The organism is Halomarina pelagica, from assembly GCF_024228315.1.
In the GTDB taxonomy this organism is placed as follows: Archaea; Halobacteriota; Halobacteria; order Halobacteriales; family Haloarculaceae; genus Halomarina; species Halomarina pelagica.
On sequence record NZ_CP100454.1, the window covers coordinates 2045353 to 2102331 of the forward strand.

Annotated in this window: 55 protein-coding genes (2 of these 55 cut by a window edge); 36 read left to right on the top strand and 19 right to left on the bottom strand. The window is 68.3% G+C overall.

The window, feature by feature from the left end; translation table 11 throughout:
* The 6 genes from paaC to NKI68_RS10630 form a co-directional block, all read left to right on the top strand.
* Positions 1-470, top strand: partial view of a 1,2-phenylacetyl-CoA epoxidase subunit PaaC gene (gene paaC, locus NKI68_RS10605; RefSeq protein WP_254543025.1) — the 3' portion only. Its footprint begins 373 nt before the window's first position; the window shows 470 of its 843 coding nt (coding positions 374-843); the start codon falls outside the window, past its left edge; it ends in the stop codon at positions 468-470.
* Positions 463-930, top strand: a complete 468-nt coding sequence (paaD, locus tag NKI68_RS10610) for a 1,2-phenylacetyl-CoA epoxidase subunit PaaD (RefSeq protein ID WP_254543026.1) — start codon at positions 463-465, stop codon at positions 928-930. Before paaC ends, paaD begins: the two co-directional genes overlap by 8 nt.
* Entirely contained in the window at positions 927-1094 is a 168-nt protein-coding gene (gene paaE / locus NKI68_RS10615) for a 1,2-phenylacetyl-CoA epoxidase subunit PaaE (RefSeq protein WP_254543027.1), read from the top strand. The genes paaD and paaE overlap by 4 nt, the downstream gene beginning before the upstream one ends.
* 108 nt (positions 1095-1202) lie before the next feature.
* Positions 1203-1682 carry a GNAT family N-acetyltransferase gene (locus NKI68_RS10620; RefSeq protein ID WP_254543028.1) on the top strand — a complete coding sequence of 160 codons (480 nt, stop codon included), beginning with the start codon at positions 1203-1205 and terminating at the stop codon, positions 1680-1682.
* Between the two features lie 129 nt (positions 1683-1811).
* Entirely contained in the window at positions 1812-3476 is a 1665-nt protein-coding gene (gene thsA, locus NKI68_RS10625; RefSeq protein WP_254546421.1) for a thermosome subunit alpha, read from the top strand.
* Positions 3477-3906: 430 nt separating this feature from the next.
* The gene (locus NKI68_RS10630; protein ID WP_254543029.1) at positions 3907-4836 is read left to right on the top strand and encodes a calcium/sodium antiporter; all 930 of its coding nucleotides are present in this window, start codon (positions 3907-3909) and stop codon (positions 4834-4836) included.
* Between the two features lie 18 nt (positions 4837-4854).
* Here NKI68_RS10630 and lrp read toward each other — a convergent pair whose 3' ends face one another.
* The gene (gene lrp / locus NKI68_RS10635) at positions 4855-5313 is read right to left on the bottom strand and encodes an HTH-type transcriptional regulator Lrp (protein ID WP_254543030.1); all 459 of its coding nucleotides are present in this window, start codon (positions 5311-5313) and stop codon (positions 4855-4857) included.
* Between the two features lie 126 nt (positions 5314-5439).
* Here lrp and glnA point away from each other — a divergent pair, with 126 nt between their 5' ends.
* On the top strand, positions 5440-6816 hold the full coding sequence (gene glnA / locus NKI68_RS10640) for a type I glutamate--ammonia ligase (protein ID WP_254543031.1): 1377 nt from the start codon (positions 5440-5442) through the stop codon (positions 6814-6816).
* A gap of 328 nt (positions 6817-7144) precedes the next feature.
* Here glnA and NKI68_RS10645 read toward each other — a convergent pair whose 3' ends face one another.
* From NKI68_RS10645 to NKI68_RS10655, 3 genes are all read right to left on the bottom strand, one after another.
* Positions 7145-8074 carry a phosphatase PAP2 family protein gene (locus NKI68_RS10645; RefSeq protein ID WP_254543033.1) on the bottom strand — a complete coding sequence of 310 codons (930 nt, stop codon included), beginning with the start codon at positions 8072-8074 and terminating at the stop codon, positions 7145-7147.
* Between the two features lie 57 nt (positions 8075-8131).
* Positions 8132-9412 (bottom strand): YihY/virulence factor BrkB family protein, encoded by a 1281-nt coding sequence (locus NKI68_RS10650; RefSeq protein WP_254543034.1) that lies wholly within the window; start codon positions 9410-9412, stop codon positions 8132-8134.
* A gap of 72 nt (positions 9413-9484) precedes the next feature.
* Complete coding sequence (locus NKI68_RS10655) at positions 9485-10591, bottom strand: tRNA (guanine(26)-N(2))-dimethyltransferase (RefSeq protein ID WP_254543035.1); 1107 nt, start codon at positions 10589-10591, stop codon at positions 9485-9487.
* Positions 10592-10691: 100 nt separating this feature from the next.
* Between NKI68_RS10655 and NKI68_RS10660 the strand changes: the two genes are divergently transcribed.
* Both NKI68_RS10660 and NKI68_RS10665 read left to right on the top strand, forming a co-directional pair.
* Entirely contained in the window at positions 10692-11261 is a 570-nt protein-coding gene (locus tag NKI68_RS10660; protein WP_254543036.1) for a cysteine hydrolase family protein, read from the top strand.
* A gap of 66 nt (positions 11262-11327) precedes the next feature.
* Positions 11328-11675: an SWIM zinc finger family protein gene (locus tag NKI68_RS10665; protein WP_254543037.1), complete on the top strand. Its 348-nt coding sequence runs from the start codon at positions 11328-11330 to the stop codon at positions 11673-11675.
* Positions 11676-12067: 392 nt separating this feature from the next.
* Here NKI68_RS10665 and hisH read toward each other — a convergent pair whose 3' ends face one another.
* The 4 genes from hisH to NKI68_RS10685 all read right to left on the bottom strand — a co-directional run bounded on the left by hisH (position 12068) and on the right by NKI68_RS10685 (position 14179).
* Positions 12068-12718 carry an imidazole glycerol phosphate synthase subunit HisH gene (gene hisH / locus NKI68_RS10670; protein ID WP_254543038.1) on the bottom strand — a complete coding sequence of 217 codons (651 nt, stop codon included), beginning with the start codon at positions 12716-12718 and terminating at the stop codon, positions 12068-12070.
* Positions 12719-12801: 83 nt separating this feature from the next.
* The gene (locus tag NKI68_RS10675; RefSeq protein ID WP_254543039.1) at positions 12802-13416 is read right to left on the bottom strand and encodes a uracil-DNA glycosylase; all 615 of its coding nucleotides are present in this window, start codon (positions 13414-13416) and stop codon (positions 12802-12804) included.
* Between the two features lie 23 nt (positions 13417-13439).
* Positions 13440-14006, bottom strand: coding sequence for an endonuclease dU (locus tag NKI68_RS10680; protein WP_254543040.1), 567 nt, complete (start codon positions 14004-14006; stop codon positions 13440-13442).
* Positions 14003-14179: a DUF5786 family protein gene (locus NKI68_RS10685; protein WP_254543041.1), complete on the bottom strand. Its 177-nt coding sequence runs from the start codon at positions 14177-14179 to the stop codon at positions 14003-14005. The genes NKI68_RS10680 and NKI68_RS10685 overlap by 4 nt, the downstream gene beginning before the upstream one ends.
* Positions 14180-14300: 121 nt before the next feature.
* Between NKI68_RS10685 and NKI68_RS10690 the strand changes: the two genes are divergently transcribed.
* Both NKI68_RS10690 and NKI68_RS10695 read left to right on the top strand, forming a co-directional pair.
* A complete protein-coding gene (locus NKI68_RS10690) occupies positions 14301-14912 on the top strand; it encodes an MBL fold metallo-hydrolase (protein ID WP_254543042.1) in 612 nt (203 codons plus the stop codon).
* Positions 14913-15006: 94 nt separating this feature from the next.
* Positions 15007-15549, top strand: a complete 543-nt coding sequence (locus NKI68_RS10695) for a GNAT family N-acetyltransferase (protein ID WP_254543043.1) — start codon at positions 15007-15009, stop codon at positions 15547-15549.
* Positions 15550-15630: 81 nt separating this feature from the next.
* Here NKI68_RS10695 and NKI68_RS10700 read toward each other — a convergent pair whose 3' ends face one another.
* Positions 15631-16056, bottom strand: a complete 426-nt coding sequence (locus NKI68_RS10700; protein WP_254543044.1) for a hypothetical protein — start codon at positions 16054-16056, stop codon at positions 15631-15633.
* Between the two features lie 406 nt (positions 16057-16462).
* The gene (locus NKI68_RS10705; RefSeq protein ID WP_254543045.1) at positions 16463-20632 is read right to left on the bottom strand and encodes a DNA-directed DNA polymerase II large subunit; all 4170 of its coding nucleotides are present in this window, start codon (positions 20630-20632) and stop codon (positions 16463-16465) included.
* A 184-nt stretch (positions 20633-20816) separates the two neighbouring features.
* Here NKI68_RS10705 and NKI68_RS10710 point away from each other — a divergent pair, with 184 nt between their 5' ends.
* Positions 20817-21731, top strand: a complete 915-nt coding sequence (locus NKI68_RS10710) for an NAD(P)-dependent oxidoreductase (protein WP_254543046.1) — start codon at positions 20817-20819, stop codon at positions 21729-21731.
* A 535-nt stretch (positions 21732-22266) separates the two neighbouring features.
* Here NKI68_RS10710 and NKI68_RS10715 read toward each other — a convergent pair.
* Positions 22267-23118 (bottom strand): polyprenyl synthetase family protein, encoded by an 852-nt coding sequence (locus NKI68_RS10715; protein WP_254543047.1) that lies wholly within the window; start codon positions 23116-23118, stop codon positions 22267-22269.
* Between the two features lie 339 nt (positions 23119-23457).
* Here NKI68_RS10715 and NKI68_RS10720 point away from each other — a divergent pair, with 339 nt between their 5' ends.
* Positions 23458-23697: a hypothetical protein gene (locus NKI68_RS10720; RefSeq protein WP_254543048.1), complete on the top strand. Its 240-nt coding sequence runs from the start codon at positions 23458-23460 to the stop codon at positions 23695-23697.
* 39 nt (positions 23698-23736) lie between these two features.
* On the opposite strand, the gene NKI68_RS10725 is transcribed toward NKI68_RS10720, so the two are convergent.
* The 4 genes from NKI68_RS10725 to NKI68_RS10740 all read right to left on the bottom strand — a co-directional run bounded on the left by NKI68_RS10725 (position 23737) and on the right by NKI68_RS10740 (position 27454).
* On the bottom strand, positions 23737-24303 hold the full coding sequence (locus NKI68_RS10725; protein WP_254543049.1) for a maltose acetyltransferase domain-containing protein: 567 nt from the start codon (positions 24301-24303) through the stop codon (positions 23737-23739).
* A 237-nt stretch (positions 24304-24540) separates the two neighbouring features.
* Complete coding sequence (locus NKI68_RS10730) at positions 24541-25503, bottom strand: electron transfer flavoprotein subunit alpha/FixB family protein (RefSeq protein ID WP_254543050.1); 963 nt, start codon at positions 25501-25503, stop codon at positions 24541-24543.
* Positions 25500-26294, bottom strand: coding sequence for an electron transfer flavoprotein subunit beta/FixA family protein (locus NKI68_RS10735; protein WP_254543051.1), 795 nt, complete (start codon positions 26292-26294; stop codon positions 25500-25502). Before NKI68_RS10735 ends, NKI68_RS10730 begins: the two co-directional genes overlap by 4 nt.
* A 35-nt stretch (positions 26295-26329) precedes the next feature.
* On the bottom strand, positions 26330-27454 hold the full coding sequence (locus tag NKI68_RS10740) for a helix-turn-helix transcriptional regulator (RefSeq protein WP_254543052.1): 1125 nt from the start codon (positions 27452-27454) through the stop codon (positions 26330-26332).
* A gap of 139 nt (positions 27455-27593) precedes the next feature.
* Here NKI68_RS10740 and NKI68_RS10745 point away from each other — a divergent pair, with 139 nt between their 5' ends.
* Together NKI68_RS10745 and NKI68_RS10750 are read left to right on the top strand one after the other, a co-directional pair.
* Positions 27594-28856, top strand: coding sequence for a DUF7096 domain-containing protein (locus tag NKI68_RS10745; RefSeq protein ID WP_254543053.1), 1263 nt, complete (start codon positions 27594-27596; stop codon positions 28854-28856).
* Between the two features lie 51 nt (positions 28857-28907).
* Positions 28908-29369: a type IV pilin domain-containing protein gene (locus NKI68_RS10750; protein ID WP_254543054.1), complete on the top strand. Its 462-nt coding sequence runs from the start codon at positions 28908-28910 to the stop codon at positions 29367-29369.
* 28 nt (positions 29370-29397) lie between these two features.
* On the opposite strand, the gene NKI68_RS10755 is transcribed toward NKI68_RS10750, so the two are convergent.
* Complete coding sequence (locus NKI68_RS10755; RefSeq protein ID WP_254543055.1) at positions 29398-30054, bottom strand: methyltransferase domain-containing protein; 657 nt, start codon at positions 30052-30054, stop codon at positions 29398-29400.
* Between the two features lie 667 nt (positions 30055-30721).
* On the opposite strand from NKI68_RS10755, the gene ahaH reads away from it, so the two are divergent.
* The 13 genes from ahaH (at position 30722) to NKI68_RS10820 (ending at position 43041) form a co-directional block, all read left to right on the top strand.
* Complete coding sequence (gene ahaH / locus NKI68_RS10760; RefSeq protein ID WP_254543056.1) at positions 30722-31054, top strand: ATP synthase archaeal subunit H; 333 nt, start codon at positions 30722-30724, stop codon at positions 31052-31054.
* Entirely contained in the window at positions 31041-33236 is a 2196-nt protein-coding gene (locus tag NKI68_RS10765; protein WP_254543057.1) for a V-type ATP synthase subunit I, read from the top strand. The genes ahaH and NKI68_RS10765 overlap by 14 nt, the downstream gene beginning before the upstream one ends.
* Before the next feature lie 188 nt (positions 33237-33424).
* Positions 33425-33691 (top strand): ATP synthase subunit C-like protein, encoded by a 267-nt coding sequence (locus tag NKI68_RS10770; protein ID WP_254543058.1) that lies wholly within the window; start codon positions 33425-33427, stop codon positions 33689-33691.
* 21 nt (positions 33692-33712) lie between these two features.
* Positions 33713-34291 (top strand): V-type ATP synthase subunit E, encoded by a 579-nt coding sequence (locus NKI68_RS10775; protein WP_254543059.1) that lies wholly within the window; start codon positions 33713-33715, stop codon positions 34289-34291.
* On the top strand, positions 34288-35343 hold the full coding sequence (locus NKI68_RS10780) for a V-type ATP synthase subunit C (RefSeq protein ID WP_254543060.1): 1056 nt from the start codon (positions 34288-34290) through the stop codon (positions 35341-35343). The genes NKI68_RS10775 and NKI68_RS10780 overlap by 4 nt, the downstream gene beginning before the upstream one ends.
* Positions 35340-35669 (top strand): V-type ATP synthase subunit F, encoded by a 330-nt coding sequence (locus NKI68_RS10785; protein ID WP_254543061.1) that lies wholly within the window; start codon positions 35340-35342, stop codon positions 35667-35669. The genes NKI68_RS10780 and NKI68_RS10785 overlap by 4 nt, the downstream gene beginning before the upstream one ends.
* The gene (locus tag NKI68_RS10790; protein WP_254543062.1) at positions 35666-37429 is read left to right on the top strand and encodes an ATP synthase subunit A; all 1764 of its coding nucleotides are present in this window, start codon (positions 35666-35668) and stop codon (positions 37427-37429) included. Before NKI68_RS10785 ends, NKI68_RS10790 begins: the two co-directional genes overlap by 4 nt.
* The gene (locus NKI68_RS10795; RefSeq protein WP_254543063.1) at positions 37429-38847 is read left to right on the top strand and encodes an ATP synthase subunit B; all 1419 of its coding nucleotides are present in this window, start codon (positions 37429-37431) and stop codon (positions 38845-38847) included. Before NKI68_RS10790 ends, NKI68_RS10795 begins: the two co-directional genes overlap by 1 nt.
* Before the next feature lie 311 nt (positions 38848-39158).
* Positions 39159-39851 carry a V-type ATP synthase subunit D gene (locus NKI68_RS10800; RefSeq protein ID WP_254543064.1) on the top strand — a complete coding sequence of 231 codons (693 nt, stop codon included), beginning with the start codon at positions 39159-39161 and terminating at the stop codon, positions 39849-39851.
* Between the two features lie 78 nt (positions 39852-39929).
* On the top strand, positions 39930-40319 hold the full coding sequence (locus NKI68_RS10805; protein WP_254543065.1) for a DUF6276 family protein: 390 nt from the start codon (positions 39930-39932) through the stop codon (positions 40317-40319).
* Positions 40320-40375: 56 nt separating this feature from the next.
* A complete protein-coding gene (locus tag NKI68_RS10810; protein WP_254543066.1) occupies positions 40376-41443 on the top strand; it encodes an A24 family peptidase in 1068 nt (355 codons plus the stop codon).
* Between the two features lie 106 nt (positions 41444-41549).
* The gene (gene hisI, locus NKI68_RS10815; protein WP_254543067.1) at positions 41550-41915 is read left to right on the top strand and encodes a phosphoribosyl-AMP cyclohydrolase; all 366 of its coding nucleotides are present in this window, start codon (positions 41550-41552) and stop codon (positions 41913-41915) included.
* On the top strand, positions 41908-43041 hold the full coding sequence (locus NKI68_RS10820) for a DUF7118 family protein (RefSeq protein ID WP_254543068.1): 1134 nt from the start codon (positions 41908-41910) through the stop codon (positions 43039-43041). Before hisI ends, NKI68_RS10820 begins: the two co-directional genes overlap by 8 nt.
* A 427-nt stretch (positions 43042-43468) precedes the next feature.
* On the opposite strand, the gene glmM is transcribed toward NKI68_RS10820, so the two are convergent.
* On the bottom strand, positions 43469-44839 hold the full coding sequence (gene glmM, locus NKI68_RS10825) for a phosphoglucosamine mutase (RefSeq protein WP_254543069.1): 1371 nt from the start codon (positions 44837-44839) through the stop codon (positions 43469-43471).
* A 279-nt stretch (positions 44840-45118) separates the two neighbouring features.
* Here glmM and NKI68_RS10830 point away from each other — a divergent pair, with 279 nt between their 5' ends.
* The 7 genes from NKI68_RS10830 to NKI68_RS10860 all read left to right on the top strand — a co-directional run bounded on the left by NKI68_RS10830 (position 45119) and on the right by NKI68_RS10860 (position 54390).
* Complete coding sequence (locus tag NKI68_RS10830; RefSeq protein ID WP_254543070.1) at positions 45119-46297, top strand: ABC transporter substrate-binding protein; 1179 nt, start codon at positions 45119-45121, stop codon at positions 46295-46297.
* Between the two features lie 137 nt (positions 46298-46434).
* Positions 46435-47658 (top strand): ABC transporter substrate-binding protein, encoded by a 1224-nt coding sequence (locus NKI68_RS10835; protein ID WP_254543071.1) that lies wholly within the window; start codon positions 46435-46437, stop codon positions 47656-47658.
* A gap of 2 nt (positions 47659-47660) precedes the next feature.
* Entirely contained in the window at positions 47661-48590 is a 930-nt protein-coding gene (locus NKI68_RS10840; RefSeq protein ID WP_254543072.1) for an NAD(P)/FAD-dependent oxidoreductase, read from the top strand.
* A 2-nt stretch (positions 48591-48592) separates the two neighbouring features.
* Positions 48593-49723 carry a FecCD family ABC transporter permease gene (locus NKI68_RS10845; RefSeq protein ID WP_254543073.1) on the top strand — a complete coding sequence of 377 codons (1131 nt, stop codon included), beginning with the start codon at positions 48593-48595 and terminating at the stop codon, positions 49721-49723.
* 223 nt (positions 49724-49946) lie between these two features.
* On the top strand, positions 49947-51863 hold the full coding sequence (locus NKI68_RS10850; protein WP_254543074.1) for an ABC transporter ATP-binding protein: 1917 nt from the start codon (positions 49947-49949) through the stop codon (positions 51861-51863).
* A 62-nt stretch (positions 51864-51925) separates the two neighbouring features.
* On the top strand, positions 51926-53158 hold the full coding sequence (locus tag NKI68_RS10855) for an ABC transporter substrate-binding protein (RefSeq protein ID WP_254543075.1): 1233 nt from the start codon (positions 51926-51928) through the stop codon (positions 53156-53158).
* Entirely contained in the window at positions 53155-54390 is a 1236-nt protein-coding gene (locus NKI68_RS10860; protein WP_254543076.1) for an ABC transporter substrate-binding protein, read from the top strand. Before NKI68_RS10855 ends, NKI68_RS10860 begins: the two co-directional genes overlap by 4 nt.
* Positions 54391-54724: 334 nt before the next feature.
* Here the strand turns inward: NKI68_RS10860 and NKI68_RS10865 are convergent, their stop codons facing one another.
* Together NKI68_RS10865 and NKI68_RS10870 are read right to left on the bottom strand one after the other, a co-directional pair.
* Positions 54725-55054, bottom strand: a complete 330-nt coding sequence (locus NKI68_RS10865) for a hypothetical protein (protein ID WP_254543077.1) — start codon at positions 55052-55054, stop codon at positions 54725-54727.
* A 91-nt stretch (positions 55055-55145) separates the two neighbouring features.
* Positions 55146-56246, bottom strand: a complete 1101-nt coding sequence (locus tag NKI68_RS10870; RefSeq protein ID WP_254543078.1) for a pyridoxal phosphate-dependent aminotransferase — start codon at positions 56244-56246, stop codon at positions 55146-55148.
* 89 nt (positions 56247-56335) lie between these two features.
* Between NKI68_RS10870 and NKI68_RS10875 the strand changes: the two genes are divergently transcribed.
* A protein-coding gene (locus tag NKI68_RS10875) for an HVO_0234 family beta-propeller protein (RefSeq protein WP_254543079.1) crosses the window boundary here: on the top strand, positions 56336-56979 show its 5' portion. The gene runs 136 nt beyond the window's last position; the window shows 644 of its 780 coding nt (coding positions 1-644); the start codon lies at positions 56336-56338; its stop codon lies beyond the right edge, outside the window.

Here is a 56979-nt window from a genome sequence, read left to right on the forward strand (position 1 = left end):
AGGCGCTGGCGGGCAGTTCGTACCCGCGCATCGCGGACCGCGTGGCGAAGGTGCGGGCCGAGGAGTCCTACCACCGCGAGCACGCCCAGAACTGGCTCGAACGGCTCTGCGACGACGAGCCGGGTCGCCGCCGCGTGCAGGACGCGCTCGACCGCCTGTTCCCACACGCGCTGACGCTCTTCGAGCCGACAGACCGGGAGGACGACATCGTCGACCTCGGCGTGCGGACCGAGTCGATCGGGACGCTCCGCGAGGACTGGCTCGCGATCGTCGTGCCGTACCTCGAATCGCTCGGCCTGCGGGTCCACGACGGGGAAACCGACCTCGCGGCGCTCCTCCCCGAGGAGCGTGGACGCGACGGGACGCACACGGCACACTGGCGGCGGCTGTACAACGAGATGACCTACACCTACGAGATGCTGGGGCGGCGCGAGCCGCGGCGCATCATGCCCGATCCCGACGATGAGTGAGTACGAGGACGCGGACGACGTCGACGAGTTCGCGGTCGAGGTCGAGGACCCGACCGCCTCGCGCGCGTGTGCGTACACGAGCTACGAGTCCGGCGAGGCCCACGAGGAGTACCCGAAGACGGGCAGGGGCGCGACGGGCCTCGAACGCGAGGTCTGGGACGCGCTCTACGCCGTCGAGGACCCCGAGATGCCCGTCAGCGTCGTCGACCTCGGGCTGATCTACGGCGTCGAGATCGAGGAGCGCCCGGACGAGGGCGCGCGCGTGACGGTGCGGTTCACGCTCACGTACACCGGTTGTCCGGCCCGCGAGATGCTCCTCGCCGACGTGGAGGCGGCCGCGGCCTCGCCCGAGGGCGTCGCCGACGCCGAGGTCGAACTCGTCTGGTCGCCGCCGTGGTCCGTCGAGATGGTCACCGACGCGGGACGGGAGGACCTCCGCGAGTTCGGGGTGAGCGTGTGAGACGCCTCGACCCGAGCGTGACGGCGGGCGGCGAGGCCGGCCCCGCGCGCTGTCCGTACTGCGGCGGGACGAACACCGAGCGCGAGCACCCGAAGGGACCGTCGCTCTGCCGGTCGATCCACTACTGCGCGGACTGCGAGGAGCCGTTCGAGGCGATGGCCTGACCCGATCGGTCCGAGCCTCGACCGCTCCGGTCGCGGTCGGATCGAGTCGGCGGTCCGACGCCCCCGCCGCGGGTTAGGCCTAAGCCGCTGTCAGTGCTACCGTGGGGCATGCACGTTCGACCGGCGACGCTCACCGACATCCCGGCGCTCCGGCGCATCGCGCGGGAGTCCTGGGAACGGGACGAGGCGCTCACCCGCGAGACGGCGACCGAGACGGTCGAGGAGTGGTACGACGAGTCGAAACTCGGCGCGGACGTAGAGAGCGGCGACATGCTCGTGCTGGTCGCCGCGATGCGGGACGCAGTCATCGGGTTCTCCCACGCCGTCGTCCACGGCGACACGGGAACGGTGCTGCGCCTCTACGTCGAACCCGACCGTCGCCGCACCGGCGTCGGCTCGCAGTTGCTCGAAGCGACGTGCGAGGAACTCGCCGCCCGCGGGGTCGAGCGCGTGCAGGCGATGACGCTCGCGGCGAACGAACCGGGTGCGACGTTCTACCGGGCGAACGGCTTCGAACGCGCAAGCAGAGGCGAGACGATCATCGGCGGGGAGCCCTACCCCGAGGACGTCTACGCGCGGCCGGTTTAGGTATTTAAATGCCGCCCGGGACGCCGAAACCCGTCGCGCCGCGGGGCGACCGTGCTCCGTTTTCGCACACCGTACCGAATATTTTATATAGAATCACATTCAATCGTTCTACCGACTATGGCTCAATACATGGGCAACCAGCCGCTCATCGTGCTGTCCGAGGACAGCCAGCGCACGACCGGGCGCGACGCCCAGTCGATGAACATCACGGCCGGGAAGGCCGTGGCCGAGGCGGTACGGACCACCCTCGGTCCGAAGGGGATGGACAAGATGCTCGTCGACTCGACGGGCAACGTCGTCGTCACGAACGACGGCGTCACCATCCTCGACGAGATGGACATCGAGCACCCGGCGGCGAACATGATCGTCGAGGTCGCCCAGACCCAGGAGGACGAGGTCGGCGACGGCACGACCACCGCCGTCGTCATCGCGGGCGAACTCCTCGCGAAGGCCGAGGACCTGCTCGAACAGGACATCCACGCGACCATCCTCGCGCAGGGGTACCGCCAGGCGGCCGCGAAGGCGAAGGAACTCCTCGAGGAGATGGCGATAGACGTCTCCGAGGACGACACGGAACTCCTCGAGCAGATCGCGGCCACCGCGATGACGGGTAAAGGCGCGGAGTCCGCCAAGGAGGACCTCGCCGAACTCGTCGTCCAGGCCGTCCGCGCCATCGCCGACGAGGAGGGCATCGACACGGACAACGTGAAGGTCGAGAAGGTCGTCGGCGGCTCCATCGAGGAGTCCGAACTCATCGAGGGCGTCATCATCAACAAGGAGCGCGTCCACGACAACATGCCGTACTTCAAGGAGGACGCGAACATCGCCCTCCTCGACACGGCCATCGAGGTCAAGGAGACCGAGATCGACGCCGAGGTCAACGTCACCGATCCCGACCAGCTCCAGCAGTTCCTCGACCAGGAGGAGAAGCAGCTCAAGGAGATGGTCGACAAGCTCGTCGAGGTCGGCGCGGACGTCGTCTTCTGCCAGAAGGGCATCGACGACATGGCCCAGCACTACCTCGCCCAGGAGGACATCATCGCCGTCCGCCGCGCGAAGAAGTCCGACATGAAGCGCCTCGCGCGCGCCACCGGCGGCCGCGTCGTCTCCAACATCGACGACATCGAGGCGGACGACCTCGGCTTCGCCGGTAGCGTCGCCGAGAAGGACATCGGCGGCGACGAGCGCATCTTCGTCGAGGACGTCGAGCAGGCGAAGTCCGTCACGCTCGTCCTGCGCGGCGGCACCGAGCACGTCGTCGACGAGGTCGAGCGCGCGATCGAGGACGCCCTCGGCGTCGTCCGCGTCACCCTCGACGACGGCAAGGTGCTGCCCGGCGGCGGCGCGCCCGAGACGGAACTCGCGCTCGAGCTGCGCGACTACGCCGACTCCGTCGGCGGCCGCGAGCAGCTCGCCATCGAGTCCTTCGCGGACGCCATCGACGTCGTCCCCCGCATGCTCGCCGAGAACGCCGGTCTCGACCCCATCGACTCGCTGGTCGACCTGCGCTCGAAGCACTCCGGCGGCCAGGAGACGTCGGGCCTCGACGCCTACACCGGCGAGGTCATCGACATGGAGGAGGAGGGCGTCGTCGAACCCCTCCGCGTGAAGACCCAGGCCGTCGAGTCCGCCACGGAGGCCGCCGTCATGATCCTCCGCATCGACGACGTCATCGCCGCGGGCGACCTCAAGGGTGGCTCCAGCGACGACGACGACGAGGACATGGACATGCCGCCGGGCGGCGGCGGCATGGGCGGAATGGGCGGTATGGGCGGCATGGGCGGCGCGATGTAGGACGACCTTTTACAGGGCGGGCGAAGCCCGCCCTGTAAAAGCTCGATCAAAAGCACTCCTCCTTCGCTTCGAGCCGCTTCGCGGCTCTCCGCTCAGTCGTCGGCCCGCTCGAACCGCTCCGCGGTGCTCGCGGTGAGCGCGCCGGTGAACCGCCCGCCGAACACGTCTTCTTTGTCTTTCGCTCGTCGAGCGCGAGCTACCGCTCCCCCGCCACCTCCGCCTGCTCGACGAATCGCGCGACCACCGCGTGGCGCTCCTCGGCCAGTTCGCGCCCCCGAGCGGTGTACATCGATCTCGCCCCTCGACTCGTGCTCGCGGACGGCGTCCATCGCGGCGGAGGGGAGCGAGCCGGACCGTTAGGCGCATCGGAATCTCCCAGCGAGAGGCCCGGGACTATCACCCCGGCCGACGTATCGCGAGGTGAACGAAAATGGTCGCCAGCATTATCGTTGACCTGGTTCTCCTCGCCGCCGGGGTCGGGGCGCTGTGGCTCGGGGCGCAGCTGTTCGTCGACAACGCCGCGCTCCTCGCTCGGCGCGCGGGCCTCTCGGATCTCGTGATCGGGCTCACGGTGGTCTCCGTCGGCACCTCCGCGCCGGAACTGGCGGTGTCGCTCGAGGCGGCGCTGCTCGGCAGTCCCGACATCGCCGTCGGCAACGTCGTCGGGTCGAACCTGTTCAACGTCGGGTTCGTGCTCGGCCTGGTGGCGCTGCTGGGCGGCGTCACCGCCTCCCGCGCGCTCGTCCGGCGCGACGGGGTTGTCCTGATCGCCTCGGCGGTGCTCCTCCTCGCCGTCCTCCTCGACCTCCGTGTCTCCCGGGTCGAGGGCGCGCTCCTCCTCGGCGGTCTCGTCGCCTACGTCGCGTACCTCGTGCGCAGCGACGACCCGCCGGTCGAGGCGGTATCGACCGGCGACGCGCCGCCGCTTCGAACCGCAGTCGCGATGCTCGCGGGATTGGCGCTCGTCGTCGGCGGGGCGACCGTGCTCGTCTCGGCGGCGAGCGACCTCGCGCGCCTCGCGGGGATCTCCGAGTGGCTCATCGGCGTGACGATCGTCGCCGTCGGCACCTCGTCGCCGGAGATCGCGGCGAGCGTCGCGGCCGCGCGGCGCGGCTTCGGCGGGATCGCGGCGGGCAACCTCGTCGGGAGCAACGTCTTCAACGCGCTGGGTATCCTCGGCGTCGTGGCGGTCGTCAGGCCCGTCGCCGTCTCCGCTGCGGCGCTCCCGGACGCGACGTGGCTGGTCGGCCTCTCGGTGCTCGTGGTCCTCCTGTTCGCGTCCGGGCGGCGGCTCTCCCGACCGGAGGGCGTGCTCTTACTGGCGTCGACGCTCGTCAGGTGGGTGCTCGACGCCCTCTAGAAACAGCCCCGTACCGCGTTACTCCTGGATCTCGAGCGGGAACTGTTCGTGCTCGCTGACGGCGTTGAGGACGACGCTCGTGTTGGACTCCTTGATGTTGGCGTCGACGAGCAACTCCTTGATCTGCCGGTTCATGTCGTCGGTGTCCCTGAACTTCCCGACGGCGACGACGTCGTGGTCGCCGGTCACCTCGTAGACGGAGATCATCTGACGGGCGTTCCGGAGGGTGTCCGCGACGTCCTGGATGGCGTTCCCCTCGACCTTGAGCTGGATGACCGCGGTCACGTCGTAGCCGAGCGCGTCGTAGTCCACGACCGGCGTGTACCCGCGGATCACCCCCTTGGCCTCGAGGTCCTTCAGGTGGTTGGAGATGGTCGTCACCGAGACGTCGAGTTGTTCCGCGAGACTGCGGAGGCTGGCGCGCCCGTCCTCCAGGAGGGCGTTCACCAGCTTCTCATCTAGATTTTCGTACGTCATCACACTGCGAGTGTAGCTGGAGGGACTATAATTTTACGAATATCCAGTTCTGACATACGGTACGAACTTTGCACAAACCACTACGGTTTTATCGGATAGGACAGTTGTATAGCGCGTCCAAGAAAGATGACAAACCCAAACGTGAAAACTGACGGAGGGTTGACCGCCGACGCACAGGCGGTGGTCGACGAGATCGAATCGAAGAACGTCGACTTCCTGCGCATCCAGTTTACCGACATCCTCGGGACGGTAAAGAACGTCTCCATTCCCGCGAGCCAGGTGGAGAAGGCCTTCACCGAGGGTATCTACTTCGACGGGTCGTCGATCGAGGGATTCGTCCGCATCCAGGAGAGCGACATGCGGCTCATCCCCGACCCCGCGACGTTCGCCATCCTGCCGTGGCGGACCCGCGACGACGGCACCGCCGCCGCGCGGCTCATCGCCGACGTGGTCGACACGTCGACCGGCGACAGCTTCGTCGGCGATCCGCGCCACGTGCTGAAGCGCGCGATCAAGCGCGCCGGCGACATGGGCTACACGCTCAACGCCGGGCCGGAACCCGAGTTCTTCCTCTTCGAGGAGGACGAGGACGGCCGCGCGACCACCATCACCCACGACGCGGGCGGGTACTTCGACCTCGCGCCGAAGGACCTCGCGAGCGACATCCGCCGCGACATCATCTACGGGCTGGAGTCGATGGGCTTCGAGGTCGAGGCGAGCCACCACGAGGTCGCGGAGGGCCAGCACGAGATCGACTTCAAGTACGACGACGCGCTCACCACTGCCGACAACATCGCCACGTTCCGCTCGGTCGTGCGCGCCATCGCCGCCGAGCACGACACCCACGCGACGTTCATGCCGAAGCCCATCGCGGGCATCAACGGCAGCGGGATGCACACGCACCTCTCGCTGTTCACCGAGGACGGCGAGAACGCGTTCCACGACGAGGACGACGAGTTCAACCTGAGCGAGGTCGCGAAGCAGTTCCTCGCGGGCGTCCTCGAGCACGCCCCCGCCATCACCGCGGTCTGCAACCCGACGGTGAACTCCTACAAGCGCCTCGTGCCGGGGTACGAAGCGCCGGTCTACGTCGCGTGGTCCGACGTGAATCGCAGCGCGCTCGTCCGCAAGCCCGACTCGCGGACGCCCGCCGCCTCGCGCATCGAACTGCGCTCGCCCGATCCCGCCTGCAATCCCTACCTCGCGCTCGCCGCGATGCTCCACGCCGGTCTCGACGGCATCGAGCGGGGCCTGGAAGCGCCCGACCCCGTCCGCGAGAACATCTACGAGTTCGACGAGGCCAAGCGCGAGGAGTACGGCATCGACACGCTCCCGCCGAACCTCGGCCGCGCCGTCGACGCGCTCGAGGAGGACGAGGTCGTCCGGGAGGCCCTCGGCGAGCACGTCACGAGCAAGTTCGTGGAGGCGAAGCGCGCCGAGTTCAGCGAGTACAAGACCCAGGTCTCCCAGTGGGAACTGGACCGGTACCTGGAGAAGTTCTAAGAACCACCACCTTTTGCTGCACTCGTTCGCTTCGCTCACTCGCTGGTAAAAGCTGGAGCAAAACCCTCCTCACCCCCTCAGTCGCTACGCTCCTTCGGGGGTTCGGTCGGTCCGCTCGCTCCCTTCGGTCGCTCGCGGGTGTTCCACTGGTGCCCGCGGTGGTGGTCCAGGCATTCGAATCGGTCGATCCGGCCGTACCTTTATATCCGAGAGCGGGACCAGCGTCCGTGTGATCTGACGGTTATCGCGGGGTGTCTGCGGTTGTGCGACGCCACGCCCCGCGAATCCACCCCGCCGCGGCGTCGCCTGTTCGCCGAGACGTTCCGTCTCATCTGGATTCGGTCAGCCGCCGCGACCGGCGGGTGTCGCCGGCGAGGGGGAGCGTGATTCCGACGACGGTCACGGCGACGACGGCGACGAAGACGACCGCGGCGACGCGCGTCGCACCCGCCGTCAGGAGTACGACCCCGCCGAAGAGACCGAGGGCGACTGCGAGGAGCGACCGGCGGAGGGGTCGTCCGCGGATTCCGCCGTCGGCGACGGCGCGCCAGCCGAACCACCCGCCGACGGCGCTCGCGAGTTCGACGACCGGCACGAGACCGGCGCCCGACGAGCCCACGGCTCCGAGCGCGGTCACGGTCGCGAGCGCGAACGCCGGCCCGGGCCGCCGTCCGCCCGCGGTGAGCCGAGCGGTCGCGAGCAGGACGAGCAGTCCCACGGCGCTCCCGGCGAGCACGTCGACGAGGTAGTGGACGCCGAGGACGAGCCGCGAGAGGGAGACGACGGCGACGAGCGCCGCGGCGATCGCCAGTCGCCTTCGGGGGGTCGACCAGTCTACGACCAGCGCCAGCCCGCCCCAGACGACCGTCGAGCCGAGCGCGTGGCCGCTCGGGAACGCGAACCCGCCGGCGCTCGCCGCGCCGACGTACAGCATCCGAACGATCTCGGGGAACATCTCGCGGCCGGGGATCGGTCCCCCCGGTGGTCGGGGTAACGTGAACAGGCCCTTGAGCGCCGTCGTGAGCGCCATGGCCGTCACCGTGAGCGCGACGAGGTACGCCGCGCGTTCGCGGTCGATCCAGCTCACCCGATCGGCGACGAGGTACGTCGCGCCTACGACGAGGACGAGCAACCAGGGATCACCGAGTTGCGTCAGCACCACGAACAGCGCGAACACGGCGTCGGGAACTGCCCCGAACGTCTCGACGACGCCGATACCGCGCTCGGGGGGTGCAGCCCGTATTCCCGCGGAGAGCATCACGAGCCCGTAATGGATCCTGGCTGAATAGCCCTCTGATCCGGTTCGCAGTCGCGGTCAGCTCCGGAACTGCTGGATGCGATCGCGCAGTCGGCCCGGGACGCCCGCCAGGTCGAGTCCGAGTCCGACGACGACGAACACGACGTACAGGCCGAGCGTCGAGAGCCAGACGACGAGCATCGCGGCGACCGCCCAGGCACCGCTGTCGAGGAGGTAGAACGCGCCCAGGGTCATGGCGGTACCGTACAGGAGGACGAGATACGGCCCCCAGCCGCGAGCCTTCCCGCGGCGCATCCGCTGGCGGACGTAGCGCCTCAGGTCGCGTTCGATGTCGTCGCGGTGGACGGTTCGATCCTCGATCTCCGCCTCGAACTCGGCCACCTGCTCGCGCAGGCGACGCACCTCCGCCGCGAGTTCTTCGTCGTTCGGTTCCGTCTCCAGTCGTTCCAGGTCTTCGTCTGCCATGAGCGAGAGTGGTCGTTCTGATTCGGTTGTCGATGCGTCGTCTACGGTGTCGAGTCCGGTCTCCGGATCGATGCGTCCCTCCAGAACTGCGTTCAACACCACGCCGATCAGCAGGACGAGCGCGCCGAAGTAGAGGAAGGTGACGAGCAGGAGCGCTCCCGCGAGGACGCCGTAGGCGTCGAACGCGGACGCCCGTTGGGCGTAGATTCTGAAGCCCGTCTGAAGGACGGTCCAGCCGATGGCGGCGAACATCGCCCCCGGAAGGGCGTCGCCGATCGAGAGGCTCGGGCCGGGCAGGAAGTAGTAGAGCGGGAGGAACGTGACCGTCAGCCCGGTGAGGAGCATGACCGTCCCGATCAGGCCCAGAACGTCGACGCCGGCGACGACGAGGTCGAATCGCGGGATCGAGAGCAGCGCTCCGACGCCGATCGTGAACGCGATGCCCGCGCCCACGGCGACGAGCGTCACGAACGCGTCGCGGACCTGATCGACGAATCCCGCCGGTCCCGGTGCCTGATAGGCGATGGAGAACCCGATGTCGAGTCCCCGAAAGAGCTTCAGACCGCTCCAGAGGAGCGTGACCGTGCCGACGATCGTCGCGCCGCTTCGGCCCGCCTGATTCGTCAGGACGTCGCGCACCATCTCCCCGACCTGTTCGCTCCCGAGCTGTCGGCTCGCCTGCCGCGCGAGGTCGTTCGCCAACTCCTGCCCGCCGACGATCGACGCGACGACCAGTCCGAACAGCAACAGCGGGAACAGCGAGATGAAGGCGTAGTAGGCGAGGCTGGCGGCGATGAAGGTGATCCGGTCCGACTGGACCCCCTTCACCACCCCCTTCGCGATCGTGACCGTGCGACGTGCCGCTTGGCTCACGCTACTGCAATTGCGCGATGATCACATATAATCGAGGGGGACGGTACGAAAAACGACGACCGTCGACGGGGTTCAGGTCGTCGCTCGTCGGATCTCCTCGACGTCGGCCGTCGTCTTGACCGTGGTTCCGCCGAAGTGGCTCCGCGAGGCCGGAAACCCCGCCTTTCGCAGTCGATCGAGGAACTCGTCCATCCCGATAGCGGAGACGCCCCACCGCTTCGAGAGCACGTGCTGGTCGTAGTGGGTCGGCACGTCGAGTTCCCCCTCGACGGCGTCGAGCAGGCGACGCGCGCGCTTAGCGGTGCCCATGTCGTCGGTGACGCGCTCGCGAGTCGCGGCCACGAAGTCCGGATCGTGCGCCGGTCCCAGCCAGACCGGTCCGGCCGCGAGCACCTGCTCGCTACCGCAGTTCGGACAGTGGTCGAGCGGCTCGGCGATGAGTCCGCCGTCGTGCTCGCGATAGAGACACTCCGGGCAGTGATAGAGGTAGCCGAGTTCGTCGATGGCGGCGTTGGCGTCGGTCGCTCGCCCGCTCACCCGGAGGTAGGTGCGGACGTAGTGGCGCGTCGCGTGGCTCAGCACGGGCGTCACGCCCACGTCGTAGCGCGCGGCGGTGCGCGCGAGCGCCGAGAGGAGGATCCGGAGGCCCATCTCGGCGTGGTAGTCGGTGTTCCGCGGGACGGCTCCGTACTTCCTGACGCCGCTCGAGAAGTGCGCGCCGCAGAGAGGAGCGGTGTCGGTCGCGGTCACGCAGACCAACTCCGTGGCGCACCTGAACGCCGCGTCCGCAAACGGGATGGGCGTCCCGAAGGGGTCCACGTCCACCGCGTCGAAGCGCGTCTCGTGCATGTAGGCGTTCGCGTCGCGGCGGACGACCTCGCCATCGAGGTCGTTGCGCGCGAGGTTCCCCCGCGCCAGGTCGGCCGCGTCCGGGTCGACGTCGCAGCAGGTCGCCTCCCAGCCCTCCGCGGCGGCGCGGACGCCCCGGATCCCGCTCGCCGCCGTCGCGTCGAGGTACGTCCGCGCCCGCCCGCCCCCGCGTTCGCGGTGGGCGCGCAGGGCGGCGATCGTCACGTCGCGGTTCAACTCCTGCTCCGGGTTGAAGAAGACCGCGTCGCCCGCGCCCTCGGCGGGCTGTTCGGGAACCTCGACGACGACGGACCCCTCTCTGACCTCCATACCCGATCCTGTCACGCCGGGGCGAAAAACCGTGTCGTCTCCGAGCGGATCGATTCAACCCACGCGAACCGTTTTGTCGATTCGTGCCGAGCGACGACCCGTGAGCGATACACCCGACGCCTCCACCGTCCTCCTGCTCGTGGACGTCCAGCGCGGCTTCGAGGATCCCGCCTGGGGCGAGCGCAACAATCCCGACCTGGAGGAGACGATTGCGTCCCTCCTCGCGACGTGGCGCGAGCGAGGGTGGCCCGTCGTCCACGTCCGGCACGCCTCGACCGAACCCGACTCGCCGTTGCGGCCCGATCGGCCGGGGTTCGCGTTCGCGCCCGCCGCGGCTCCCCGAACGGACGAGCCGGTGTTCGAGAAGACCGTCAACAGCGCGTTCGTCGGCACCGGACTCGACGACTGGTTGCGCGAGCGCGATTACGGAACGCTCGCGATCGCGGGACTCACCACGGAGCACTGCGTCTCGACGACCGCCCGAATGGCCGAGAACCTCGGTTTCGAGGTCTACGTCCTCGCGGACGCGACGGCGACGTTCGACCGCCCTGACCGCCACGGTGCTCCCGTCTCCGCGGCGGAGAACCATCGGCTCGCGCTCGCGCACCTCCACGGCGAGTTCGCCGCCGTCGTCGAGACGACCGACCTCCTCGGACGACTCGATTCGTAACGAATATATAACAAGTCGGGTTTCCGAACCGAACGTGTTTTCCCCCCGCCGCGGCAAGCACGCGACGTGACGACGGCCGAGACGTGGCGGGAAGCCCTCGACGAGGCGGGCGAACTCGACGCCCGCACAGCCGAGCGGCTGCTCGACGCCCACGGCTCGCGCGCCGCCCGCGCCATCGAGGCCGTCGGCGAGCGCCGCGTGAAGGAGTACCGCGACTTCACCGTCGTCGTCGGCCACCGCGCGGAGTACGTCGTCGAGGACGGCGGGTGCACCTGCGAGGACTCGCAGTACAACCTCGACCCCGCCGACCCGGACGACCTCTGCTGGCACGCGCTCGCCGTCGAGATCGCCCGCCGGGTCGACGCCGTCGACCACCACGACATGTGGTACTCGGACGTCCACGAGTTTCTGTAAACCCACCTTTTACTGCGGTCGCGTGCGGCCGACCCGCTTCGCGGTCGGCCGCGGCTCCCTGGTAAAAGCTGGATCAAAACCCTCGTCGCTCCTGCTGGCGCACTCGCTTCGCTCGCGCGCCATTAGTCGCTCCTCGGTCCGCTCGCTCACTGCGTTCGCTCGCGGGTGCTACGCTGGTGCTCTCGGTGGTGGTCGGGCCCTTCGCTCGCTCCGTATCTTTATAACAGAGAGCGGAACCAGAGCCTTCCGTGACGTGAGAATCGTTGCGGGGCGCTTCGCGGTTGCGCGACGCCACGCCCCGCGAACCGGATCCCGCCGCGGCGTCGCCTGTCCGCCATTACCGGTCCCGGCCCCTGGGGCTTCGCCCGATCTGCGAAGCCGGAATCGAGGAGCTACCGCTCCGCGCAGAGGTTCACGAAGTTGCGGAGGATCCTGAGCCCCGTCTCGCCGCTCTTCTCCGGGTGGAACTGCGTGCCGAAGACGTTCCCGGCCTCGTTGGCGACGATGCTGGGGAAGGTCACGCCGTAGTCGGTCGTGGCGACGACCGCGCGCCCGTCTTCGGGGACGGCGTAGTAGGAGTGGACGAAGTAGGCGTACTCCCCATCTACCCCCTCCACGAGCGGGTGCTCCCGCTCGACGGAGAGTTCGTTCCAGCCCATGTGGGGCACCTTCTGCCCCTCGGCGAAGCGGACGTTGGTGCCCGGGACGAGATCGAGGCCTTCCACGTCGCCCTGGCCGACGCGTTCGGCCTCCTCGCTCGTCGTGAGAAGCATCTGCATCCCGAGACAGATGCCGAAGAGGGGCGTGCCCGACGCCGCGACCTCGGCGAGCGCCTCGCGGAACGGCCCGGCGTTCTCCATCCCCTCGCTGAACGCGCCGACGCCGGGGAGGACGACGCCGTCGGCGCGCTCGAAGTCGGCGGGGTCGGTGCTCAGTTCCACGTTCGCGCCCGCGCGCTCCAGTCCGCGCGTGGCGCTCCGGAGGTTCCCGAGGCCGTAGTCCACGAGGACCACGTCGGCGACGACCGGGGTCTGGGTGCTCATACCCCCGGTTGGGGGGACCGAGCAAAGTCGCTTTCCGTCCCGTGCGTCGCCCTCTCACCCGCGATCGGATTCCGGAGAGGCCCTCAGAATTCGCCCAGGCGCGACTGTCCGCCGCCTCCGCTTCCGCCGCCCTCGGCGTCGCTCAGTCCCGACAGCGCCAGTGCCTCGTCGAGCGCGCCGGCGAACGTAGCCTCCTGGCTACGGTCGTACAGCGTCGCCGCCGGGTGGACGCAGACGAGCACGCGGCGCGGCGTCCCCGCGATGCGGTGCTCGACGACGCGCCCGGCCTCCTTCGTCACCGCCACGTCGCGTTCGAGGAGGTGCTCGCTCGGCACCTTCCCGAGCGTGACGACGAGGTCGGGATCGACGCGGTCGATCTCCGCTTCCAGGTAGCCACGACAGTTCGCCAGTTCCTCCCGGGTGGGATCGCGGTTGTTCGGTGGTCGACAGCGCGCGCAGTTGGTGATGCGAACGTCCTCGCGGAGGACACCCCGCTCGCGAAGCGCACTCCAGAGGACGTCACCCGAGCGCCCGACGAACGGCACGCCCCGCTCGTCCTCCTGCGCGCCCGGGGCCTCCCCGACGAACAGGAGCGACGCGTCCGCCGGACCGCTCCCGTTTACGATCCGCGAGCGGGACGCACAGAGGTCGGGACAGCGCTCACAGTCGCGGACGGTCAGGCCGTCCATGTGTTCCATACCCACAGCGTGCGCGCGGCGAACTACAACCCATCGGTGTGTCGGAAGGCGTCGGCCGCTCGCGCCGCGAGTCGGGCCACGCGGAGGGGTTCCGGGCGTCCCCCCTCCGGCGTGAACGTCCGCACCACCTCGTCGGCCTCGTCGGCGTCGATCCCCGCACCGCGGACGTAGACCGTCTCCCCGTTCAGGTCGACGCGCCGACGCTCGGGCAGTCGCTCGTAGACGTCGAGGCGTTCGTCGAGCGCGTCGCCCGAGAACGCCTCGCGGAGGGCGGGTTCGAGCCCTTCGCTCTCCTCGAATGAGACGGCGACGACCGGCCGGTCGACGGTCTCGGCGAGCCGCGGGAGGTCGACGACGTTGAACCACGCGGGGGCCACGCCCGCCACGAGGACGTAGCGGACGTCCTCGCGGTCGAGGCGCTCCCACAGCGAGATCAGCCGCTCGGTGCTGTCGGTGCCGCCGACCGAGATGGACGAGAATTCCAGTCCGTCGAGGGCGCGGTCGGTCCGGACGACCGCCCCCGCGACGGTGCTTCGCTCGCGGTCCGTGTAGGACTCCGCGATACCCAGCGCGCGCCCGCCGACGGTCACTCGCGCTCTTTCATCTCCTCGAGTCGGTCGAGCAACTCGTCGTTGGACGCGCCGAACTCGAAGCGCATCTTCCCCTCGTGTGACCCGCGGGCCGAGAGGTTCTCGTCGTCGTCGAGGTCGGTGTCGAGTTGCTGGCGGTCCTGTTCGGACTCGTCGTAGCTCCCGAAGCCCATGGTCACGCGACGCTAGGGAATTCTCACCCAAAAGCGTTGGGTCGGTTCTCGCGAACCGGCGGGTCACCCGCTCGTCGGAGAACGCGCGGAGGTTGAAGTGACTGCCGCGCGCATCGGCGGTATGGAGGTTCACAACGTCACCGCGGACGCAGAGACGTTCACCTGCAACGCCTACCTCGCCCTCGGAGAGACGCCGACGCTCGTCGACGCGGGCGCGATGCCGGGCGTCGTCGACGCGATCGAGGAGTACACCGACTCCCTCGACCGCGTCGTCCTGACCCACCAGCACGGCGATCACGTCGCGGAACTCGACGCCGTCGTCGAGGCGTTCGATCCGGACGTCTACGCCTACGCCGAGCACCCCCGCAGGACCCACGCGCTCGACGACGGCGACGCCGTCACCATCGGGGAGGAGACGTTCGAGGCGGTCTTCACGCCCGGCCACGCCGCCGACCACCTCGCGTTCGTGAGCGAGACGACGCTGTTCGGCGGCGACGTGGTCGTCCACGACGACGGCGCGTTCGACTACGGCAGCTTCGGGCGCACCGACAGGCCGGGCCAGTCGCGCGAGCGACTCATCCAGTCGATCCAGGATCTCCTCGACCGGATGCCGGAGGGCGTCGAGCACATGTACTCCGGCCACGGCGGCGTCTTCCACGGCGACGTGCGCGACGTGGTAGAGACGGCCCTCGAACGCGCCGAGCGACGCGAGCCGAAATACCCCGACGACTGACGAGGGACGTGGTGCCCCCTCGCTCGCCGCGAGCGCGTGCCATCGCCTATCACTGCTCCCCAAGCGGTAATATCGGGCGCGACGAGTGTCGGCTATGCCCGGACCCGTCTTCCTGCGCGGCGATTCGATCTCCCTCCGCACCGTCGAGGAGGAGGACCTCGACTTCCTCCAGCGGACCATCAACGACCCCGCCGTTCGGCGCTTCCTCGGCGCGCGCGATCCGATCAACGGTCGCCAGGAGCGCGAGTGGTACGAGGAGCGCGGCTCCAGCGACGAGCACGTGAACCTGCTCATCTGCCGGGGCGAGGAGCCGGCGGGGTCGATCGGTCTCCACCCGCGCGATCCGACGGGGGTCAACGCCGAGATCGGCATCTTCCTCGCCGAGGACTACTGGGGCGAGGGCTACGGCACCGACGCGAGTCGGCTCGTCACCGACTACGCGTTCCGCGAGCGGCGCAATCATCGAGTCATGGCCCGCGTCTTCGACGGGAACGCCGGATCGCGGCGCATCTGGGAGAAGCTCGGCTTCCGCCACGAGGGCACGCACGTCGAGTCGGAGTTCGTCGACGGGGAGTACGTCGACGTCCACTTCTACGCCGTCCTGGCCGACGAGTGGCTGGGTCCGGGCGGTGACTGACGTACGTACTCGGAGTACCGTTCACGAGATCAAATACGCGGACGTACTCGCGTACGCGGTGCTCGACCGGGAGTGGCAACACTACCAGTCACAGGGAACCTCGTAATAGATACCACCGACGTATCCGGGAGCCGCGTCGATGTTCAGTTCGACGCACTCGACGTCGCCGTCGCCTCTGACGGTGTCCGGTCTGACCTCCCGCCGCTCCCCGTCGTTGATCTGGAGGAACACGGTGTACTCTGTGACGGGGTGATTGCCGACGTCGGTGACGTACCAGTAGTCCTTTCCGTCGGGTGAATATCGTGGCGCGAGTTCTCTCGTCCCGTCCACGATGGTCTCTCGATCGTGCTCGATCCGCAGGTGATACGTGACCGACTCCTTCGCGAAGTTCGCCAGTTCGACGGCGGCGAGTCGGTAGTCCCGGTTGGACCCGAGAACGTCGAGACATCCGGCGATCGGCGCGCCGACGAGCGGGGAGAGTGTGCGGAGGTACTGACGGCGGTTCATCGTTGTCGGTCTAGTGATTGTTTCCGATTCGGGTCCATGTGACGGGTTCAGAGCATCTGTAGATCTCTGGAGCTAGACCGGTTTCTCGTCGGAGAAGGTCATCGAGTAGCTCCCCGGAAACACCACCTTCGGGCCTCGTGGGGGCGATCTGACGCATTCTCTCGTATCTCGTCTATTATCAGTGATCGACATGCTTTCGGTGTGTACCACCCCGGTATATGTTTTCCTGTGATGTCCACAACGTATGACTGATTGAGAATCCGCATCCACCGTCGCTCCGGGTCGCTCTTCGAATCACACAGGCCCACCCGCTATGTTCTACTTATTTCCAACGTTCCTCGATCAAACAGCTCCGAACCGATGACGAAACGATACTCCCGGAATCAGCAGCGTCAATCCGACGAATCTACATGAAGTCGGCGATGCCGCTCTGTTTATTTTTATCGTTCTCGAACACGCTCTCTAAGCTCTTCTCGAGCACTTCGAGGCGCTGTTTCGTGTAGTCGCGACAGTCGTACTCGTCTGCGACGCGGATCGCGGTGGTCATGTACTTGTTCACCGACCCCTGGTGGACGGTGAGGTTGACCCGGCCGCCGCACTCCCGGCAGTCGCCGGTCAGGGGCATCCGGCGGTACTTCTCGCCGCAGTCGAGACACCGCGTCTCCTGCCGGGAGAACGCCCGGAGGTTCCCGATGAGGTCCGGCAGGAAGTGGTACTCGATCACCCGCTCTGCGACGTCCGTCTCGTCCACCGCCCGGAGCTTCCGCGCGAGTTCGAGCTGCGCGTCCATCTTCTCCATCATGCTCCCGAGGGTCTTATACGCCGAGAGCGCCGGCCCGAGCGCCAGGTTCGAGGTGTCGTGGGTGTGATCGAAGCCCGCGTACTCGCGGTCGGTGCCGAGGTACTCCTCGGCGATGGTGATCTCCACCTCCTCGGGGTCGGCCAGCCGCCGCGTCGCCTCGTAGAACTCCCGGGGGTACTCCCGGACGATGTCCATGTTGTGCGCCTCGTCGTCGATCTCGGCGGGATCGATGCGCGAGGACATGACGAGAGGCGCGTCCATCCTCCCGCCCCTCTTGTCAGGGAGGAAGGACTTGGAGAAGTTCAGTAGACCGTCCATGAGGAGCATCACGCAGTCCTCGTCGCCGTCGCACTGACCGATATATAAATCTTCTGCCACTAAAGAGTGGGTGTTCGAGACGGTGAGACAGTAGGTGTGATCGGTATCGGACTCGACGATCGCGACCCGGCTCACGGCGTCCGTCGCGGCGGCTCCACCGTCGGCGGCTACCGGCCGACGCGCTGTCGCGGCTGCCGTCTCTCGGTCGACTGGCCCTACCGGTAGTTCGTCGCCGACCGCCAGTTCGCTCGCCGGGACGCGCTCGACGCCGTCGGCAGCGCGGAGCATCGTGTGCTCCGGCGTGACCGTGATCGACCGTCCACCGCGGGTCTCGATTCTCACGAGGTGATCGGGCGATGGATGCCGTGAGACGGCTTCGACCGGTTGCAGTCGCTCGTCGCCGTCGTCGTCGATGGACGGGACGACGACGTCACCGTCGAGTTCCTGCACGAGCGTTCCGAAGTCGTCCTCCCGAGGATCGTCCAGGCGTTCCTCGACGAACGCCTCGATGCGCTCGCAGCGCCACGTACCATCTTGGTCCCGGAACCAGAGCTTCGTGTCGGGGTGGAAGCAGTTCCGCCGCTTGGCCGCGTGGAAGTACGGGTGGGCGTACCCCACCGCCGCGCTCGTGAAGCCGACGACGCGGCCGACGACCGCCGCGGAGGTGTGGGGTGCCATCCCGAACACGAGTTCGCCGACGAGGTCCTGTCGCTCCTCGACGTCGTAGAACGGTTCGAGCCCGTAGTACTGCTCTAAGAGCGCGTCGACGAAGTCGGCGGTCTTGAGCATGTGCTCGGCCGCGCCGTCCGAGAGGACGATGTCCTGGACGCGCAGTTCGACCAGCTGATCGTCGTGGCGGAGCGGCTCGCCGTCCACGTCCCTCTCGTAGCCCAGCGCGCGGAGTTGCTCGACCTCCACGTCGAGTTCGGAGGCCCGGACGGCGGTGACGGGCAGGTCGGTCATGTCGTAGCGGATGGTGCCGTCCTTGAACGTCGAGACGCCGTGTTTCGCCCGGAGGACGCCCTTCTCGATGGGTTCGGGGACCTTCTCCGCGGAGGTGAGCCCCTTCACGCCCTTCAGGATCTGGAAGCTGCCGGGGCGTTCGCCCACGTTCGCGAGCGCCTCGCGGTACTCCGAGGCGAGGTCGACCGTTCGACGCTCGACGGCCTCCGCGTCGCGCCCGCAGCGCGGACAGACCGCGCGGCCGGACTCGTCGCGCTCGGCCGCGAAGCCACAGCTGTAGCACTCGTAGACGGGGTCGGTGTGCGTCGAGCAGTCGGGACAGCGCGGCTTGAACGTCCGCTCGCCGCAGTCGGGACACTCCCGCCGGGCGACCTGCACCTCGACCTGCCCGGCCGCGCCGCGCATCGAGTCGGTGTGGGACGCGGCCTGCCCGAGGTTGCGCTGGTTGCCGCCGGCTTCGCCGATGGGAAAGAGCGCGTGGACCGCGGGGCTCATTTCACGCTTCTCGGACTTCTCCGGGCGGCCCATCCGGTTGCCGATGCGCGTCGGCGCGCGCTCCTGCACCTCGAAGGGGGCGACCTCCTCTACGGCCCGCATCGCGTTCTCTCCGCCTTCCCAGGAGCGCGCCTCGGGGGAGAGGCCGTCCCAGGTCCGTTCGAGGTCGTCGGTCAGCCCCAGCGAGCGCAGGAACGGGCGGGCGTCGGGGACGGTGACGGTCTCCTCGCCCTGCGTGTGCTCGACGAGGAGGGCCTCGAGCGCCTCGCAGATCGCGTCCTCCCGCGGGACGACCAGCGTGTCCCGGTCGCCGTTTTCGGGTTCCGCGCCGCCGGGCATCGCCGCCCCGTCGGCGCGCGCGAGGTGCCCCGCCTCGGCGGCGTCGACGAGCGCCTCGAACCCCTCGACCGGGAGGTCGTGCCAGAGGTAGGTGTACTTCGGGTGCAGCGGGGCGTCGTACTCGCGCGCCCACGACAGGGCCTCCTCGGCGCTCGGGTCCTCGAGATCGACGTGCGGGGAGTCCCGGAGCGCCTGGACGTCTGCTCCGGCGGCCGCCAGGTCCTGCACCCACCACTCGACGGTGTAGGAGGCGGGCGCGAGGGGGTGGTTGTTCTCGACGAACTCGCCGTAGTTGACGAGGTACTCGCCGAGGTCGATGATCTCCTCGACGCCGTTTCGCACCTCGAGGGCCTCCTCGGGGTCGTCGATGCGCCGGACGTCGCCGTTGGCCAGTCTGACCGTCGGCCCCTCGATGCTGTCGACGGGGACGACGCCCGCCGCCTTGCCGGGGCGCTCGGTCTTGATCTGCGTCCCGGTGGCGAGGAAGTCGTCCACGAGGTGCATCGTCGCGGGGTGGACGCCAGCCGTGGCGAAGCCGTGGTTGCGCGCCCGGCCGTAGCGCAGGCGGAAGCCCCCCGCCTCGCTCGGGTGGCCGAAGACGGGCCGCCCGGCGATGAGGTCGCGGAGGTACTTCTTCGCGGGTTCGACCCGCGGCGGACCGTCGGGTTCTGCGGGAGCCGCGGGTGCGTCGTCGCCGTCCCCCACCTCACTCCCGCTCTCGCCGTCCGCGTCCTCTCCTTCCGCGTCGACGCCGGCGTCGCCGCCCTCCGGGTCGCCCTCGCCCCCTTCGCCCTCGTCGGCGTCGCCTCCCCCGTCGCTCCCGATGGTGCCGTCGATGAGGTCCTGGAGCCACGGCCAGTCCACCTCCTCCAGGTTGCGGGTGTAGCGCTGGATCTTCGGTGCTTTGAGCGCGATCCCCTCCGCGAGGACGAGGCACATCCCGCCGCGCGGGGAGTTCGTGTCCACGCGTTCGAGGTCGCGAAAGCCCGAGACCTCCTCCTGGCCGGTCGCCTCGCCGTCGAGGCAGATCGGGGTGTGCTCCGCGATGAACTTCGTCTCCTCGTCCTTCGGGGAGTACTGGAGACCCGTCTCCTTGTCGTAGAGGCCGACCTCCTCCGCGTAGCGCTCCACCTCGTCCGTCCGGGGCTTGAACCGGTCGATCCCGAGCAGCGTCCGGGCGTAGTCGGCCACGAGCACCGACAGCGCCTGCGCGGTGCCGCCCGCCGAGCGGATCGGGCCGGCGTAGTAGACGCTCACGTACTCGGTGCCGTCGTCGTTGTCGTTCACCTCGACGCGGTCGATCCCCTCGATGGGCGCGGCGACCACCCCTTCCGTCAGCAGGGCGACGGCGGTGCGGACCGCCCCCTCGACCTTCCCGGCGTCGGTGTCGTAGTCGCCGACGGCCCCCTCGACGAAGTCCTCGACGAGCGCGAGGGCGGCCTCCTCGCGGGACATCTCGCCCTCGAGTTCGCGGACGCGCTCCGCGACGCCGTCGATGCCGAGGATGTTCTCGACGCGGTCGGCCATGTCCCGGGCGACGGGGATCTCGACCTCCGGCTTCGGGTCGCCCCCGCGGCGCTTCGCCTCGCGCGCGACGCCCATCGCCTCCTCCAGACGGGACTCGATCCGCTCGAAGTACCGCCGGTCCTCGGGCCTCATCGCCGGCGGACCGGGGGATCGTCTCTCGCCCGCTCGCGCTCGGCACCGTCGCGAGCGTCCGATTCGTGCATACCCCATCCGACACGGGCGGATCGCAAAAAGGTTGCATCTTCCTGACGGTCTTCGGCACGGTTCGGTACCGCGTGACACAACACTTTTGCGAGCGTGCCACGCGTTCACGAGCATGCCCGAGAAGACGGTCGGATTCATCGGACTCGGTATCATGGGCCTGCCGATGGCCCGGAACCTGCTCGAGGCGGGTTACCCCGTCGTCGGCTACAACCGCTCCCACGACCCCGTCGAGGCGCTGGTCGACGACGGCGGCGAGGCGGGCGACTCCCCCCGCGACACGGCGGCGCGCGCGGACGTGGTCGTGACCTGCCTCCCCGACTCGCCCGACGTGGAGCGCGTCGTCCTCGGCGACGAGACGGAGCCGAACCCCGTGATCGACGGCCTGCGCGAGGGGACGACGGTGATCGACATGTCCACCATCTCGCCGACGGTCACCGAGCGCGTCGCCGAGGCGGTGGCCGAGGCCGGCGGCTCGATGCTCGACGCGCCCATCAGCGGCGGCGAGGAGGGGGCCATCGAGGGGACGCTCTCGATCATGGTCGGCGGCGAGGGGGGCGTGCTCGACGAGCACCGCGATCTCCTCGAGGCGATGGGCGCGACGGTTACCCACTGCGGGCCGACCGGCGCGGGGCAGGTCACCAAGGCGTGCAACCAGATCGTCGTCGCCTGCACGAACGTCGCCGTCAGCGAGGCGCTCGTCTTCGCCGACAGGGCGGGCGCGGACCTCGACGCCGTCGTGGAGGCCATCAGCGGCGGCGCGGCCGGTTGCTGGACGCTCGACAACCGCGCCCCGCGGATGATCCGCGGCAACTTCGAGCCGGGGTTCTTCGCCGACTACCAGTACAAGGACCTCCGCATCGCCACCGACGCGGGCGAGGCCTTCGGCGCGCCCATGCCCGCCACCGAACTCGCCCACGAACTCTACAAGTCGATGGTGGCCAACGACATGGGTCGGGACGACAACTCCGGCGTGATGCAGATGATCGAACTGCTGGCCGGGTCGGAGGCGCGCGTGGACGAGGACTAGGGGTGAGTAACGCGAATCGAGTACTTTCCCACTCCCCCGATCTACTCTCCGCAGTCGGCCGGGAGCGCGTGCCCGAGCGGCGCGAGGGGCGCGCGAGGGCGGGGGAGGGCTGGCGTGCGGGTGCAGTTCCTGGCGGTCCGGTGAGCGAGCACCGCGAGCGAACGGGAGCACAGGGGCCGAGTATGATGAGTCTCCTGGCGGACTGAACGGGCGAGGGGGCTCGGGGAAGGCGGGCGACGTAAGCACGCGAACGAGCGACGCGAGAGAGCGCGCGCAACGAGCCCCCCGACCCGAGCCCCCGAGGGCTTTCGAGGTCACGGTTCCGATTCGATAGTAACCGATAACACCTCGAAAGCCCTCGCGCTCTGAACTCGTGCGAACCACGCTGCGCGCTTCGCTCCCTCCGGTCGCTCCAGTGCTTGCGGGTTCGGACTTCGTTCAGACCGCTCGCCCTTTCAGTCCGCCAGGACCGCACGAATGTCCCTCTAGCAGTCGCTCACCCGTTCGATACCTCCGGACAATACTTCCCACCCCTCTACCGCTCCCGGAGGACGACGAACTCCGCGAGGTCGTGCAGGTATTCGAGCGCCTGGGCGTTCCCCTCCCCGGCGACCGTCGCCGTCTCCAGCGCCTCCAGGGCGTCGTCGGCCTGCGCGTAGGCGCGCTCGTTCACCTCCTCGGGCGTCAGGTCGGTGATCTGGACGAGCGAGGGGCGCTCCATGACCTCGTCCTGGCCGGTGGGTTTGCCCAGTTCCTCGGCGTCCGCGGTCGCGTCGAGCACGTCGTCGCGGATCTGGAAGGCGACGCCGACGCGCTCGGCGTAGGTGCCGAACGACTCGACGGTGTAACCGTCGGCCCCCGCGGCGACCGCGCCCAGTTCGGCGGCGGCGCGAAAGAGCGCGCCCGTCTTCCGCCGCGCGAGCGTCATGTACTCCTCCTCGGTGCCCGGCTCCGCGACGAGTTCCGTCGCCTCGCCCTCGCCCAGCTCGACCATCGCCTCGCTCACGATCTGCATCGCCTCCTCGTCGGTCGAAAAGAGCGCGAACGCCTCGCCGAGCAACCCGTCGCTGGCGACGATCGCCGGACCGTAGCCGAAGGCCGTCCACGCCGCGTCGACCCCCCGGCGGAGTTCCGACCGGTCGATGATGTCGTCGATGACGAGCGAGGCGTTGTGGACGAGTTCGATCCCCACGGCGAAGTCGATCGCGTCGGCGGCCTCCCCGCCGGCGGCTTCGCACGCCAGCACCGTCACCATGGGACGGACGCGCTTGCCACCCGACAGCGAGACGTGGCGCACCCGGTCTGCGAGTTCCGGCGGCTCGACCGCGTCGAGGACCTCCTCGAGACGGTCCTCGATGCGCGACCGCCGGGACTCCAGATATTCCATTGTATATAAAGGTGGTGACGGTGGGGCAAGTACGTGACGGAACGCGGGAGGGTTCGGCCGCGGCGCACGGACGCGGTCGGGAGGACGGAGAAGCGTCCACCTCTCCCCGAGTGGGTGGACTGATGTCTCCGACCCGCAGAACGGGGCTTTAATACGTCCCTGACGGACTACACCACTATGTTTCGGGAATTCCTATTGCTATTGACCATTACGTTGGCCGTAGGCTCCGGTTGCCTCGGTCTCGGGGACCCGACTCCCGACCCCGACGAGAGGGTCCCCGAGAGACCGGAGGTCGTCCCGAATCGGTTACAGATACAGGCGTTACAGGAGAACCGTTCCGTGTCCGTCGCGGTCATCGACGAGAACGATGACGAGGCCGTGATCGATGCGACCTACGACGTGAACACGTTTCGACATTTGAATCTGAACGACGAACTCGACGAGGGGACCCCCTACGTCGTTACGGTGTCCGTCGCCGAGGGGAACGAAGCGACGTTCCGCATCGACGAGACGGAGACGAAGGTCGTGAAGATCGAGTCGAACGGCGAGATACACGTCGTCACCGTCGAGGAGCTATAACCGACCGCGAGGGACGCGAGGGTACGCTCCCCGCCCCGCTCACCGACGCTGATCTATCTCCCGTATCGGCTCCGCGGGATTCCCCCCGACGACGACGTCGTCCGGCACGTCGTCGGTCACCACCGCACCGGACGCGACGACCGCGCGGTCGCCGATCGTGACGCCCGGATTGACGACCGCCCGCCCGCCGACCCACGCGTCGTCGCCGATCTCGACTCCTCTCCCGTACTCGGTCCCGCCGACCCGTTCGGCCGCGTCGACGGGGTGCGTGGCGGTGTAGACGTGGACGCCCGGGCCGAGGAAGCAGTTTCGACCGATCTCGACCGGACACACGTCGAGGAGCACGCAGTCGAAGTTGGCGTAGAAGCCGTCGCCGACGCGGACGTTGTACCCGTAGTCGCAGCGAAACGGCGGCTCGACGTGGGGGGCCTCCCCCGTCGAGCCGAACAGGTCGTCGAGTATCGCCGCGCGCGCCTCGCCGTCGGTCGGTTCGGTCCGGTTGAAGCGGCGGGTGAGGTCCCTCGCGCGCTCGCGCTCCGCGACCAGTCGCGGGTCGAGCGGGTCGTACGGCTCGCCGTCGATCATCTTCTCCTTCTCCGATTTCATTCCTGATTCCCGGTTTCGCTGTCTCGACGTGAGTAATTAGGGTGTCCGGCCGGTGCCGTGTTCCGCCTCCTCGCAGCGCGACGGGCCGGACGGTGCGCCAGCGCACTCACCGCGACCGAAGGGAGCGAGCGGGCCGAGGAACCCTCGAAGGAGCGCCGACGGCGCGACTGAGGGGGTGGAGGAGGGTTTTGATGGAGCTTTTACAGGGCGGGCGAATCCCGCCCGTCCTAAAAGGTCCTACTGGAACTCCTCGATCAGCGCGGGGACCACTTCGAAGAGGTCGTCCACGATGGCGTAGTCGGCGAGGTCCATGATCGGCGCGTTCGGGTCCGTGTTGATCGCGACGATGGTGTCCGATCCCTTCATCCCGGCGACGTGCTGGACCGCCCCGGAGATGCCGATGGCGATGTAGACCTTCGGGGTGACGACCTTACCGGACTGGCCGACCTGCCGGTTCTTCGGCAGCCAGCCGGCGTCGACGATCGGGCGCGAGGAGGAGAGCGTCGCGCCGAGGGCGTCCGCCAGCCGCTCGACGAGTTCGATGTTCTCCTCCTCCTCGATGCCGCGACCCACGGAGACGAGCACGTCGGCCTCGCTGATGTCCACGTCGCCGCCCGTCACCTCCTCGAAGCCGGTGACGGTCGAGCGCACCGCCGACTCGTCGATCTCGGCGTCGAACGCCCGCACGTCGGCGCTCCCCTCGCCTTCCGCCTGCGGCCACTCGGTGGGCCGGACCGTGACGGCGACCTCCTCGGCGTCGACCTCGACGGTCGTCTCGACCTTCGAGCCGTACATCTCGCGGGTCACCTCGAGCGTCCCGTCCTCCCGCGAGAGGCCGATGGCGTCGGTGACGATCGGCACGTCCAGGCGCTCGGCGACGGCCGGCGCGTAGTCGAGACCGTTCACCGAGTTGGGCATGAGCACCGTCCCCGGCGCGAGGTCGGCGGCGAGCTGTTCGACGACCTGTACGTAGACGTCGTGGTTGAACTCCTCGCCCTCGGCGACGGTGTGGATCGCGTCCACGCCCTCGCGGTTCAGCTCCTCGGCGAACGCCTCCACGTCGCCGCCGACGACGGCGAGGTGGAGGTCGCCGCCCTGCTGGTCGGCGAGTTCCCGCCCGGCGGTGATCAGTTCGAAGCTCACGTCGCGGAGGCCGCCCTGTCGGTGCTCGGCGACCGCGAGGACGTCGGCGGCGCTCATCCCTCGACCACCCCCTTGTCCCGCAGGAGGTCGGCCAGTTGTCCGGCGGTGTCCTCGGCACTGCCCTCGAAGACGGTCGCCTCGCCCTCGGCTTCGGGTTCGTACATCGCGGTGAGGCTGACCGGCGACTCGACGACGCTCGCGTCCAGCCCGAGGTCCGCGAGTCCCTGCACGTCGAGTTCCTTGCGCTGGGCCTGCCGGATGCCGCGCAGGCTGGCGTAGCGCGGCTCGTTGATCCCCGTCTGGATGGTGAGCACCGCGGGGAGGGAGACGTCGGTGAGTTCCTCGACGCCGCCCTCCAGTTCGCGGCGGACGTGGGCGACGCCGCCCTCTGCGTCGAGGTCGAGGGCGTTCACGACGGCCGCCCACTCGAAGCCGACCGTGTCGGCGAGCGCGACGCCCGTGGCCCCGAAGGCGTCGTCGTTGGCCTGGACGCCGGTGAAGACGAGGTCGGGGTCCTCAGCCTCGACGACCGCCGCGAGGATGTCCGCCTTCGCGCCGACGTCGAGCATCTCCGTACCGGCGAGCGTCTCGTCCCACACGCGGATCGCGCGGTCGACGCCCTTCGCGAGCGCCATGCGGACGGTCTCCTCCGCCCGCTCGGGCCCGATGGTGACGGAGACGACCTCGACGTCGTCTCCCGCCTCCGCGATCCCGACGGCCTCCTCGACGGCGTAGTCGTCCCACTCGTTGAGGTCGTATTCCAGGTACCGCTCGGAGATGCCGAGGCCGTCGATCTCGAAGTCGTCCTCGGCCTCGGCCACCTCCTTGACGGTGACGAGTATCTTCATGCACCCGATAGTGGCCCCCGTGCGGTGTTAAACGTTTAGGAACGTCTATTACGATCTTCCGAGTTTGGGAGGCTGATCAGGTTCTCGCGCCCGATCCGGAGTTTCTCGACGCGGCTCTCCTCGGCCATGCGCGAGAGCAACTGCGAGACCTTCGCGTTCGACCAGCCGGTCTCCGTGACGATATCGGCCTGCCGCATCCGCCCGCCGTTGTGCCGGAGGAGGCGCTCGACGCGCTCCTCGTCGCTGAGGAGTTCGTCCTCGACTTCGGCCTCCGCCTCCGCCCCCGATTCGGCGGCGGGACCGCCGGCGGAGCCACCTGCGCGATCCGGCTGGGCCGGCGCGCCCCCGTCGATCCCCGGTCCGCCGTTCGAGGACGCCGCTCCCCGCCCATCGTCCCCGTCGCGCCGACGGAGCGCGTACATCCCGACGACGGACGCCGTGACGAGGAGCACCGCCCCGCCCACCGCGGGCACGAGGAGACTGACGCCCCGTGGCTCCTCCCGCGGGTCCACCCCGCCGCGCTCGCGGTAGACGACGGTCAGTTCCCCCGGCGAGAACGCGGTTTCGCCGCGCCAGGTGAGGACGTCGTTCACCGGGCCGACGCGGGCGCTCTCGACGTAGTAGCCCTCGGGCGGGTAGATGACGAGGCGCTGTCGCGGCCCGAGCCCGTCGAGCCACATCCCGTCGGTCGTGTTGAACGCGTCCCCGACGTGGACGCGCTCGTCCTCGACGACGGAGAAGTTCGTCCAGTCGAACGAGAACCGGAGGGTCCCCGTCGCGTTCCGCGGCCCGTCGCTGTCGTTCACCCCCGTCAGGTTCGCCGCGCGCGTGACGTTGTCGACGGTCATCGTTCGTCCGGTCGCCTCGCTCGCGAGCGCGCTGGCCCGCCGGAAGACGTCGACCGAGAGACCGACGTCGTTCCCGGACTCGAACTCGTCGGCGAGCTTCTGGAACGCGGCCGTCTGGTCGCTATCGTTGAGAGTGTATCGAACAGACACCGTGAACCGGGCGTCGCCGTCGGGCTGGAGGTCGATCGCGATCGTCTGGACCGGATCGAACGACGGACGGCTCCCCCCCGTCGCCTGACCGACCGGGACCGTCCCACTCACGACGAGGAGACAGAGCACGAGCGGGAGGGCGAGACGCGACCCGGTCCACATATGCCCCGACTGCTCTCCCGGGGAGGAAAACGCTTTCCATCCCCTCGCTGGTTGATACATTCACCGGATCGGATCGAACCGGATCGGATCGAACGCGGGAGAGTCGGTTTTTTATATCGCGGCGCGAATTTCTCGAACGATGCGACGTGTCCTCGGGATCGTGTTCGCGCTGTGCGTCCTCTGTACGGGCGTGGCGGCGACACCGATCGGCGCGTCGTCCGCGCCAGCAGCGCCGTCGGCGTCCGTCGCGTCGTCCGCGCCGTCCTCGCCTCCCGCGGCCCTCCCCGTCGTCACCGCCAACAACACCACGAACTACCTCGATCTGAACCGCACGTCGGTCGTTCGGGCGGACTTCCACCGGGCCGACTTCGACGTGTCCGCCGCCCTGTCGGCGGACTCGACGGCCGTGGCCGGGCGGTTACAGGTGGACGCGCTCGACGTCGCCTTCCGGAACGCCACCACCGCGGACGCACGGCGCGCCGTCCTCCGCCGGTACGTCAAGCACCTCGAGAACGAGACGGCGCGGTTACGAGCCAGGGAACGGCAGGCGCTCTCGGCGTTCAACGCCGGCGAGCGGTCCGCGAGTCAATACCTGCGGACGCTGGCCCAGATCGACGCGGAGGCCGAACGCCTCGAACGCGTCGTGGGTCGACTCGACGAACTGGCGGACCGCGTTCGCGAGCCGTCGATCTCCGTCCGGCGGCTCAACACCATCCAGTCGGACCTCTTCGCCCTCGACGGTCCCGTGCGCGAACACCTCGTCTCGGTCGCGTCGGGGGACGCGCCGCCGACGCGCGTCCTCCTGGAGAGTTCCGACACCGGGGTGCTCCTCTCCACGATCGTCACCCGCGACGGGCAGCCGATGTACGTGCGCGAGACGTACCTCGGCGACGTCCGCCGGACCTCGACGGGTGCCGACAGGTACCGGGGGCTCGACGAGGCGTACGACCGCGCCCGCGAACTGTACCCGTGGGCGGCCGATCGAAACCTCGGCGGGGCCTTCGGCTTCGCCGAGGTGTATCGGATCACCTTCGTGCATCCGCAGGGGGAACTCACGACGTTCATCGACGGACAGAGCGGGAAGGTGTTCCGCGAGTATCAGCACAAGGAACTCCCGGGCGTGCCGCTCCCGCACTCGACGGGCAACGTCACCGACGAACTGAACCTCACGGTCGGACGGACCCACCCCGGCGGTCCGATGCTCGTTCGGCTGGAGAACGCCGCCGGTGAGCCCGTCAACGCGACCGTCACCGTCAACGACGAGCCGGTCGGCACGACGGGTGCCGACGGCGAGCTGTGGACGCTGTCGTCCGGGTCGAAGGTCGTCGCCGTCCGCGCGACCGCGAGCGAGGGGACGGTGACCGCCGTCGTCCAGGGCACGTCGTCGAACGCCACGGGCTGACGACGGCTCGGCGACGAGGGTTTATGACCGAGGACGTGACCAGCACGTCCCGTGTCGGACCGCGCCACCGCCCCCGTCGTCGCCGTCGCCCTCCTCCTCGCGGTGAGCGTGGCGACGGCGACGGTGGTGGGCGCGCTGGTACTCGATCGCGCCGCGCCCGCCGATCCCCCGCCGCGCGCCGCGTTCTCGCTTCGCGCCGACGCCTCGGGATCGATCGCCCTCACGCACCTCGGCGGCGACCCGGTCGATCCCGACACGCTCCGGATGCGCGTTATGGTCGACGGCGAGCCGATCGCTCACCAGCCGCCGGTGCCGTTCTTCGCGGCTCGCGGGTTCGAGAGCGGGCCGACCGGCGCGTTCAACGGCGCGACCCGCGGCCCGTGGCGACCGGGCGAGACGGCGACCCTCAGACTGGCGGGGACGAACACGCGCCTCCGGGAGGGGTCGACCGTGACGGTCCGCCTCTGGATCGACGGGTCGCCGCTCGCGCGCCTCGAAGCGCGCGTCGGATAGCGGCGTGCAGCGCCGTGGACGCTCCGAATCAGGCCGAGGACTCGCTCTCTGCGGTCTCGCGCTCCGCTCCGGGCGCTCGCGCGACCGTCGTGATGGCGATGTCGGGGCTGTAGCTCGGTCCCATGAGGTGGTGTTCGAACGTCTCGAATCCCGCCTCGCGGAACATCCGGTCGGCCTCGTCCTCGTCGTAGAAGAGCATGATGGCGTCGGCGAGGCGTTGGAACACGGAGGATTTCGGGTAGTTCGGGCCGACGACGAGCACCGTGCCGCCGGGTTCGACGACGCGGCGGAGTTCCGCGAGGGTGGCGACGGGGTCCGGCCAGTACTCGATGGAGCCCGAGGACCAGACGGCGTCGAAGGCGTCGTCCTCGAACGGGAGGCGCTCGGCGTCGCCGAGGTAGAAGTCCACCGGGCCGGTCTTGCCGAACTTCGCCCACGCCTTCTCCAGCTGGTGGACGCTCTGATCGAGGCCGTGGACGTTCTCGGTGCGTTCGAGCAGCCCCTCGGTGGCGAATCCGGTGCCGCAGCCCACGTCGAGGACGGCGTCGCCCGCCTCGATCCCGAACAGGTCGAGCGCCTCCGCGCGCATCTCCTCGTTCCAGATGAAGGGGTTCACCTGATCGTACACCTTGGAGAGGTACTTGTAGAACAGCCGCGCGCGGGCCTTGTCTTCGAGAACTCCCATTGCCCGCGGTTGGGGCCGTCCGCGCATAGTTCTGCGGATTCGCGGTCGCGGGGTGACGTGATCGGGTTCGTTACGAGTGAGCCGTGACGGAGCACCTCTGATGCCCTCGATACGTGACTAAGCGAATCGAATCGAATCGGAACCATCTCGAAAGCCCTCGCGCTGTAGACTCGCGCGCCTCGCTGCGCTCCTCGGCTCACTGCGTTCGCCTGCGGTGCTTACGTCGGCGTGCTTCGTCTACAGCCCTCGCCCTTTCAGTCCGCCAGGAGACTCATCTTACTCGGCTTCTGAGCCCCCGCTCGCTCGCGGTGCTCGCTCACGGGACCGCCAGGAACGGCACTGCACCCGCACGCCAGCCCTCCCCCGCCCTCGCGCGGTCGCCGGCGTGACACGCGCTCGCGGCCACGAGCGAGGCGTTTCACGTCACCGTCGCACCGGCGGGTGACCCACCGTCACGCGAGTTCGCCGCACCGCGAGCGAGGCGCGAAGCGCCGAGCGAGCGGGCCAAGGACCCCCGAGCGCAGCGAGGGGGTGACGCCGGTTTTTAGTCCAGGTTTTGCCAGCGCGCCGCGGGCGACCGCGGAGCGTGTCGCCCGCAAGCGCGCGCAGCGAAACGTGGTTCGCAAATACCAAATAGGCCCTCGTCCAAGTTTCGTCTGACATAATTATGGCGAGACCCGAGGTTCTTGACCGCATCAAAGGGGCCGAGCGCGAGGCCGACGAAATCCTCGCCGAGGCCGAGAGCGACCGCGACGAACGCATCGCGGAGGCGCGCCGGCGGGCCGACGAGATCCGCGCGCAGGCCGAGGCGGAGGCCGACGAGCACGAGGCCGAGCGACTCGCCGAGGCCCGCGCGGGCATCGAGGAGGAGCGCGAGGCCATCCTCGAGGCCGGCGAGGAGGAACGCGCCGCGCTCGAAGCACAGGCGGAAGACCGCGAGGAGGAGGTCGTAGAGGAGGTGCTCGACCGGTTCAAGGAGGCCGTCCATGCTCAGACCTGAGCGAATGAGCCGGGTGTCGGTGACCGGCTCGAAGAAGGTCCTCGACGACGCCATCGAGACCGTCCACGACCTCAACCTGCTGCACCTCACCGACTACGACGGCGACTGGGAGGAGTTCACCCCCGGTAACCCGCTGTCCGGTGCCGACCGGGCGTCGGAGAAGCTCGTCACCGTCCGGTCGCTCCAGAGCATCCTCGGCATCGAGGACGAGGACGCCGGCCCGGCGCGCATCGTCACCGAGGAGGCGCTGGACGAGGAGCTGGAGGAGATCCGCGGGCGCGTCAACCGGCTCGACGACCGCCGCGACGAACTCCGCGACCAGCTGCGCGCCGTCGAGGACCGTATCGACACGATGGAGCCGTTCGCGCGGCTCAACATCGACCTCGACCTCCTGTCGGGCTACGACTCGCTGTCGGTCTCCGTCGGGGAGGGCGACGCGGAGCGGGTTCGGGACGCGCTCGACGACGCCGGCGTGGACGACTACCGCGTGTTCGCCGAGGACGGCGTCCTCGCCGTCTTCGCGCGCGTCGACGACCTCGACGAGATCCTCGTCGGGACGGACGTCACGATCTACGACGTGCCCGACGCCGAGGGGACCCCGAGCGAGTACGTCTCGGAACTCGAACACGAGCGTAAACAGCTCCAGTCGAAGCTCCGGACCGTCCGCGACGAACTCGAGGAGGAGCGCTACGAGGTCGGCGGGTTCCTGCTCGCCGCCGAGGAGACGCTCGCCATCACGGTCGAGCGTCGGGAGGCTCCGCTCGCCTTCGCGACGACGGAGAACGCCTTCGTCGCCGAGGGGTGGATCCCCACCGCGCGCGTCGGCGACCTCGAGGACGGCCTCAAGCGGGAGGTCGGCGAGCACGTCGACGTGGACGAACTCGAGGTCGCGCAGTACGACGGCCGCGGTCGCGTCGTCGAGCGCGAGGACGTGGGCGGCGCGCCCGGTCGACGGCCGACGGCCGCCGACGGCGGTGAGGAGGGCGACGAGGTCGCCGCGGACGGCGGCACCGTCGACGCGGAGCGCGGTCCCCACGGGCGGACGAGCCTCGCCCCGCCGGTGATCCAGCAGAACCCGAAGGGCGTGAACTTCTTCGAGACGCTCGTCGACGTCATCAACCGCCCGAAGTACTCGGAACTCGATCCCACGGTGGTCCTGTTTCTCACCTTCCCGGTGTTCTTCGGGCTGATGATCGGTGACCTCGGGTACGGGTTGCTCTACACGCTCATCGGGTGGTACATCTACGCGAACTTCGACAGCGTGGCGATCAAGAGCCTCGGCGGGGTCGGCATGCTCGCGGGCCTCTCGACCGCGGTCTTCGGCATCCTCTACGGGGAGGTCTTCGGGCTGCACGTGCTCGGCGACGTGCTCTGGGCCGGGCACCCGCCCATCCACAAGGGGCTGCAGCCCCACTACGAGCAGTACGCGTTCCTCTGGCTCGTGATCAGCGTCCTGTTCGGGCTGGCGCACCTCACGATCGGCTACGCGTTCGACTTCTACGAGCACCTCGACCACGGGTTCGGCGACGCCATGCTCCACAGCGGGTCGTGGCTCCTGATGCTGTTCGGCCTGTGGACGTGGATCTTCAGCGACGTGCTCGAGGGAACGGCTCCCGGGTTCATGGTCGGTCCCGAGAGCGTCTTCAACGGGAACCCCATCGCGCTCGGGTTCACCGGCTTCCCGGCGATCGTCGGCTGGGGCGGCCTGGCGGTGTTCCTCGTCGGGCTCGTCCTGCTGGTGTACGGCGAACCGATCGAGGGCGTCGAGGCGCTCAACGTGCTCGTGAACGCGCTGTCGTACACGCGGCTCGCCGCGGTGCTGCTCGCGAAGGCGGGCATGGCGTTCGTCGTGAACCTCCTCGTGTTCGGCGCGTACGAGCACGAGGGCGAGTGGCACTTCATCTTCCCCGAGCACTCGCTCGCGTACGCCCAGGAACACGGCGAGGTGGTCTTCGCCGGGATGCTCAACGGGTCCGGCCCGCTCGAACTCGTCCTCGGCGGGATCGCCGGCATCGTCATCCTGGTCGTCGGTCACGCGCTGGTGCTCGTCCTCGGCGTCACGAGCGCCGGTCTGCAGGCCGTGCGTCTCGAGTACGTCGAGTTCTTCGGCAAGTTCTTCGAGGGCGGCGGCGAGGCGTACGAGCCGTTCGGCTACGAACGCCGCTACACGACCGAGGAGTAGCCGGAGAACTCCGGCTTTTGGCGAGTTTCTTCGGTTCAGTTCCGAACCCTCAGTATAGGTATTTCGAGAGGCTCAAATCTTACGATTCTCGGCTTTACGACGGTATTGCCCGGTGAATTTGGGAAGCTTTATGAAGTCGCTGGGACGACTCCCAACTGTTCGGTTACGAGCGAACCACCCCGGAATCCATGTTAGAATTCGTCATCGCATTCGTCAGCAGTATCGCACCGCTCCTGCAGGAAAGCGCGTCCACGGCCGCCATCCCGCCGAAGGCCGGCGCGGCGCTCGCGGTCGGTCTCGCCGCGTTCGGGTCGGGCTACGCGGAGCGCGGCATCGGTGCCGCCGCCGTCGGTGCCATCGCGGAGGACGAGAGCATGTTCGGTCGCGGCCTCATCCTGACGGTCCTGCCGGAGACGCTCGTCATCCTCGCGCTGGTCACCGTCTTCGTCGTCTAAACCCCCCTGCCTTCTCAAATTATGAGCCTTGAAACGGTCGTAGAGGACATTCGAGACGAGGCCCGCGCGCGTGCGGAGGAGATCCGTTCGGACGCCGAGGAGCGCGCCGAGCAGATCGTCGCGGAGGCGGAGGCCGACGCCGAAGAGATCCTCTCTGAACGAAAGCAGGCGGTGGAACGACAGATCGACCAGGAGCGCGAGCAGAAGCTCTCGAGCGCGAAGTTGCAGGCCAAGCAGGCGCGCCTTGAGGCGCGCCGCGACGTGCTGGAGGACGTCCGCGAGTCCGTCGAGGAGCGCATCGCGACGATGGAGGAGGACCGCGAGGAACTCACCCGCGCGCTGCTCGCCGCGGCCGACGAGGAGTTCGAGAGCGACGCTCAGAAGCGCGTCTACGGCCGTGACGACGACGAGGCGCTGCTCGCGGAGATCCTCGCGGACTACGACGACTACGAGTACGCCGGCGCGGTCGAGTGCCTCGGCGGCGTCGTCGTCGAGAGCGAGGGCTCGCGCATCCGCGTGAACAACACGTTCGACTCCGTGCTGGAGGACGTCTGGGAGGACAGCCTCCGCGACGTCAGCTCCCACCTGTTCGACCAATGAGTACGGCGAACGAGGCAGCGAACTACGAATACGTCACGGCGCGGGCGCGCGCCCGGCGAGCGGCGCTGTTCGACGCGGACGACTATCGGAAGCTCGTCCGCATGGGCCCCGGCGAGATCGCCCGGTTCATGGAGGAGACCGAGTACGAGGAGGAGATGAACGCCCTTGGCGCTCGGTACTCCGGCGTGGACCTCATCGAGTACGCGCTCAACCGCAACCTCGCGAAGCACTTCGACGACCTGCTCGACTTCGCGGAGGGGAAACTGTACGACTACCTCGCGCGCTACCTCCGCAAGTTCGACGCGTGGAACGTGAAGACCGTCGTCCGCGGGATCTACTCGGGTGCCGACCGACAGGAGATCGAGGACGACCTCATCCGCGCCGGCGAACTCGACGACCGCGTGCTGGATCGGCTCGTCGAGGCGGACTCGGTCGAGACGGTCGTCGAGGCGCTCGACAACACGCTCTTCGGCGACGCGCTCGCCGCGGCCTACGACGACTACGAGGCGACGGGCGTGCTCGTCCCCCTCGAGAACGCCGTCGATCGCGCCTACTACCGGACGCTCCTGTCGGGGCTTCCCCCGGAGCCGGATCGCGCGACGCGGCTCTACGTCGAGTTCCTGCAGGCCGAGATCGACTTCCGAAACGTCCGTAACGCCCTGCGGCTCGCCCGGAGCGGCGCGGACATCGACCCCGCCGAGTACTTCATTCCCGGCGGCCGCCTCTTCGACGAGGCGGAACTGCGACAGCTCGTCGGCAACCCCGACCAGCTCGTCGAGCGCATCCGTGCGAGTCCCTACGGCGACGACCTCGACGCGGCGCTCGATCAACTCGACGCCGCGGGGAGTCTGATCGAGTTCGAGCGCGCGCTCGAGGAGGCGTTACTCGAGTACTCCCACACCCTGTCGAATCGTTACCCGCTGTCGGTCTGTCCGGTCCTCGCGTACATCCTGGCGAAGGAGCGCGAGGTGGACAACATCCGCGCCATCGCGCGCGGGACCGAGGCGGGGCTGTCGGGCGACGAGATCGAGGAGGAACTGGTGGTACGATGAGTCAGGAGATCGCCGTCATCGGCAGTCCGGACTTCACGGCCGGGTTCCGCCTCGCCGGGGTGCGTCGCTTCGCGAGCATCTCCGACGAGGACAAACCCGCGGAACTCGATAGCGCAGTCGAGGAGATGCTCACCGACGACGACGTCGGCATCGTCGTGATGCACGACGAGGACCTCGATCACCTGTCGCGGCAGGTGCGACAGGAGGTGGAGACGAGTGTCGAACCCGTCCTGGTCACGCTGGGCGGGACCGCCGGCAGCGGCGGACTGCGCGAGCAGATCAAGCGTGCCATCGGTATCGATCTGATGGAGGAAGATCAAGAATGAGCCAAGCACAAGACATCGACGCCGAACAGCAAGAGGGCGTCATCGAGAGCGTGAGCGGTCCGGTCGTGAGCGCAGTCGACCTCGACGCCCGCATGAACGACGTCGTCTACGTCGGCGAGGAGGGACTGATGGGCGAGGTCATCGAGATCGAGGGGAACCTCACGACCATCCAGGTCTACGAGGAGACCTCCGACGTCGCCCCCGGCGAACCCGTCGTCAACACCGGGTCGCCGCTCTCGGTGGACCTCGGCCCGGGCATGCTCGATTCCATCTACGATGGTGTCCAGCGCCCGCTCGACGTCCTCGAAGAGAAGATGAACAGCGCCTTCCTCGACCGCGGCGTGGACGCCCCCGGTATCGACCTGGATAAGGTCTGGGAGTTCACCCCGACCGTCGAGGAGGGCGACGAGGTCGCCCCCGGCGACGTCGTCGGCACGGTCCCCGAGACCGAGAGCATCGAGCACCGGGTGCTCGTCCCGCCGGACTTCGAGGGCGGGGTCGTCGAGTCCATCGAGCCCGGCCAGTTCTCGGTGACGGAGGCGATCGCCACGCTCGACAACGGCGAGGAGATCACCATGCGCCAGGAGTGGCCGGTCCGCGAGGCCCGGCCGACCGTCGAGAAGAACACGCCGCGCACGCCGCTCGTGTCCGGCCAGCGCATCCTCGACGGCCTCTTCCCCATCGCGAAGGGCGGGACGGCCGCCATCCCGGGGCCGTTCGGCTCCGGAAAGACGGTCACCCAGCACCAGCTCGCGAAGTGGGCCGACGCCGACATCGTCGTCTACGTCGGCTGCGGCGAGCGCGGTAACGAGATGACCGAGGTCATCGAGGACTTCCCCGAACTGGAGGACCCGACGACGGGGAAGCCGCTCATGTCCCGGACGTGCCTCATCGCGAACACCTCGAACATGCCCGTCGCCGCCCGCGAGTCGTGCGTGTACACCGGCATCACGATCGCCGAGTACTACCGCGACATGGGCTACGACGTGGCGCTGATGGCCGACTCCACCTCGCGGTGGGCGGAGGCCATGCGCGAGATCAGCTCGCGCCTGGAGGAGATGCCCGGCGAGGAGGGCTACCCCGCCTACCTCGCCGCGCGCCTCTCGCAGTTCTACGAGCGCGCCGGCAAGTTCGAGAACATCAACGGCACCGAGGGGTCGATCTCGGTCATCGGTGCCGTCTCGCCGCCCGGCGGCGACTTCTCCGAGCCGGTCACCCAGAACACGCTGCGCATCGTGAAGACGTTCTGGGCGCTCGACGCCGACCTCGCGGAACGGCGTCACTTCCCGGCGATCAACTGGAACGAGTCCTACTCGCTCTACCGCGAGCAGCTCGATCCGTGGTTCGAGGACAACGTCGCGGCCGACTGGCCGGAGACGCGCCAGTGGGCGGTCGACGTGCTCGACGAGGAGGGCGAACTCCAGGAGATCGTCCAGCTCGTCGGCAAGGACGCGCTGCCGGAGGACCAGCAGCTGACCCTCGAGGTCGCGCGCTACCTCCGCGAGGCGTGGCTCCAGCAGAACGCGTTCCACGACGTGGACACGTACTGCGACCCGGAGAAGATCTACCTCATGCTGACGGCGATCGAGACGTTCCACGACGAGGCGTTCGAGGCGCTCGACGCCGGCGTCCCCGTCGACGAGATCGTCGATATCGAGGCCGCCCCGCGGCTCAACCGTATGGGAACGGCGGAGAACTACGAGGAGTTCATCGCCGAACTCAAGGAGGACATCACCGAGGAACTGAGGGGTCTCTACTGATGAAAGAGTACCAGACAATCACGGAAATCAGCGGCCCGCTGGTGTTCGTCGAGACCGACGAACCCATCGGCTACGACGAGATCGTCGAGATCGAGACCGGCGACGGCGAGACCCGCCGCGGGCAGGTGCTCGAGGCGACGAGCGACTACGTCGCCATCCAGGTCTTCGAGGGGACCGAGGGGATCGACCGCAACGCGTCGGTTCGCTTCCTCGGCGAGACGCTGAAGATGCCCGTCACCGAGGACCTGCTCGGGCGCGTCCTCGACGGCTCCGGTCGCCCGATCGACGGCGGCCCGGAGATCGTCCCGGAGGAGCGCCACGACATCATCGGCGCGGCGATCAACCCCGTCTCGCGGGAGTACCCCGAGGAGTTCATCCAGACGGGCGTCTCCGCCATCGACGGGATGAACACGCTCGTTCGCGGCCAGAAGCTGCCCATCTTCTCCGCGTCGGGGCTGCCGCACAACGACCTCGCGCTCCAGATCGCCCGCCAGGCGACGGTGCCCGAGGAGGCCGCAGAGGAGGGCGAGGAGGCGAGCGAGTTCGCGGTCGTCTTCGGTGCCATGGGCATCACGGCCGAGGAGGCAAACGAGTTCATGGAGGACTTCGAGCGGACGGGCGCGCTGGAGCGCTCGGTCGTCTTCATGAACCTCGCGGACGACCCCGCCGTCGAGCGGACCGTCACGCCGCGGATGGCGCTCACGACCGCCGAGTACCTCGCGTTCGACAAGGGCTACCACGTGCTGGTCATCCTCACGGACATGACCAACTACTGCGAGGCGCTGCGCGAGATCGGCGCGGCGCGCGAGGAGGTGCCCGGACGCCGCGGGTACCCCGGCTACATGTACACCGACCTGGCGACGCTCTACGAGCGCGCGGGCCGCATCGAGGGCCGCGAGGGGTCGGTGACGCAGATCCCCATCCTCACGATGCCCGGCGACGACGACACCCACCCGATCCCCGACCTGACGGGGTACATCACGGAGGGGCAGATCTACATCGACCGGTCGCTCAACAGCCAGGGCGTCCAGCCGCCGATCAACCCGCTGCCCAGCCTCTCGCGGCTGATGGACGACGGGATCGGCGAGGGGCTGACCCGCGAGGACCACGCGGACGTGTCCGACCAGCTCTACGCCGCGTACGCGGAGGGCGAGGACCTGCGCGACCTCGTGAACATCGTCGGTCGCGAGGCGCTCTCCGAGCGCGACAACCGCTACCTCGACTTCGCGGACCGCTTCGAGACGGAGTTCGTCCAGCAGGGCTACCACACCGACCGAAGCATCGACGAGACGCTCGACATCGGCTGGGAACTGCTCTCGATGCTCCCCAAGACGGAACTCAACCGCATCGACGAGGAGTTCATCGAGAAGTACTACGTCGAGGACGAGTCGGAGACGGTCGAGGCGACCGCGGACTAAGAACACCACCTTTTACGACGCGCGGGCTTCGTCCGCGCGGTAAAAGCTGGACCAAAAGCACCGTCGGAGCGCCGCTCCGACGAGGTCTCGTTCATTCGCCCTGCTCATTCACGAGACCACTCCTCCTTCGCTTCACTCACGCCTTCGGCGTTCGTTCCGCTCAGTCGTCGGCCCGCTCGCCCCCACCGTCGCTCGCGGTACAGATCATCGGCCATCGGCGGGTACTCCTACCGTTCGTCTCCTCGCTTCCGACGCGTCCTCGCGCGAAGAGTGGAAAGGCGTAAGTTCGGCGGACGGGAAGCTAGCCCAACATGGCCACAGACGTCAAGCCGACGCGCAAGAACCTCATGGCGATCGAGGACCGCATCGACCTCTCCGAGCGCGGTCACGACACCTTGGAGAAGAAGCGCGATGGGCTCATCATGGAGTTCATGGACATCCTGGATCAGGCCCAGGACGTCCGCTCGGACCTGAACGACGCCTACGACACCGCCCAGCGGAAGATCAACATGGCGCGCGCGATGGACGGCGACATCGCGGTGCGCGGGGCCGCCGCCGCCCTGAAGGAGCACCCCGAGATCACCACCCAGTCGAAGAACATCATGGGCGTGGTCGTCCCGCAGATCGAGTCCTCGAAGGTGAAAAAGAGCCTCGACGAGCGCGGCTACGGCGTCGTCGGCACGAGCGCGCGCATCGACGAGGCCGCCGAGGCCTACGAGGAACTGCTGGAGCAGGTCATCCTCGCGGCCGAGGTCGAGACGGCGATGAAGAAGATGCTCGAGGAGATCGAGACGACGAAGCGCCGCGTCAACGCGCTGGAGTTCAAGCTCCTGCCCGACCTCTACGAGAGCCAGGACTACATCGAGCAGAAGCTCGAGGAGCAGGAGCGCGAGGAGATCTTCCGCCTCAAGAAGATCAAGGCCAAGAAGGAGGCCGAGGAGGCCTCGCCCGTCCGCGAGGAGATCGAGGAGGAGACCCACGAACCCGTCGTCGCCGACGACTGACTAGCCCTAGCCCCGCGACGCGCCGTCGGCTCGCGTCGCCTTCTGTGCGCTTTTGTACCCCCGCCGCCACCTCCGCGTATGTCCTGTCCAGACTGCGACGCGCCGCTCGTCGCGTTCACCGTCCCCGACGACCTCGCGGCGGACGTCCCGTACGACGCCGAGGCGATCGCGCTGTGCACCCGGTGTCTCGCGCTCTTCGAATCGCGGCCACCGGCCGGAGCGCCCGACTTCTCCCGCGTGAGCGAGGAGTTCCCCGAGGGGGAGGCGGGCGTCGCCATGGCCGTCGGCGTCGGCCTGCTCGACTCGCTCGCCCTGCACCGCGCGCGCATCGAGGCGCTCTTCTCGCGCGTCGAGGAGGCGGGGTACGACCCGCTTCTGATCGTCGATCGGCTCGCCCGCCAGGGGTCGACTCAGCCCCGGATGGACCTCGACCGTCGGCGTCGGCAACTCGAACAGCTCCTCGAGTGAGACTCGAAGCTCGAGTCGTCCTCAACGTTTAATCCGGTGGGGAGGCCAGTCGCCGTGTGGTTCATCCGCTCGCCGCCGCGACGCCCGTCGGGAGCGTTCCCGACCTGCTGCGACTGCTCGCCGTCCCCGCGTTCGCCTGGGCCGCCCACCGGGACCTGCGAACGCGCAGGGTGCCGAACCGGACGTGGCCGCCGCTGTTGCTCCTGGGCGTGGTCGCGCTCGCGTGGGACGCCCTCGTCGCGTTCGGCGGGCCGTCGTTTCTCGGCCGGCTGTTCCTCCTCCGGGTCGGCGTGAGCCTGGGGGTCGTCGCGCCGCTCGGCTACCTCTTCTGGCGGCTCGGCGGGTTCGGCGGCGCGGACGCCAAGGCGCTGGTGACGCTCGCGGTGCTCTTCCCGACGTACCCGACGTACTACGTCGGCGGGACGATCCTCCCGCTCGCCCGGAGCGCGGTCGGCGCGTTCTCGCTGACGGTGCTCACCAACGCGGTGCTCGTCGGGCTCGCCTACCCGCTCGCGCTCGCGGTCCGAAACCTCGCAGACGGGCGCGTCTCGCCGCTCGCGTTCGTCGGAAAACCGGTGACGAGCGACGCGGTCGAGCGCGAGTACGGCCGCCTGCTCCGGACGACCTCGGGAGTAGGTCGAAACGGTCTCGACCTCGACGCGCTCCGGATGTACCTCCGCTGGCGCGGGACGTCGCTCGCGGCCCTCCGCGCCGACCCCGAGACCCACCGCGACCCGAGAAGCCTCCCCGGGACGCCGAACGACCCCGGCGACGGATCGCTCGCCGACTTCGAGGGACCGCCGATCGCCGCGAGCGCGGCGGACGGAGGGACGCTCGCCTCCCGCTCCTCGTCCGCGTCGTCCGCCCTTCCCCCCGATTCGCCGTCCGAACGCGCCGCGGCCGACCCGTGGGGTGCCGCGGCGTTCCTCGCGAGCATCGAGGGCGACGCCTACGGGACGACGCCCGACCGCCTCCGCGCCGGCCTCGACGCGCTCGTCGAGGAGGACGAGGTGTGGATCACGCCCGGCCTGCCGTTTCTCGTCCCGACGTTCGTCGGGCTGGTCGTCGGGCTGGTCGTCGGCGACCTGCTGTTCCTCGCGCTGACGGCGATCGGGCTGGCGTGAGATCTCTCCGTCGTGGGACCGGCGACCCGGCGAAGCGACGCGGATCACCGACGCCAACTGACAGTTCGTCAAAAGACCTATTCGCGCGTCGTTCCTCGATCCGCCTATGAGCGTTGACCTCGCGTTCGAGGGACCCGACGACCTCCTGCCGGCCGTCGCGCAGGACGCCGAGACGGGGACGGTGTTGATGCTCGCCTACGTCTCCCCCGAGGCGGTCGAGCGCACCCGCGAGACGGGCCGCGCGCACTACTACTCGCGCAGCCGCGACGAACTGTGGGAGAAGGGCGCGACGAGCGGCCACGTCCAGCGCGTCGAGGAGGTGCGCGTCGACTGCGACGGCGACGCGCTGCTCTACCTCGTCCGCCAGGAGGGCGGGGCATGTCACACCGGACGCGAGAGCTGTTTCTACCGCACGATCGACGGCGAGGAGGTCGGAGAGCGGGTCTTCGACCCCGACGAGGTGTATGGGTGACCCGATCGAGGAACTGACGGCGGCCGCGGAGTCGCTTGCGGCCGTCAGGGCGCGCGTCGCCGACGTGGGCCCCGATCGCCTCGACGCCGTCACCGGCGCGTACCGCGACCTCGTCGGGATCCTGGACCGACACGAGGAGGACGCCACCGGCTACGGGGAGTTCGACAAGTACATCCGGTTTCAGGAGGCCGTCGCCGAACTGTTCGACGACCTGCCCGAGGACCTCCCCGCCCGCGAGGCGTTCGACGCGGCGGACGAGGCGCTCCAGAAGCGGACGCTCTCGGGGAAGGACTTCGAGCGCGCCCGCGACGCGCTCGCGCCCGCCGCGGAGCACGCTGCCCTCCGCGACGAGTGGCGGTCGGCGCGCGAGGGGTACCGCGACGCCCGACGCGCCGTCCTCCGCCGGAAGCGCGACGCCGAGGAGCGCGTCGAGGATCTAGAACGGCTCCGTCGGCTGGGCGAGGCCGATCCCGACGCGCCGGTCGAACGCCTCCGCGATCCGATCGAGTCGTACGACGAGTCGGTCCGGACGGCGTTCGACCGGTTCGTCGAGGAGTCGAGCGCGCGCGAGGTGCTCGCGTTCGTCGAGACGACGGCGGCCTACCCCCTCGTGGAGTTCGAGCGCCCGCCGGATCGACTCCGAGAGTTCGTCGCGGACCACCCCGTCGGCGAGGAGCCGATCTCGACGCTGCTCTCCTACGCCGACTACTCGCCGTCGAAGCTCGGTCACTACGTCGACGCGCCGCGGGAGCTGAAGACGGCGGTCGCGACCAACCGCACCTACCTCGCGCGCCTCGACGCGACGCCGCTGACCGTCGGCTGGCCGCCGCCGGCCGCCCGCTCGCTCCGCTGGCGAGCGAGCGAACTCCTCCCGGTCGTCGCGCGCTTCGCCGACGAGGGGACGGTCGCGCGCCTGCGCGCCGTCCGCGAACTCGCTCGACTGGACGACTACGATCGCCTCCGCGAGAGCGCCGTCGCGCGGGCGGAACTCACCGCGGAGGAGCGCCGCCGCCTCGAGACGACGGACGTCGCGGCGGCGCTCGCCGAGGCGCGCGCCGAGCGCGACCGCCTCGCCGACGCGCTGGAGGAGTACCCGCCGGTCGACGAATTCGCTCCTCCCGCCTGACGCCGAGAGCGCGAGCCGCCGCTCGGCGCGTAGATACGGTACGTCGGCGACCCGAACCGATCTGAGACATCCGACCGGAGGTGAGTCAATGACCGGGGGATGCGGCTCGGAGTCGTGCGGCCCGGGGACCTCGAAGCTGAGGTGCGCGGGGACCCAGGGTCACTGTCGGGACGGCGATCAGTACGTCCAGTACGCCGCGCGATCCGACTGCCGACACCTATTCTTCCACGGGACTCCCTATAAGGGTTCGGCGTAAGTATTTAACCACGCCCGCTATGTCGTGCGGTTTCGTCGATTCGCGGCCGTCGATCGTGGGGCGTATCCGGACGAGCGGTGACGAAACGGCCCGCCCGACATTTGCTATCGCGGGATGGGGTTTATCGACGTGGCGGTGCTGTCCTCGTTTCGAGGACCGAGAAGAGCCGACTCACGCGGCGGCCAGCAGCGCGTCGTGCATGTCGCGCGCGAGTTCGTTCGCGCGCTCGGGGGTTCGCGCCTCGGCGTAGATGCGGACGACGGGCTCGGTGCCGCTCGGGCGGACGAGGACCCACGCGTCGCCGTAGTCGAGCCGGTGGCCGTCGGTGACGTCGAGTTCCGCCTCGCTCTCGCGTGCGGCGGTCTCGGCGGCCCCGAGGAGCGCCTCCCGTTCGGCGTCGTCCTCGTACTCGACGTTGACCCGGACGTTGTGATAGCCGCTGTGGGCGGCGGCGATCTCGCTCGCGCGTCGATCGGCGAGCAACTCGCAGAAGCGCGCGGCGGTGTACGCCCCGTCGCGGGCGAGGCGGTACTCGGGGAAGAGGACGCCCCCGTTGCCCTCCCCCGCGACCGGGACGGTGACGCCCGCCTCCTGGAGCGTCCTGATGCGCGTGATGATGTTGGTGCTACCGATGGGCGTCAGTTCGAGGTCGGCGCCGACGGCGTTCGCCACGTCCACGAGGCGCTGGGAGACGTTGACCGCCGAGACGGTCGTGTCGCCGGCGGCGAGTTCCGCGGCGGTGAGCGCCGCGAGCGCGGCGTCCCCCTCCACGTGTTCGCCCGTCTCGTCGACGAAGATGGCGCGGTCGCCGTCGCCGTCGTGGGCGATCCCGACGTCGGCGTCGGTCGCGCGTACGAGCCGGCGTAGGTCGGCGAGGTTCTTCGCGACCGGTTCCGGATCGCGCCCCGGGAAGTGTCCGTCCGGCTGGCTGTTGACCGTGACGACCCGACAGCCCAGTTCTCGAAACAGCGTCGGACTGGTGAGCGCGCCCGCGCCGTGGCCGGGGTCGAGCGCGACGGTCAGTCCCGCCTCGTCGATGCGGTCGCGGTCGATCGCGGCGAGCACCTCGTCGACGTACGCCCGCTTCGCCCCGTCGATCCGACGGGTTCTCCCGGTTTCGTCCCACGCCGCGGTGGCGAAGCGCTCGGCGAGCAGTCGATCTTCGACGCGCTCTAAGGCGTCGCGCGCCAGTTCGACCCCGTCGCGGCCGACGAGCTTCACGCCGTTGTACTGCGGCGGGTTGTGGCTCGCCGTGATCATGAGGGCGGGAACGCCCTCACGGGCGGCGTACGCCTGGAGCGCGGGCGTCGGCAGGACGCCGACGCGGTCGACGTCGCAGCCGACGCTCGCTAGCCCGGCGGCCGCGCTGTCGGCGAGCATCTCTCCCGTCGACCGGGTGTCCCGACCGAGCGCGACGGGCACTGGACCGTCCCGTCCCTCACCGAACACCGACCCCGCGGCCATCGCGACGCGCCCGACGAACGCGGGCGTCAGCTCCTCGTTCGCGACGCCGCGCACGCCGCTGGAGCCAAAGATCTTCATCGAGTACCTCTGCGCATGGGTCTCTCAAAGGGATTGCGAAGCCTCCGTACACCTCATTACGATATATAGAACGTCGACCGCCTCGGCACCGAGACGATGGGGACGGCGCGTCCCCGGGCCTTCGAAGGCCGAGAGACCGCGTCCGCGTCCGCCTCTCGTCCCCGCGCCGACTCGGTCGGCGCTGTCGAAGCCGTCGGCGGAACGTCCGTCGCCGGGGAGCGATGGCAAGCCTGCCTACCACTCGAAAACGCTTTATCGTTTTAGGCTAGCCTAATTCTCATGACGGACGACGCGCGGCGTGACGCACCGACGCGCAGGGACGCGATCAAGTACGGCGGCGCACTCGTGAGCGGGGGGTTGCTCGCGGGCTGTACCGGCGACGGCGGATCCGATTCTCGATCCAGCGGGGCCGGTTCGAACGCGGCGACGGATACGCCGTCCGAGGGTGGGTCCGCTACTCGCGACTCCTCGTACTCGGTGACGATGGAGCCGGTCGGGACCGTCGAGTTCGATCGGGTTCCCGAGACCTGGTTCCCGTACACCGGCGACTACGCCGACATGGGCGTCGCGCTCGGCCGGGGCGACGGGCTTCTGGCGATCGGCGTCCGCGCCCGCTTCGGAACCCACCTGTACGAGGAACTACCGGGCGTCTCCGTAAACGAGGACGACCTCACGCAGTTGTGGCAGGACGGCACCGGCAAGGAGATCTTCTACGAACTCGACGCGGACGTCCACGTGATCGACCCGAACTTCATGATCAACCGGCTGCAGTGGAGCCGGGACGACGTCGACGAGGTCGCGGAACGCGTCGCGCCGTTCTTCGGGAACACGGGCTTCACGCGGGTCTACGACTGGCACGACTACCGGTACTACTCGATGTACGAGGCCTTCGAGAAGCTCGCGGAGGTGTTCCGGGAGCGAGCGCGCTACGAGGCGTTCGAGGAGTACCACGACGAGGTGCTCGCGGACGTCCAGTCGCGCTTGCCCGAGGATACGCCGGACGTCGCGGTGCTGTATCCCGCGGGGATGCCTCCCGAGTCGTTCTACCCGTACCTCGTCGGTTCCGGAACCCAGTCCAAGCACTGGAGCGACCTGAACGTCGGGGACGCGCTCGCCCGGCACGGGGTCACGGACGCGCAGGTGAGCGGCGGCACCGTCGACTACGAGACCCTGCTCGAGATCGATCCAGACGTCCTCGCCATCCGACTCCAGGGGGAGATCACCCCGGAGTACTTCGAGCGGGAGATCGTCTCGCACCTCCGGAACCACGACGTCGCGAGCGAGCTTCGGGCGGTGCGGAACGACCGCGTCGTCTACGGCGGGCTCACGTATCAGGGGCCGATCGTCCACCTCTTCCAGCTGGAGCGCGCCGCCCGGGACCTCTACCCCGAGGAGTTCGGCGACGAACAGCTGTTCGACCGCGGGCGGGTCGCCGACATCGTCAACGGGGACCGCTGATCGTGAGCGCCGCGACCGAATCGGGAGACGAACTGTGGCGTCCAGACCGTCGCCGAGTCGGACGCGCGGGCTCCCACTCGATTTTGGCCGGCCTAAACATCGAAGCAGCTATGCCGTATTAGGCAAGCCTAAAACGCATGCAGGGAGACGGTACGACCTCGAAGGGGCCGACGCGTAGGGACTACGTGAAGTACGGCGGGGCGATCGTCGGGGGTGGGTTACTCGCCGGTTGTGCGAGCGATTCGACCGACGACGCAACCCCCGAACCGGCGGCGTCGAACGCGTCGACGGCGACCGACGACGCCGGGTACTCCGTGACGATGTCGCCTGTGGGCGAGGTGACGTTCGAGTCGGTTCCGGAGCGGGTCGCCGCGTACGGTCCGGACGTCGCGGACGTGCTCGTCGCGCTCGGCCAGGAGGAGCGGCTCAATTCGCTCGGCCTCACCGACTTCTACGGTGAGACGCTCGCGGTCTACTACGACCGCCTCGACGGCGTCTCGTTCGACGCGTCGGGGCTCACGGCGCTGTACGACGGGGGTCTCGACAAGGAGGTCTTCTACGAACTCGACAGCGACCTGCACCTCATCGACCCGTGCGGCGTGGTCACGTTCGAGGGGTGGTCGCACGCCGACGTCGACGAGATTCGGGAGAACGTCGCCCCGTGGCTAGGTAACGAGTACAGCCGCGAACACTCGGACCCGCCCGAGGGGTGCGCCGAGGACTACGAGTACTACACGCTGTACGAGATCGCGGAACGCATCGCCGCCGTGTTCAAGCAACGGGAGCGATTCGAGGCGATCGCCGCGGTTCACGAGCGATTTCGGGAGACGATCCGTCGGAACCTCCCGCCGGAATCGGAGCGTCCGACCGTCGGGCTGATCACCTTCTACGACGAATCGTTCCATCCCTACGAGATCAACGGACCGGGGTACGGCCGCTCGCACGTCCGACCGATGGGTGCGGTCGACGTCTTCGCCGACGACGAGCGCGCCTACGGGAACGAATCGGCGGGGAGCTACGGCTACGAGGCGATGCTCGAACTCGACCCCGACGTGATCCTCCACAACTTCGCGGTGTTCCCGAGTTTCGACTGGGGAGCGATCCGGGAGACCGTCAGCGGTCACCCGGTCGGGAGGGAACTGAAAGCCGTGCGGGAGGGTCGGTTCTACGCGTCCGGTGCCGGGATCCAGGGTCCGATCATGAACCTCTTCCAGCTGGAGATGACCGCGAAACAGCTCTACCCCGAGCGGTTCGGGGAGTGGCCCGGATACGTCGAGGGCCAGCCGTATCCCGAGATCCCCGAAGGAGAGCGGCTGTTCGACCGCGGGCGGGTCGCCGACATCGTCGACGGAGACATCTAACGATGAGTACCGCAGGACCCCCTCGAGACAGCACCGAATACGACCACGACGTCGTCATCGTCGGGGGCGGCCCGGCCGGGTGTGCGGTCGGCGTCTTCACCGCCCGGTACGGCCTCGACACGGTGATCTTCGACCGGGGGCGCTCCTCGATCCAGCGGTGTGCGTACCTCGAAAACTACCTCGGGTTCCCCGCGGGCGTGGACATCGAGACGCTGTACGGGTTGATGCACGACCACGCCGAGGAAGCCGGCTGCGAGATCGTCGCTGACCTTGTTGAATCCGTGGAACGGGCTGAGGACGGCGAGGGCTTCATCGTGAAGCCGCAAGAGGGCGATCCCGTCACTGCGCGGCGGGTCGTCGCGGCGACGCGGTACGACGGCGAGTACATGCGCGGGCTCGACGACGACGCGGCGATGTTCGAGGAGTACGAACACGACGGCGAGACGCACGAGCACTTCGACGGTGAGTACGCCGACCACGACGGCGCGACGCCGGTCGAAGGGCTGTACGTCGCCTCCCCATCCACGGAGGACAGACAGGCGTTGATGGCAGCCGGGCGCGGGGCGCGCGTGGGGCTCCGAGTCGTCGAAGACGCCCGCGAAGACCGCGGCTACCCCCAGGCGGTCGCCGACCACTACGACTGGATACGGCAGGAGTCCGAACTGGACGACGAGTGGAGCGACCGTGACCGGTGGCGCGAGTGGTTCGACGAGCGACTCCCCGACGATCACGGCCTCGGCGAAGAGCGTCGCGTGGCGTTACGCGAGCGGGACATCGACCGGTCGTTCGGGACGTACCTCCCCGACGATGAGATCGAGCAGCGTGAAGTGCGCGGTCAGAAGCGGCTGCTCGAACACGTCGACGACGAACTCGTCCTCGACGCGGCGCGCGAAATCGAGTCCGAACGTCGATCGACCGAGGCGAGCGACTGACCATGGCCGGGGGACCCGTCACCGACACCACGACTACCACGCGTCGGAAACGCTGGTTCTCCTGGTTCGACGGCTCGCTCATCACGCTCTGTCTCGGAAGCGTCGCCGTCGTCGTCGTCGGTGGGCTCGTCCAGGTGAGCTTCGGAGCGTTCACGATGAGCATCGTACAGACGTGGCAGGCCGTGTTCACCCCTGAAGTCGTTCTCAACGCACAGGCGTGGGAGGCGTTCCTGCTCGGAGGAGAGGTTCCCGAAATGAGTAAGGAGAGCCTCATCGTCTGGAACATCCGTCTCCCGCGAGTGTTCGTCGCCGTGCTCGTCGGGATGAATCTCGCCGTCTCGGGCGCGATCTTCCAGGCTGTCACCCGCAACGAACTGGCGAGTCCGTTCATCCTCGGCGTCTCCTCCGGTGCGGGACTGATGATCCTGTTGACGCTCGTGGTCTTCTCGGGGCTGTCGGCGTTTCTTCCGCTCATTGCCTCCATCGGCGGGGCGGTCGCGTTCCTGATCGTCTACGCGATCGCGTGGAAGAGCGGCACCTCGCCGGTTCGACTGGTGCTGGCGGGTGTCATCGTCGGGACAGTCTTCGGGTCGCTGCAGACGGCGCTGTTCTTCTTCGCCGACGACATCGGCGTCGTCCAGTCCGCCATCGCGTGGACCACGGGATCGTTGACCGGAACCGATTGGGAACAGGTCCGAATGGCCCTGCCGTGGACGGCCGTAGCGATGCTGCTGGCACTCGTCAGCTCCCGGCAGTTGAATGTCCTCTTGTTGGGTGAGAGCACGGCGAAGTCGCTGGGCATGTCGGTGGAGAAGGTCCGCTTCGCGCTCTCGGGCGTGGCCGTGCTCGCCGCGGCTGCAAGTATCGCGGTCGCGGGTATCGTCGGGTTCGTCGGGTTGATCGTTCCGCACATGGTCCGAAACATCGTCGGCAGCGACTACAAGAAGCTCGTCATCGGGTGCGTGTTCGCCGGGCCGGCGCTGATGGTCGCCGCGGACGTGGGCGCACGCCTCGGCCTGGCGGTGCTCGTCGGGTCAGACGCGCAGATTCCGGTCGGCATCGTCACCGGACTGGTCGGCGGGCCGTACTTCCTCTACCTGATGCGTAAGCAGGACAGGATGGGTGAGATCTGATGCAGGATAGCACGCCCGAGACGGACGGCGGCCTCGGGACGATGGCGGAACCGGACTCGACGATAGAGAACGGTCGGCGCGACCCCGGCGGAGGATCGAGGCGACGGTGTCACTCACCGAGCGTGGGCCGCGGGTCACGTCGATCCGGCCCGCTTCACGAGGATGCGTCGGCGCCGGAAAACGGGGGTACTGGGTCGGAGACGCCGCTGACGGGCCGGCCGTCGTGACTACCCCTGATTCCGAGGCGTTCGAGACGGAACTCGACGCGTACCGCGACCGCGTGTCGAAACCGTTGCTTCGGCTGTTCCGCGCGTACGGCGTCGGCGAGTGGCGTTGGCTCGCCCTCGGGCTCACCACCAGCGTGCTGACGTACGGTGCGCTGCTCGTCACGCCCATCGTTCTCGGAACGACCATCGACGCCGTGTTCACACGGGAGAGCGGATATGCCCTCCCGCTCGTGCCCGACGCGTGGCTGCCGACCGGGCAGACCGAGCAGTTCCGGCTCTCGGCGATCATTATCGGCGTCGCGCTGCTCGGCGGGGCGATCCTCCAGTGGATCCGCGGCGTGGCGATCAACTTCTTCGCCCACGGCGTCATGTTCGCTATTCGCGTCACCGCCTACGAGAAGATGCAGCGCCTCGACATGACGTTCTTCGATAACAAGGAGACTGGCGAAATTATGTCGATTCTCAACAACGACGCCGGAAATCTCGAAATCTTCTTCGACAACGTCCTCGGCGACAGCGTCCGGATCGGCGTGATCGTCGTCGGTGTCATGGCGGCGCTGCTGTACACCAACTGGCAACTCGCACTGGTCACGTTGGGTGCCGTCCCGCTCTTGGTCGTATTCACGTGGTGGTTCGTTCGGGTCATCGAGCCGCGGTACACTCGCCACCGCGAGACCATCGGCGACCTCAATACGCGCATCGAAAACGGGCTCAGCGGGATCGAACTCGTCAAGACAACCGCCTCTGAGGACTTCGAGAACGGCCGCGTCCGGAGCGTCTCGCGGGACGTCTTCGACGCGAACATGGACGTCTTGAAATTGAGCTACTTCTACCGGCCGGGCATGGAACTCATCACCGGCGCGGCGCTACTCGCCACCTTCATCATCGGCGGAATCTGGGTGTTCTCGGGACCGCCGCTGTTCTTCACTGGCGACCTCTCCATCGGGGACTTCGTCGTGTTCATGCTGCTCACCCAGCGGCTCACCGGGCCGATGGCTCAGTTATCTAGTATCGTCGATTGGTACGAGAACGCGCGGGCCTCGGGCAAGCGTATCTGCGGGCTGATGGACGTCCCCGTTCGCATCGAGAACGCGTCGAACCCCCTCGCGCTTGATGACGTCGACGGACAAATCGAGTACGACGACGTGACGTTCGCCTACGAGAGCGGTGAGACGGTGCTCGACGGCGTCACGTTCGACGTCGAAGCGGGCGAGACGGTCGCGCTGGTCGGCCCGACCGGGGCGGGAAAATCGACGGTGGCGAAGCTCCTGCTCCGACTGTACGACGTGACGGACGGGGCGGTTCGCGTCGATGGACACGACGTCCGGGATGTGGACCTCGCCGGTCTCCGAGAGGGGATCGGGTACGTGAGTCAGGACACGTTCCTGTTCGACGGGACAGTCGCGGAGAACATCCGGTACGGGCGGTTCGACGCGACTGACGAGGAGGCGCGCGGTGCCGCGAGTGCCGCTGAGGCGCACGGGTTCATCGAGAACCTCCCGGACGGCTACGAGACGCGAGTTGGCGAACGGGGTGTGAAACTCTCGGGTGGTCAACGCCAGCGCATCGCGCTCGCCCGCGCGATCCTCCGGGACCCCGAGATCATCCTGCTGGACGAGGCGACCGCGAGCGTGGACACGGAGACGGAGTACCTGATCCAGCGGTCGCTCGACCGGTTGACGGCCGACCGGACGACGCTGGCAATCGCCCACCGCCTCTCGACGATCAAGGACGCCGACACGATTCTCGTCGTCGAGGGCGGGGAGATCGTCGAGCGCGGAAGTCACGACGAGTTACTGGCCGAGGATGGCTTGTACGCGAAGCTCTGGGGCGTACAGGCTGGCGAGCTAGACGAGCTAGCGGACGAATTTGTTGAACGGGCCGCTGGGAGCGCCGCCGAGTCGCGCCGGTAACTTTGTTTTAGGTTGGCCGAAAAAACGGAACTACTATATCGTTTTAGGCGAGCCTAAAACGTATGGCAGACGACGCCACGGAACACGAGGCACCGACGCGCAGGGAGTACGTGAAGTACGGCGGCGCGGTCGTCGGTGGTGGCCTGCTCGCCGGGTGTACTGGCCAGGGCGAGCCGGAATCCACCCCGACCGAGACCGAGGACAGGACCACAGCCACGGAGCAGGAATCCACGGAGACGGGCGATTCCTACGAGGTGTGCATGTCGCCGGTCGGCTGTATCGAGTTCGACTCGATACCAGAGACCGTCGTCACTAACCTATGGATCAATGCGGACACGCTCATTTCGTTTGGAGAAGGGGCCCGTCTAACGGGTATGCGAACGCCGGAGACGCAAGTCGTCTCCCATTACGATCAACTCCCTGGGGTCGAAATCGACGCGAGTCAATTAGCTGAATTCGAAGTGAGTAACAAAGAACAGTATTACGAACTCAGCCCGGACGTCTTCCACGTTGATCCGACAATCCTTCGGCTGTGGTATGACGGGTGGGATGAGAGTGACGTCAGAGAGATAGCCGAAAACGTCGCGCCGTTTTTCGGTAATGAAGGCAGCCGAACGTGGAGTGAATCGTCCTGGCCTGCCGATGAGGGTTACGAGTTCTACACGCTTGAAGAGCTCACCGAGAAGCTCGCTCGGATCTACGATGCAGAAAAGAAGGCACAAGCACTCATCAATGTTCGAGAAAAGCTACTAGCGGACATACAGTCGTCACTTCCTCCTGAAAGCGAGCGCCCGGTCGTAGCTCGTTTGTTATTCTACGATGGTGAAATCTACCCGTACGTATTCAATGGTCCCGGATTTGGCAGGGCACACCAACAACCGATGCAAGCCAGAGATGCGTTCTCAGGCCTGGAAAAGGTCTACTCGAAGAGTGGTGGTACTATCGACCTCGAAGCGCTGCTGGAGTACGACCCCGACGTGATGATCTTCTTCGGTGGTATCGGCTACTGGTTCGATGCGTACGAAGAGACGAAGTCGGAGCTCGAAAACGACTCTGTCGGACAGGAATTGACGGCTATTAAGAACGAGCGCTTCTATCGAGGGGGTACGTTCGATCAGGGAATACTGCTGAACCTGTTCCAGTTGGAGATGACCGCTAAACAGCTGTATCCCGAACAGTTCGGCGAATGGCCTGGCTTTGACGAACAGAGAGTACTCCCCAAGATCCCCGAGGAGGAGCAGCTGTTCGACCGCCAGCGGGTTGCGGACATCGTCAACGGAGACATCCGAACATGAGCGACGAGACTACTGACACGGCGGGACCGACGCGGCGAGACTACGTGAAGTACGGCGGCGCGGTCGTCACCGGCGGGCTACTCGCCGGGTGCACTGGAGGGACCGATTCCGGCGCGTCGCCTACTGACACGGCCACGGAGACAAAGACGCCCGACGGGAGCTACTCGGTGGAGATGTTCCCCGTCGGTGAGGTGAGGTTCGAGGCCGTCCCCGAAACCGTGACGACGTACAACATGGGATGGGCGGACATGGTCGTCTCGCTGGGACAGGCCGGAACGCTACGGACGAACCGGCTGCCTGCCCCCCGGCTGTTCTACGACCGGTTCGATATCGACTACGACGCCGACTGGCCGGCGCTGTGGCAGGACGGTGGGCTTCCCAAGGAAATCTTCTACGAACTCGACCCCGACGCGTTTCTCATCGACCCGAACCTGCTCGTGGCGTGGGATGACAATTGGGACGAAGCCGACGTCGAGGAGATCGAGAAGAACGTCGCGCCCTTCTTCGGCTGTTATAACCGCCGGATCAGAAGCGAGTGGCAGCGGGAACTCGGCTACCCCGAGAAGGCCCCGTCGATGCTCGAGGCGTTCGACAAGGTCGGCACGGTTCTCGACGAGCGCAAACGGACCGAGGCGTGGCTCGACCTCCACACGGACCTCCAGGCGGAAGTACAGTCACGACTGCCGAGCGACGGGGAACCGCCGTCGATAGGGCTCATCAACAGCGGCTCGGACCCGGCGAAAGGGACGTTCTACGTCCTCTATCTGGAGGATGACGGGTACGAGATGAAGCCCTACCGCGATCTCGGGCTCGTCGAGGCCGACGCGTTCGCCGGCGTCGAAACTGGGCAGTACGGACAGACGGACTACGAGACGATGTTGGAGGTGGACCCCGACCTCATTCTCGTTCATTGGGGCATCACGACGGGCTCTGTGACGTTCGATGGTGATGGCGCGTTCGACACCGACCGGTTCCGTGAACAGTTCGTCGCGCCGATGGAAGAACACGAGATCGGGAGCCGACTCACCGCAGTGCGGAACGGTCGGGTTCTTCCCGGCCCGACCGCCGAACAGGGGCCGCTCGTCAACGCCTTCCAGACGGAGCTGACTGCTCGGCTGTTCTATCCCGAGGAGTTCGGCGAACTCGACCTGAGCGCGCCACTCGACGTACCCGAGGAGGAACAGTTGTTCGACCGTCACCGGGTCGCAGACATCATCGACGGTGACCTCTAGTATGGACAGTACAGACTCAACGGAATACGAGGCACCGACGCGCAGGGAGTACGTGAAGTACGGCGGCGCGGTCGTCGGAGGAGGGGTGCTCGCCGGGTGTACTGGAGCCGGTCCGGCGTCCGAGCCGTCGGAGACGCCTGCCCGGACGAACGCCACCGAGACGACGACGGCGTCCGAAACCCCCTTCGAAGTCTGCATCGAGTCGAACGGATGTACCACCTTCGAGACCGTCCCCGAGACGTTCCTGACGTACCACAACGCGTGGGCGGATCGGGATGGCACTCGGTCGGATCGACGACCTCCGGGGATGCGTACGTTGACCGACGTGACTCGACTACGCCCATCGCCCGCTCGTCTCGCGACGGAGTACCCGGAGGAGTATCCCGACGAGGAAACCCGTCGTTCCGGAGACGAGGGCGACGATCCCGCCGAAGAACACCCCGGCCGCGACCAGAATGGAGAGCGACGGCGGTCCGAACCATCCTCCGTACTGGAGTCTCGCGACGGCCGCGAACGCCGGTAGCCCCGCGAGGAGCCAGCAGACGACTGGCCCGTCGTTGTAGTACGAGAAGACGACGAGCGAGAGCGCGACCGCGAACAGGATCCCGTTTCGCGTCACCACTCTCTCCCTGCCGAACAGGAGGTGCGCCGACGTTCGTTTCACGATGGCCGTCCCTCGCGAGTCGACGAGCACAGGCCTTCAGGTCGGTCTCGGACTCCGTTTCGGGTTCTGCCTCCGATCACCGACACCGGGATCAGAGTCCGTCCAGCACCTCCCCGAACGCCGCCAGCGCCGCCTCCGTCGTCTCCGGGTCGTGCCCCAGTGCGACCCTGACCGCTCCGGGAACCTCGAAGAACCGTCCGGGGACGACGAGGACGCCCGCCTCCCACGCCGCCTCGCTCACCCGGTCGCCGGCCGCCCGGTCGTGGGCGAGCAGCGCGAAGGGACATCCCTCGCGGACCTCCCCCGAGAGGTCGGTCCGACCGTCGACGAAGTCGGCGAGGAGCGCGTGGTTCGCCCGGAGCAGCGCCCGGGAGCGCTCCGCGAGAGCCTCGCGGTGGTGGAGCGCCCGCCGGGCCAGCGCGCGGCTCGGTTCGGCGACGACCGGGAGGTGCCAGGCGGCGCGGTCGAGGCGGTCGGCGAGCGAACCGTCGGCGACGATCCACCCGATCCGGAGACCGCCGAGACCGTGGAACTTCGTGAGCGAGGAGACGACGACGGCGTTCGGCAGGCCCGCCGCGGTCACACCGCCGAACGCGCCCCGGCGCGGCTCGGTCGCGTAGGGCGCGTACACCTCGTCGACGAGGAGCGTCGCGCCGACCTCGCCGGCGAGGGCCGCCGTCTCGGCCAGCGTCGCGCGATCCGCGAGCGCGCCCGTCGGGTTGTGCCGGTTCGTGCAGACGACGAGGTCAGTCTCGGCGGTGATGGCGTCGGCGACCCGCTCCGGGTCGAGGCGACCGTCGGGGCCGCGGGGGAAGCGATCGACGGTCGCGCCGAAGCCCGCCGGGGTGACGACCTGCGGCTCGTAGCCGGGCGACTCGACCAGCACGCGGGGATCGTCGGCCGCGGCGGTGATGGCCATCGCGACGAGCGCGTTCGCGTGGCTCGCGCCCGCGGTGACTCGGACGCTCCTCCGACTGCGGCCGTAGATCGCGGCGAGTTGCGCCTCGAGAGTCGTCCCCTCCGGCGGGTCGGGGAGGCCGACGAGGGCGTCCGGGACGACCGCGTCGTCGGCCCGACGGTCAGCGAGGTCGTCGTCGTCCGGTCGCGCCCGGAGGTCGCTGGAGCCGAGATCGTGTGCGGCCGCGTCGGGCCGTCCGGCGATCCACTCGAGGTAGGTGAGGGGCTGGAACACGGTAAGCGTGCGCGCCGTCGAGCCATGTGCGTACTGAATCCGGACGACCGTGGCGACACGCTTTCGGCGCTGGCCCGCCGCATCCCGCCATGGACGAGGACATCGGTATCGACGAGAAGCGCGTCTACGGCGCGAAGGCGGGCCGGACGGTCGCAGTCGTCGCCGCGGAGGCGGAGCTCGTGCGCGTGGACGTGTCGGGCGACCTCGTCGGCGGCTTCGGCCTCGAACGCCGCGGGGCGGTCGCGTCGGTCGCCGCGCGCGACGGGGCGCTCGCCGTCGCCGCCGAGGGCGACGTGCTGATCGGCTCCGACTTCGCGGAGACGGGGTTCGGCCCCGCGAGCGCCGTCGGCTTCGACCCGGAGGGGGCGCTCGTCGCCGCCGGGTCGGATCGGGTCGCGCGGCTCGGGGACGACGGCTGGGCGACGCTCTCGGCGGTCGAGGACGTGCGCGCGATCGACGGCGACCTCCTCGCGGCCGCGGGGGGCGTGTTCCGCCTCGACGGGACGCGCGTCGGCCTCGCGGACGTTCGCGACGTCTCGACGGTCGGCGTCCCCCTCGCCGCGACCGCGGACGGCCTGTACAGGCTCGGGAACGGCTGGATGGACGTGCTCGACGGCGATTTCCGGGTCGTCGCGTGCGACGGCGAGCGCGCCCACGCCGCCGCGTCCGACGCGCTCTACGAACGGGAGCGGGCCGGCGCGGAGTGGACCGAGGTCCCCCTGCCGGTCGCAGA

Bases quoted from the DNA above. Each gene is read 5' to 3' on its own strand.
- NKI68_RS10845 (WP_254543073.1), top strand. From the start codon at position 48,593: ATGGCCGGGGGACCCGTCACCGACACCACGACTACCACGCGTCGGAAA.
- NKI68_RS10695 (WP_254543043.1), top strand. From the start codon at position 15,007: ATGCCCGGACCCGTCTTCCTGCGCGGCGATTCGATCTCCCTCCGCACC.
- NKI68_RS10685 (WP_254543041.1), bottom strand. From the start codon at position 14,179: ATGGGCTTCGGGAGCTACGACGAGTCCGAACAGGACCGCCAGCAACTC.
- glnA (WP_254543031.1), top strand. From the start codon at position 5,440: ATGACAAACCCAAACGTGAAAACTGACGGAGGGTTGACCGCCGACGCA.
- hisI (WP_254543067.1), top strand. From the start codon at position 41,550: ATGAGCGTTGACCTCGCGTTCGAGGGACCCGACGACCTCCTGCCGGCC.
- NKI68_RS10820 (WP_254543068.1), top strand. From the start codon at position 41,908: ATGGGTGACCCGATCGAGGAACTGACGGCGGCCGCGGAGTCGCTTGCG.
- NKI68_RS10645 (WP_254543033.1), bottom strand. From the start codon at position 8,074: ATGCTCTCCGCGGGAATACGGGCTGCACCCCCCGAGCGCGGTATCGGC.
- NKI68_RS10775 (WP_254543059.1), top strand. From the start codon at position 33,713: ATGAGCCTTGAAACGGTCGTAGAGGACATTCGAGACGAGGCCCGCGCG.
- NKI68_RS10710 (WP_254543046.1), top strand. From the start codon at position 20,817: ATGCCCGAGAAGACGGTCGGATTCATCGGACTCGGTATCATGGGCCTG.
- NKI68_RS10745 (WP_254543053.1), top strand. From the start codon at position 27,594: ATGCGACGTGTCCTCGGGATCGTGTTCGCGCTGTGCGTCCTCTGTACG.
- NKI68_RS10620 (WP_254543028.1), top strand. From the start codon at position 1,203: ATGCACGTTCGACCGGCGACGCTCACCGACATCCCGGCGCTCCGGCGC.
- lrp (WP_254543030.1), bottom strand. From the start codon at position 5,313: ATGACGTACGAAAATCTAGATGAGAAGCTGGTGAACGCCCTCCTGGAG.
- NKI68_RS10800 (WP_254543064.1), top strand. From the start codon at position 39,159: ATGGCCACAGACGTCAAGCCGACGCGCAAGAACCTCATGGCGATCGAG.
- NKI68_RS10780 (WP_254543060.1), top strand. From the start codon at position 34,288: ATGAGTACGGCGAACGAGGCAGCGAACTACGAATACGTCACGGCGCGG.
- glmM (WP_254543069.1), bottom strand. From the start codon at position 44,839: ATGAAGATCTTTGGCTCCAGCGGCGTGCGCGGCGTCGCGAACGAGGAG.
- NKI68_RS10735 (WP_254543051.1), bottom strand. From the start codon at position 26,294: ATGAAGATACTCGTCACCGTCAAGGAGGTGGCCGAGGCCGAGGACGAC.
- paaD (WP_254543026.1), top strand. From the start codon at position 463: ATGAGTGAGTACGAGGACGCGGACGACGTCGACGAGTTCGCGGTCGAG.
- NKI68_RS10790 (WP_254543062.1), top strand. From the start codon at position 35,666: ATGAGCCAAGCACAAGACATCGACGCCGAACAGCAAGAGGGCGTCATC.
- hisH (WP_254543038.1), bottom strand. From the start codon at position 12,718: ATGAGCACCCAGACCCCGGTCGTCGCCGACGTGGTCCTCGTGGACTAC.
- thsA (WP_254546421.1), top strand. From the start codon at position 1,812: ATGGGCAACCAGCCGCTCATCGTGCTGTCCGAGGACAGCCAGCGCACG.
- NKI68_RS10755 (WP_254543055.1), bottom strand. From the start codon at position 30,054: ATGGGAGTTCTCGAAGACAAGGCCCGCGCGCGGCTGTTCTACAAGTAC.
- NKI68_RS10700 (WP_254543044.1), bottom strand. From the start codon at position 16,056: ATGAACCGCCGTCAGTACCTCCGCACACTCTCCCCGCTCGTCGGCGCG.
- NKI68_RS10675 (WP_254543039.1), bottom strand. From the start codon at position 13,416: ATGGAACACATGGACGGCCTGACCGTCCGCGACTGTGAGCGCTGTCCC.
- NKI68_RS10705 (WP_254543045.1), bottom strand. From the start codon at position 20,632: ATGAGGCCCGAGGACCGGCGGTACTTCGAGCGGATCGAGTCCCGTCTG.
- NKI68_RS10725 (WP_254543049.1), bottom strand. From the start codon at position 24,303: ATGAAATCGGAGAAGGAGAAGATGATCGACGGCGAGCCGTACGACCCG.
- NKI68_RS10765 (WP_254543057.1), top strand. From the start codon at position 31,041: ATGCTCAGACCTGAGCGAATGAGCCGGGTGTCGGTGACCGGCTCGAAG.
- NKI68_RS10795 (WP_254543063.1), top strand. From the start codon at position 37,429: ATGAAAGAGTACCAGACAATCACGGAAATCAGCGGCCCGCTGGTGTTC.
- NKI68_RS10730 (WP_254543050.1), bottom strand. From the start codon at position 25,503: ATGAGCGCCGCCGACGTCCTCGCGGTCGCCGAGCACCGACAGGGCGGC.
- NKI68_RS10715 (WP_254543047.1), bottom strand. From the start codon at position 23,118: ATGGAATATCTGGAGTCCCGGCGGTCGCGCATCGAGGACCGTCTCGAG.
- NKI68_RS10690 (WP_254543042.1), top strand. From the start codon at position 14,301: ATGGAGGTTCACAACGTCACCGCGGACGCAGAGACGTTCACCTGCAAC.
- NKI68_RS10655 (WP_254543035.1), bottom strand. From the start codon at position 10,591: ATGGAGGTCAGAGAGGGGTCCGTCGTCGTCGAGGTTCCCGAACAGCCC.
- NKI68_RS10835 (WP_254543071.1), top strand. From the start codon at position 46,435: ATGCAGGGAGACGGTACGACCTCGAAGGGGCCGACGCGTAGGGACTAC.
- NKI68_RS10740 (WP_254543052.1), bottom strand. From the start codon at position 27,454: ATGTGGACCGGGTCGCGTCTCGCCCTCCCGCTCGTGCTCTGTCTCCTC.
- NKI68_RS10840 (WP_254543072.1), top strand. From the start codon at position 47,661: ATGAGTACCGCAGGACCCCCTCGAGACAGCACCGAATACGACCACGAC.
- NKI68_RS10860 (WP_254543076.1), top strand. From the start codon at position 53,155: ATGAGCGACGAGACTACTGACACGGCGGGACCGACGCGGCGAGACTAC.
- ahaH (WP_254543056.1), top strand. From the start codon at position 30,722: ATGGCGAGACCCGAGGTTCTTGACCGCATCAAAGGGGCCGAGCGCGAG.
- NKI68_RS10785 (WP_254543061.1), top strand. From the start codon at position 35,340: ATGAGTCAGGAGATCGCCGTCATCGGCAGTCCGGACTTCACGGCCGGG.
- NKI68_RS10805 (WP_254543065.1), top strand. From the start codon at position 39,930: ATGTCCTGTCCAGACTGCGACGCGCCGCTCGTCGCGTTCACCGTCCCC.
- NKI68_RS10855 (WP_254543075.1), top strand. From the start codon at position 51,926: ATGGCAGACGACGCCACGGAACACGAGGCACCGACGCGCAGGGAGTAC.
- NKI68_RS10830 (WP_254543070.1), top strand. From the start codon at position 45,119: ATGACGGACGACGCGCGGCGTGACGCACCGACGCGCAGGGACGCGATC.
- NKI68_RS10770 (WP_254543058.1), top strand. From the start codon at position 33,425: ATGTTAGAATTCGTCATCGCATTCGTCAGCAGTATCGCACCGCTCCTG.
- NKI68_RS10630 (WP_254543029.1), top strand. From the start codon at position 3,907: ATGGTCGCCAGCATTATCGTTGACCTGGTTCTCCTCGCCGCCGGGGTC.